The 56913-nt window shown below is 52.9% G+C and carries 51 protein-coding genes; 41 read left to right on the forward strand and 10 right to left on the reverse strand.

Annotation, left to right across the window (positions count from 1 at the left end; genetic code table 11):
* On the forward strand, positions 1-219 hold a 219-nt coding region (locus EZM41_RS13595), incomplete at its 5' end, for a hypothetical protein (RefSeq protein ID WP_232619110.1).
* Between the two features lie 116 nt (positions 220-335).
* Positions 336-1145, forward strand: coding sequence for a transporter substrate-binding domain-containing protein (locus tag EZM41_RS05510; RefSeq protein WP_198470136.1), 810 nt, complete (start codon positions 336-338; stop codon positions 1143-1145).
* A gap of 27 nt (positions 1146-1172) precedes the next feature.
* Here the strand turns inward: EZM41_RS05510 and EZM41_RS05515 are convergent, their stop codons facing one another.
* Genes EZM41_RS05515 through EZM41_RS05530 form a run of 4 tightly spaced genes read right to left on the reverse strand, consistent with a single transcriptional unit; the run spans position 1173 to position 3840 of the window.
* Positions 1173-1448, reverse strand: coding sequence for a hypothetical protein (locus EZM41_RS05515; protein ID WP_198470137.1), 276 nt, complete (start codon positions 1446-1448; stop codon positions 1173-1175).
* A 40-nt stretch (positions 1449-1488) separates the two neighbouring features.
* Positions 1489-1974 carry a 2-amino-4-hydroxy-6-hydroxymethyldihydropteridine diphosphokinase gene (gene folK / locus EZM41_RS05520; RefSeq protein ID WP_198470138.1) on the reverse strand — a complete coding sequence of 162 codons (486 nt, stop codon included), beginning with the start codon at positions 1972-1974 and terminating at the stop codon, positions 1489-1491.
* Complete coding sequence (gene folP / locus EZM41_RS05525; protein WP_198470139.1) at positions 1971-3182, reverse strand: dihydropteroate synthase; 1212 nt, start codon at positions 3180-3182, stop codon at positions 1971-1973. Before folP ends, folK begins: the two co-directional genes overlap by 4 nt.
* 16 nt (positions 3183-3198) lie before the next feature.
* Positions 3199-3840 (reverse strand): histidine phosphatase family protein, encoded by a 642-nt coding sequence (locus tag EZM41_RS05530; protein WP_198470140.1) that lies wholly within the window; start codon positions 3838-3840, stop codon positions 3199-3201.
* A 240-nt stretch (positions 3841-4080) separates the two neighbouring features.
* Here EZM41_RS05530 and hrcA point away from each other — a divergent pair, with 240 nt between their 5' ends.
* From hrcA to EZM41_RS05625, 19 genes are all read left to right on the forward strand, one after another.
* Positions 4081-5094: a heat-inducible transcriptional repressor HrcA gene (hrcA, locus tag EZM41_RS05535; protein ID WP_198470141.1), complete on the forward strand. Its 1014-nt coding sequence runs from the start codon at positions 4081-4083 to the stop codon at positions 5092-5094.
* A 17-nt stretch (positions 5095-5111) separates the two neighbouring features.
* Positions 5112-5729: a nucleotide exchange factor GrpE gene (locus tag EZM41_RS05540; protein ID WP_198470142.1), complete on the forward strand. Its 618-nt coding sequence runs from the start codon at positions 5112-5114 to the stop codon at positions 5727-5729.
* Between the two features lie 13 nt (positions 5730-5742).
* Positions 5743-7581, forward strand: a complete 1839-nt coding sequence (gene dnaK, locus EZM41_RS05545) for a molecular chaperone DnaK (RefSeq protein ID WP_198470143.1) — start codon at positions 5743-5745, stop codon at positions 7579-7581.
* An 18-nt stretch (positions 7582-7599) separates the two neighbouring features.
* On the forward strand, positions 7600-8745 hold the full coding sequence (gene dnaJ, locus EZM41_RS05550) for a molecular chaperone DnaJ (RefSeq protein ID WP_198470144.1): 1146 nt from the start codon (positions 7600-7602) through the stop codon (positions 8743-8745).
* A 40-nt stretch (positions 8746-8785) separates the two neighbouring features.
* Positions 8786-9655: a 50S ribosomal protein L11 methyltransferase gene (locus EZM41_RS05555; protein WP_198470145.1), complete on the forward strand. Its 870-nt coding sequence runs from the start codon at positions 8786-8788 to the stop codon at positions 9653-9655.
* Positions 9630-10361, forward strand: coding sequence for an RsmE family RNA methyltransferase (locus EZM41_RS05560; RefSeq protein WP_198470146.1), 732 nt, complete (start codon positions 9630-9632; stop codon positions 10359-10361). Before EZM41_RS05555 ends, EZM41_RS05560 begins: the two co-directional genes overlap by 26 nt.
* Positions 10348-11721, forward strand: a complete 1374-nt coding sequence (gene mtaB / locus EZM41_RS05565) for a tRNA (N(6)-L-threonylcarbamoyladenosine(37)-C(2))-methylthiotransferase MtaB (protein ID WP_198470147.1) — start codon at positions 10348-10350, stop codon at positions 11719-11721. Before EZM41_RS05560 ends, mtaB begins: the two co-directional genes overlap by 14 nt.
* Positions 11684-12736: a bis-aminopropyl spermidine synthase family protein gene (locus EZM41_RS05570; protein ID WP_198470148.1), complete on the forward strand. Its 1053-nt coding sequence runs from the start codon at positions 11684-11686 to the stop codon at positions 12734-12736. The genes mtaB and EZM41_RS05570 overlap by 38 nt, the downstream gene beginning before the upstream one ends.
* A gap of 3 nt (positions 12737-12739) precedes the next feature.
* The gene (locus EZM41_RS05575) at positions 12740-14320 is read left to right on the forward strand and encodes an Hsp70 family protein (protein ID WP_198470149.1); all 1581 of its coding nucleotides are present in this window, start codon (positions 12740-12742) and stop codon (positions 14318-14320) included.
* Positions 14292-14714 carry a J domain-containing protein gene (locus EZM41_RS05580; RefSeq protein ID WP_232619111.1) on the forward strand — a complete coding sequence of 141 codons (423 nt, stop codon included), beginning with the start codon at positions 14292-14294 and terminating at the stop codon, positions 14712-14714. The genes EZM41_RS05575 and EZM41_RS05580 overlap by 29 nt, the downstream gene beginning before the upstream one ends.
* A gap of 537 nt (positions 14715-15251) precedes the next feature.
* Positions 15252-15374 (forward strand): transposase, encoded by a 123-nt coding sequence (locus EZM41_RS14630; RefSeq protein WP_198470150.1) that lies wholly within the window; start codon positions 15252-15254, stop codon positions 15372-15374.
* Positions 15375-15495: 121 nt separating this feature from the next.
* Entirely contained in the window at positions 15496-15834 is a 339-nt protein-coding gene (locus EZM41_RS05590) for an HIT domain-containing protein (RefSeq protein WP_198470151.1), read from the forward strand.
* Between the two features lie 26 nt (positions 15835-15860).
* Entirely contained in the window at positions 15861-16037 is a 177-nt protein-coding gene (gene rpsU, locus EZM41_RS05595; protein WP_198470152.1) for a 30S ribosomal protein S21, read from the forward strand.
* Between the two features lie 280 nt (positions 16038-16317).
* The gene (gene nrdR, locus EZM41_RS05600) at positions 16318-16788 is read left to right on the forward strand and encodes a transcriptional regulator NrdR (RefSeq protein WP_198470153.1); all 471 of its coding nucleotides are present in this window, start codon (positions 16318-16320) and stop codon (positions 16786-16788) included.
* The gene (gene nrdD / locus EZM41_RS05605) at positions 16788-18905 is read left to right on the forward strand and encodes an anaerobic ribonucleoside-triphosphate reductase (RefSeq protein ID WP_198470154.1); all 2118 of its coding nucleotides are present in this window, start codon (positions 16788-16790) and stop codon (positions 18903-18905) included. The genes nrdR and nrdD overlap by 1 nt, the downstream gene beginning before the upstream one ends.
* Positions 18902-19573: an anaerobic ribonucleoside-triphosphate reductase activating protein gene (locus EZM41_RS05610; RefSeq protein WP_198470155.1), complete on the forward strand. Its 672-nt coding sequence runs from the start codon at positions 18902-18904 to the stop codon at positions 19571-19573. The genes nrdD and EZM41_RS05610 overlap by 4 nt, the downstream gene beginning before the upstream one ends.
* Positions 19574-19702: 129 nt before the next feature.
* Positions 19703-20266 carry a CDP-diacylglycerol--glycerol-3-phosphate 3-phosphatidyltransferase gene (gene pgsA / locus EZM41_RS05615; protein ID WP_198470156.1) on the forward strand — a complete coding sequence of 188 codons (564 nt, stop codon included), beginning with the start codon at positions 19703-19705 and terminating at the stop codon, positions 20264-20266.
* A 36-nt stretch (positions 20267-20302) separates the two neighbouring features.
* On the forward strand, positions 20303-21517 hold the full coding sequence (locus tag EZM41_RS05620) for a M20 family metallo-hydrolase (protein WP_198470157.1): 1215 nt from the start codon (positions 20303-20305) through the stop codon (positions 21515-21517).
* Between the two features lie 70 nt (positions 21518-21587).
* Positions 21588-22340 carry a fumarylacetoacetate hydrolase family protein gene (locus EZM41_RS05625; RefSeq protein ID WP_198470158.1) on the forward strand — a complete coding sequence of 251 codons (753 nt, stop codon included), beginning with the start codon at positions 21588-21590 and terminating at the stop codon, positions 22338-22340.
* On the opposite strand, the gene EZM41_RS05630 is transcribed toward EZM41_RS05625, so the two are convergent.
* Positions 22337-25618 carry a UvrD-helicase domain-containing protein gene (locus EZM41_RS05630; RefSeq protein WP_198470159.1) on the reverse strand — a complete coding sequence of 1094 codons (3282 nt, stop codon included), beginning with the start codon at positions 25616-25618 and terminating at the stop codon, positions 22337-22339. The genes EZM41_RS05625 and EZM41_RS05630 overlap by 4 nt on opposite strands.
* Positions 25611-28352 carry a PD-(D/E)XK nuclease family protein gene (locus EZM41_RS14330; protein WP_198470160.1) on the reverse strand — a complete coding sequence of 914 codons (2742 nt, stop codon included), beginning with the start codon at positions 28350-28352 and terminating at the stop codon, positions 25611-25613. Before EZM41_RS14330 ends, EZM41_RS05630 begins: the two co-directional genes overlap by 8 nt.
* 285 nt (positions 28353-28637) lie before the next feature.
* On the opposite strand from EZM41_RS14330, the gene EZM41_RS05640 reads away from it, so the two are divergent.
* The 9 genes from EZM41_RS05640 (at position 28638) to iolB (ending at position 41949) form a co-directional block, all read left to right on the forward strand.
* Positions 28638-33089, forward strand: a complete 4452-nt coding sequence (locus tag EZM41_RS05640; RefSeq protein ID WP_198470161.1) for a BadF/BadG/BcrA/BcrD ATPase family protein — start codon at positions 28638-28640, stop codon at positions 33087-33089.
* Between the two features lie 106 nt (positions 33090-33195).
* Positions 33196-34626 (forward strand): sodium:solute symporter family protein, encoded by a 1431-nt coding sequence (locus EZM41_RS05645; RefSeq protein ID WP_232619112.1) that lies wholly within the window; start codon positions 33196-33198, stop codon positions 34624-34626.
* A gap of 44 nt (positions 34627-34670) precedes the next feature.
* Complete coding sequence (locus EZM41_RS05650; RefSeq protein ID WP_198470162.1) at positions 34671-35744, forward strand: Ldh family oxidoreductase; 1074 nt, start codon at positions 34671-34673, stop codon at positions 35742-35744.
* Positions 35745-35790: 46 nt separating this feature from the next.
* A complete protein-coding gene (arsB, locus tag EZM41_RS05655; RefSeq protein WP_198470163.1) occupies positions 35791-37053 on the forward strand; it encodes an ACR3 family arsenite efflux transporter in 1263 nt (420 codons plus the stop codon).
* Positions 37054-37123: 70 nt separating this feature from the next.
* Positions 37124-38026: an NAD(P)-dependent oxidoreductase gene (locus tag EZM41_RS14335; protein ID WP_342449248.1), complete on the forward strand. Its 903-nt coding sequence runs from the start codon at positions 37124-37126 to the stop codon at positions 38024-38026.
* A gap of 73 nt (positions 38027-38099) precedes the next feature.
* Positions 38100-39164 carry a TRAP transporter substrate-binding protein DctP gene (dctP, locus tag EZM41_RS05665; protein WP_198470165.1) on the forward strand — a complete coding sequence of 355 codons (1065 nt, stop codon included), beginning with the start codon at positions 38100-38102 and terminating at the stop codon, positions 39162-39164.
* 108 nt (positions 39165-39272) lie between these two features.
* Entirely contained in the window at positions 39273-39770 is a 498-nt protein-coding gene (locus EZM41_RS05670) for a TRAP transporter small permease subunit (protein WP_198470166.1), read from the forward strand.
* Between the two features lie 5 nt (positions 39771-39775).
* The gene (locus tag EZM41_RS05675) at positions 39776-41068 is read left to right on the forward strand and encodes a TRAP transporter large permease (protein ID WP_198470167.1); all 1293 of its coding nucleotides are present in this window, start codon (positions 39776-39778) and stop codon (positions 41066-41068) included.
* A gap of 74 nt (positions 41069-41142) precedes the next feature.
* A complete protein-coding gene (gene iolB / locus EZM41_RS05680; RefSeq protein WP_198470168.1) occupies positions 41143-41949 on the forward strand; it encodes a 5-deoxy-glucuronate isomerase in 807 nt (268 codons plus the stop codon).
* Between the two features lie 66 nt (positions 41950-42015).
* Here iolB and EZM41_RS05685 read toward each other — a convergent pair whose 3' ends face one another.
* Positions 42016-42834, reverse strand: a complete 819-nt coding sequence (locus EZM41_RS05685) for a dienelactone hydrolase family protein (protein WP_232619113.1) — start codon at positions 42832-42834, stop codon at positions 42016-42018.
* A gap of 206 nt (positions 42835-43040) precedes the next feature.
* Between EZM41_RS05685 and EZM41_RS05690 the strand changes: the two genes are divergently transcribed.
* Positions 43041-43274: a hypothetical protein gene (locus EZM41_RS05690; RefSeq protein WP_198470169.1), complete on the forward strand. Its 234-nt coding sequence runs from the start codon at positions 43041-43043 to the stop codon at positions 43272-43274.
* 210 nt (positions 43275-43484) lie between these two features.
* Here the strand turns inward: EZM41_RS05690 and EZM41_RS05695 are convergent, their stop codons facing one another.
* Complete coding sequence (locus tag EZM41_RS05695; protein ID WP_198470170.1) at positions 43485-44156, reverse strand: response regulator; 672 nt, start codon at positions 44154-44156, stop codon at positions 43485-43487.
* A 359-nt stretch (positions 44157-44515) separates the two neighbouring features.
* On the reverse strand, positions 44516-46171 hold the full coding sequence (locus tag EZM41_RS05700) for a sensor histidine kinase (RefSeq protein WP_198470171.1): 1656 nt from the start codon (positions 46169-46171) through the stop codon (positions 44516-44518).
* Between the two features lie 261 nt (positions 46172-46432).
* Between EZM41_RS05700 and EZM41_RS05705 the strand changes: the two genes are divergently transcribed.
* From EZM41_RS05705 to EZM41_RS05735, 7 genes are all read left to right on the forward strand, one after another.
* Positions 46433-47593: a thiolase domain-containing protein gene (locus EZM41_RS05705; protein WP_198470172.1), complete on the forward strand. Its 1161-nt coding sequence runs from the start codon at positions 46433-46435 to the stop codon at positions 47591-47593.
* Between the two features lie 15 nt (positions 47594-47608).
* Positions 47609-47923: a Zn-ribbon domain-containing OB-fold protein gene (locus EZM41_RS05710; RefSeq protein ID WP_198470173.1), complete on the forward strand. Its 315-nt coding sequence runs from the start codon at positions 47609-47611 to the stop codon at positions 47921-47923.
* A 24-nt stretch (positions 47924-47947) separates the two neighbouring features.
* A complete protein-coding gene (locus EZM41_RS05715) occupies positions 47948-48361 on the forward strand; it encodes a VOC family protein (RefSeq protein WP_198470174.1) in 414 nt (137 codons plus the stop codon).
* Positions 48358-49272, forward strand: a complete 915-nt coding sequence (locus EZM41_RS05720) for a CoA transferase subunit A (RefSeq protein ID WP_198470175.1) — start codon at positions 48358-48360, stop codon at positions 49270-49272. The genes EZM41_RS05715 and EZM41_RS05720 overlap by 4 nt, the downstream gene beginning before the upstream one ends.
* A 26-nt stretch (positions 49273-49298) precedes the next feature.
* Complete coding sequence (locus EZM41_RS05725; RefSeq protein WP_198470176.1) at positions 49299-50102, forward strand: CoA-transferase subunit beta; 804 nt, start codon at positions 49299-49301, stop codon at positions 50100-50102.
* Between the two features lie 175 nt (positions 50103-50277).
* A complete protein-coding gene (locus tag EZM41_RS05730; protein ID WP_198470177.1) occupies positions 50278-51756 on the forward strand; it encodes a sodium:solute symporter family protein in 1479 nt (492 codons plus the stop codon).
* Positions 51757-51805: 49 nt separating this feature from the next.
* A complete protein-coding gene (locus tag EZM41_RS05735; RefSeq protein ID WP_198470178.1) occupies positions 51806-52699 on the forward strand; it encodes a nitrilase-related carbon-nitrogen hydrolase in 894 nt (297 codons plus the stop codon).
* Between the two features lie 294 nt (positions 52700-52993).
* Here EZM41_RS05735 and EZM41_RS05740 read toward each other — a convergent pair whose 3' ends face one another.
* On the reverse strand, positions 52994-53665 hold the full coding sequence (locus EZM41_RS05740) for an NAD(P)H-dependent oxidoreductase (RefSeq protein ID WP_198470179.1): 672 nt from the start codon (positions 53663-53665) through the stop codon (positions 52994-52996).
* A gap of 115 nt (positions 53666-53780) precedes the next feature.
* Between EZM41_RS05740 and EZM41_RS05745 the strand changes: the two genes are divergently transcribed.
* The 3 genes from EZM41_RS05745 to EZM41_RS05755 are packed head-to-tail and all read left to right on the forward strand — an operon-like array spanning position 53781 to position 56530.
* Positions 53781-54866: a M42 family metallopeptidase gene (locus EZM41_RS05745; protein ID WP_198470180.1), complete on the forward strand. Its 1086-nt coding sequence runs from the start codon at positions 53781-53783 to the stop codon at positions 54864-54866.
* Positions 54863-55072, forward strand: a complete 210-nt coding sequence (locus EZM41_RS05750) for a hypothetical protein (RefSeq protein WP_198470181.1) — start codon at positions 54863-54865, stop codon at positions 55070-55072. Before EZM41_RS05745 ends, EZM41_RS05750 begins: the two co-directional genes overlap by 4 nt.
* Positions 55073-55075: 3 nt before the next feature.
* Positions 55076-56530 (forward strand): sodium:solute symporter family protein, encoded by a 1455-nt coding sequence (locus tag EZM41_RS05755; protein WP_198470182.1) that lies wholly within the window; start codon positions 55076-55078, stop codon positions 56528-56530.
* The last annotated feature ends 383 nt before the right edge of the window (positions 56531-56913 follow it).

A 56913-nucleotide genomic window follows, 5' to 3' on the forward strand; every position in this document is an offset into this window, starting at 1 on the left:
CCTGAAAGTCAGTTTATGCCCGGGGTTGTATATACTTGCCTTAGATGTGTGCTTACCTTACCAGATATATCCTACATTGCCTTAAAAACATATACAAGGGCATATGCCGCAAAGCTTTTAGAGCTTCCTTTGGAGCTTAAAGTAAATGTCGGACAAGGGCCATCTTTAGAGGCTCTATTTCAAAAGATTGCCAAAGTGGCGCAAGAGGTGGATAATTAAAAAACCGACCGGGTTCGTGAACGCCTAAAGGGCGGAAACCCGGTAGGCATGTTTAGATTTTAGGTGTTTCTTGTATTTTTTTGCGTTTTAATCATGGGAAGGAGAGTGAGAGGTTCATGAAGTTGAGCAAAGGGGTTTTAAAAAGGCGTTTTTTGCTTGTAGCCGCTGTGGTGGCCATTTTGTCGCTGGCCATTGGAAACCTTGCGGTAGCAGCTGGGCCATCGAGGCTTGACGAAATTCTGGAACGAGGCGTGGTCAAGGTTGGGACGACCGGAGACTACAAGCCTTTCACTTATCTTAACAAAGAGACCAAAGAGTATGAAGGAATCGACATCGATATGGCCAGGTCGCTGGCAAAGGCCCTCGGCGTAAAGCTGGAATTCGTCCCCACAACCTGGAAAAACATAGTGACGGATCTCGTGGAGGATAAATACGATGTGGCAGTTGGTGGTATCTCTAAAAAGCTCGACCGCCAGATGAAAGTCTTTTTCACCATACCTTATATGGAGACAGGGAAGGCCCCTATCACTCGCAAGGAAAACGTGAATAAATTTCAGACCCTGGAGCAGATCGACCAGGAGAATGTAACGGTCATCGTCAATCCTGGTGGGACGAACGAGCAATTTGTCCGTGAGAACCTTAAGAAGGCAAAGATCCTTGTTTATGATGACAATGTAACCATCTTCGACCAAATCGTTGCGGGCAAGGCGGACCTTATGATTACCGATGCCGTGGAGACGTTAGTGCAGGAGCGGATACATCCTGAGCTCGCCGCCGTCAACCCCGACAAACCTTTCACCTTTACGGAATTCGGTTACATGCTCCCCCGAGGAGACATAATCTTCAAGGAGTGGGTAGATCTGTGGCTCCATACCGCTCTTAAAACAGGGCAATTCAAAGAGATCTTTGATAGCCACATTAAATGAACTTTTAAAGGGTTTTTTGGACTTGGCTCACGCGCCGAACTGAAAGGCGTTTCTTATGCGGTGGGATTCGAGGTAAAGGAAGAGGGACTCTCCGTCGGATGAGAAAGCGAAGGGTCCCTCTTTTAAGATTTCGATGAGCCTTACATCTTCTTCGGAAAGCAGCGGGTTATAAAAGCGCTGAGTTTTAAGTCCTACAGCTTCGATCCTCATTTGGTTTCTGCCTATAGATGTGGCTGAAATTACCCTTACCCTTTCGGGCCAAAAGGGCCCTTTAAGGATATTGCTGGGCTGAACCTGTGCCATCTTGTCACCTCCAGCGTTTTCGGGCTAACTTTGAGACGAGCTAAAGAGTTGTTATGTATATTATGCCGCTTAATGAGACCTCCGTTAATAACTCTTCGACGGTTTTGCCCAAGATCGGATGCCTCCAATTGGGGGCAATTTGGGATAGCGGCAAGAGTACAAATGCCCTCTCGTGCATCCTCGGGTGCGGTATTTCCAATTCTCCATCGCGTATCGCAAGATCGTCGATGTAGAGTATGTCGAGGTCGATCTCCCGCGGCCCCCAAGGCCCTCTATCCTGTCGCCCTATGGCCACTTCCATCTCCTTCAGTTGCGCCAACAAGAGCTGTGGGTCCATGGATGTCTTGACCAATACGCAGGCGTTTAGAAATCTCGGTTGTTCGGTCAGGCCGACAGGGGGGGTCTCGAAGACGTCGCTTTTTCTGAGGATCTCCACGCCCTTTCTCTTCAGGAGGGACAAGGCGCGTCTGAGCGCGCCGAGCCTGTCTCCCACGTTGCTTCCGAGTCCTATGGCTGCAACCCTCATAACGGCGCCCCCTTTATCGCTTCTATTACTTTTAGGATTTCCGCGTTTGCTTTCACGTCGTGGACCCTCAAGATATCTACGCCCTTCCAGGCGCACAAGCTGCTTACAGCGATCGTGCCAAATAAGCGTTCCTCGGGGTCCGGCCGGTTCAGGATTTGGCCTATGAAGCTCTTCCTCGAATGTCCAATAAGTATGGGCAATCCGAAGGTGCGGAAGGCCTCTATATGCTTCAGTATAACTTCGTTGTCGACGAGGCGCTTGCCGAAACCTATCCCTGGGTCCAAGATGATTTGTGACCTCTTTATCCCACAACGCTCGGCCAGTGCGAGTCGCTCTTCGAAGTAGGCGGCGACTTCGGTCGTTACGTTTTCATAATAGGGATCTCGCTGCATGTCCTGTGGCGTTCCCTTTATGTGCATGAGTATGAGTGGAACGCCCAGTTTCGCTATAGTCGATGGCATATCGGGATCGAAACCCAGCCCCGATATGTCGTTTATCATATCTGCGCCGGCTTCTACGGCGGCTTCGGCCACTTGCGCTTTGTACGTGTCTGCAGATATCACCACGTCGGGCAGGGCATCCCTGATTGCCCTTATGGCTGGGATGAGCCGCCCCATTTCTTCGTCTAAAGACAGAAAGGAAGAGCCTGGGCGCGTCGATTCTGCCCCCACGTCTACGATCGCCGCTCCTTCTTCTACCATGGCGACGGCTCTATTCGCGCACTTGCTTAAATCGATGCGGCTTGCGGCGTAGAAGGAGTCGCTGGTGACATTTATGATGCCCATTATGAGCGTCCTGTTTCCGAGCTCGAGTCTTCTGCCCCTCGGAAGCTCGAGCTCCCATCTTTTGCGTGAAAGCCCCTCTATAGCTGCGGATAGCCCTTTGCGCACCTCTTCGAGCCCCCAATACGGCATGGCGGAAAGCTTCTGCACGAGGCCTTTTAGCTGTTTGGGCGTGCCGAGGAGGATCACGTCCGAAGCCTCCACCTTGCATTCGATGCAGCGCTTATGCACCGCGGCGTCTCCTCCCAGCGACAGCATTTCCTGCTTCAAGGCGTTCGCGGCTCTGGACTCGACAGCCGGCAAAAATAGCGCCAACGTCTTTCCCTTATTCGCGAAAAAAGGGAAAGACCGTGGGTCTGCACCGAGCTTTTCGACGGCCCTGGCCAGTTCTTCGGAGTCTGTAAAGTCGAAATAGCAGATGGCCATAGTTTCGGCGCCCCCGTTAAACCCACTCCTGGATGAAGCTTTCCAGGTGATTGGTCTCGTTGAGCTGAGTGAGGCAGTAGCCGCGCGCTTCTTCGTATACGAGCGTACTGTAGGAGGCCGTATCCACGTGGACTCTCCAGAAATAGGGCGGCGATATCTTCAGGCATGCCGCGATCATCGGCTTTATGACCGCTCTATGGCTCACGACGACGAAGGACTCTCCCCTATGTCTTCGGATCAGCGCCTCGAGCCCTTCGAAAGCCCTCCTTTGCACGTCGCCGAGGCTCTCGGCCCCGGGGAGGCGGAGGTCTTCGGGGCTCAAGAGCCACGTCTGCCACTCCTTTGGAAATTCCTTTTCCACCTCGACTTTCGGGCGCCCCTCCCAGGGGCCCAGGTTTATGTTGTTGAAGCTTTCGTCGGGATAAAAAGGGGCGTTGCAGCGTTCGGCGACGATGCGGGCCGTCTCCGTGGCTCTGCTCAAGGGGCCGGAGTATACGGTGGAGATGCCCCAGCGCTTCGATATCGCCGTAGCGAGCGCCTGTGCCTGCTTTACGCCGTTTTCGTTCAGCGGAAAATCCTTTCTGCCGCGAAAGAGCCCCTCCCTATTGCCCGGACACTCGCCGTGCCGCACGATTATGGCCGTAGTCATAGCCTCCATTTGCTCCGTTTCTCCTTTCGAGGATGTGTCTGTGGTGTCTTTTCTTATACCATTCCTTTATATCATTTTACCGCGGAAGGGATAAACGGGAAGCCGTGCCGCACTTTTCGGGCCCGAGAGTGCCAGAGAAATTTGACCAGTCTTGACAATCGGCATCTATATTGGTAACCTATTTTTGGCTTAAGGGTGTCTTAGCACTTCTCTTATGAGAGTGCTAATAGAGCCTTTGGAGGTGCGGATATGGTCACCGAGAGGCAACTTGAGATCATCCTTGCGGTTGTTTACGAATACATAACGACGGGCGAACCGGTCGGCTCGAGGGCGATTTCTAAGCGTTACCTTACGGGCGAGAGCCCGGCCACCATACGCAACGAGATGGCCGACTTGGAGGAGATGGGGTATTTATGGCAGCCTCATACCTCTGCCGGTCGCGTTCCGACATCCAAGGCCTATCGGCTTTACGTGGATGCCATACTGCAGAGAAAACCTGCGCCGCCGCAGGGTTTGGAACGATGGCTAAGAGAGATCAAGAAGCGCCGCAGGAATACGGAGGAGCTCCTCTCTTATGTCTCGACGCTGATGAGCAGGACAACGCGGTGCTTCTCGGTAGCGGCCATCGGCGCCTCGGGGAACATGCAGCCGAGGCGGGTGGATTTCGTCCGACTCGACAGCGGACACGTGATGGTTTTGGTCGTCCTCGAGGGCGGCTTGGTGCACCATCGCGTCATTGCCGTGCCTGGCGATATTTCGCAGGATAAGCTCGACGCCGCCGCGAGGAAGGTCAACGAGTTGATAGCAACTCGGCCGTGGAGCGAGGTGCGCGCCGCTTTGTATCGACAGATCAGGGGAGAATTAGAGGACTATCTCAACGCCTGCCTCGCCGCCATCGACGAGCTGGACGCCATGGCTCTGCGCCAAAACTATCACTTCTTTGCGCGCGGGGCGAGCGAGATACTGAAACTCCCCGATTTCCAGGATGTGAGCCGCATCAGCGCCATCCTCGCCCTTTTAGAGGAGGAGGAGTCATTGCTGCGCCTTTTGGAGAGCTACTCCTTGAAGGAAGGGCTCCACGTCATCATAGGAGAGGAAAATGCCATCGAGGAAATGCGCGATTACTCTTTACTCTTCAATGTGGTGGACGCTGCGGGATGCAGGATGATTTTGGGCCTCATAGGGCCGCTGAGGATGGACTATGAAGGCTCCATCGCTACGTTGGAGGCGATATCCAAGGATCTCAGGGAGGATCACATGTAAATGCGGAGGGGATAGACGTGTTGGAGGATAGAGTCGATAAACCCTTGGAAGAGCAGACTCAGCCTTCTTCGGCACCGGAAGGGTCATCCAGGCCGAAGAAGGGCAGGGCGCCTACCAAGGAGGAGTTAAAGAAAGAACTCGAAGAGACTATGCAGGAGCGAGACAAGTTGAAAGAAGAAGTTGAAGAGGCGCGTTCATCTTATGCGGCTTTGCTCGACGAAGCGAGTCGCATAAAGGCGGATTTCTACAACTACCGCCAGCGAGCCGAAAGGGAGATCAAGAGGGAGCGCCAGCGAGGCGCTGAGGATATACTGATACAATTGTTGCCGGTTCTCGATAACCTGGAGCGCGCCCTGATGCACCTGGGCGAATTGGATGACTCGCCCATGGCAAAGGGTATCTCCATGATCTATAAACAACTCCTCCAGAGCTTAAACGAAGCGGGCCTGCAGCCGATACCGACGGTCGGGCAGCGTTTTGATCCAGCCCTCCATGAAGCTGTAGGCGTCGTCGTGACCGATGATGCAGAGCGCGACGGCGAGATCCTGGAGGAGATAGAAAGAGGTTTTACCTTTGGCGGCAAAGTCTTGAGGACCGCTAAGGTCAAGGTAGCGAGATATTTCGCCAAACCGTAGGAGGGTGATCTATATGAGCAAGATAATAGGCATAGACTTGGGAACTACAAACAGCGTCGTAGCTGTTAAAGAAGGAGACAACATCACTGTCATACCGAACGCCGAGGGCAGCCGTCTCACCCCTTCTGTCGTGGCCTTTACGAAGGAGGGGGAAAGGCTGGTCGGACAGCTCGCCAAGCGCCAGGCCATCATCAACCCTGAGCGAACGATTATGTCCATCAAGCGCAAGATGGGCAGCGACTATAAAGTGGTGATAGATGGCAAGGCTTATACTCCTCAGGAGATCTCGGCTATGATACTCCAGAAATTGAAGCACGATGCCGAGGAATACCTGGGCGAACCCGTGACGAAGGCGGTAATCACCACGCCTGCCTATTTCACCGACGCTCAGCGCCAGGCCACGAAGGACGCGGGTGAGATAGCTGGGTTAGAGGTGGTGCGCATCATCAACGAGCCGACGGCGGCGTGTTTGGCCTATGGCGTCAACAAGGAAGGAGAGCACAAGATCCTCGTCTTCGACCTCGGCGGAGGCACCTTCGACGTTTCTATCCTGGACGTGGGCGAAGGGGTCTTCGAGGTCCTGGCGACCTCCGGAGATAACCATTTAGGAGGCGACGACTGGGATCAGCGCATTGTAGATTGGATGATAGCCGAGTTCAAAAAGCGCGAGGGCGTGGACCTGAGCCAGGACAGAATGGCACTCCAGCGCCTGCGCGAGGCTGCAGAGAAGGCTAAGATTGAACTTTCGTCCATGCCTGAGACCACGATATCGCTGCCCTTCATCACGGCTACCAACACAGGGCCTAAGCACCTCGAATTGACCTTGACACGGGCGAAGTTCGAGGAAATGACGGCCGATTTGCTCGAGCGAGTAGTGGGGCCGGTGCAGAGGGCTTTATCCGACGCAGGCCTTACGCCTAACGAGGTAGATAAAATCCTCTTGGTTGGCGGAGCTACGCGCATGCCGATGGTCCAGCGCAAGATCAGAGAGCTCTTAGGCAAAGAGCCGACGAAGGGCGTCAACCCGGATGAGTGCGTAGCCGTCGGCGCAGCCATACAGGCGGCCATCCTGGCCGGCGAACATAAGGACATCGTGCTCGTCGACGTGACACCGCTTTCACTCGGCGTCGAAACCTTGGGCGGCGTGTTCACCAAGATCATAGAGCGTAACACGGCTATCCCTGTCTCTAAGTCGCAAGTATTTACCACTGCAGCCGACAACCAGACGCAGGTCGAAATTCACGTCCTTCAGGGAGAGCGTCCTATGGCCGCAGATAACGTTACGCTCGGGCGCTTTGTTTTAGACGGCATACCGCCCGCACCGAGGGGAGTGCCTCAGATCGAAGTCACCTTCAATATCGACGTGAACGGCATATTGAACGTGACGGCCAAGGACAAGGCCACGGGCAGGAGCCAGCACGTGACGATTCATTCGTCCCGCCTATCCGAGGCCGAAATAGAGCGGATGCGGAAAGAGGCAGAAGCTAACGAAGAGGCCGACAGGCGCAGGAAGGAGCTGGCCGATGCGCGCAACGAGGCCGACTCGTTGATATATAATACCGAAAAGCTCCTTAAAGATCTCGGCGACAAAGTCACGGCGAGCGAAAAGGTTCAGGTGGAGCAAGAGATCGAATCGCTTCGCAATGTCGCCAAGGGAGAGGATGTCCAGGCTATAAAGTCCTCCTGCGAGAAGCTCACGTCCAGATTGCATGAGCTCTCGTCAAGGCTGTACGCGCAGGCTCAGGCGCAGCAGGCAGGAGGTGGCGCTGCCGACTCGGCCCAGGCGCCGGGAGGCGCTCCTAACGAGGGCCCGACGGTGGACGCCGAGTTCAGGGATCAAGGCAAAGTTTAGAAGTTGAGGTGATCTTCCGTGCCCGGACCTGGAGCGAAGGATTATTACGAAATATTGGGCGTGCCTAAGAATGCCTCTCAGGACGAGATAAAGAGGGCTTACAGGAAGCTGGTGCGCAAATATCATCCCGACGCCAACCCAGGGAACCGGGAGGCGGAGGAACGTTTCAAGCTCATAAACGAAGCCTATGAAGTCTTGAGCGACCCGCAGAAGCGTGCCCAGTATGACCAGTTCGGCACGGTGGGCGAGACGCCTCCTCAGTGGGGCGGCGGGCCTTACGCCGACTTCGGCGGTTTCGACTTCGGTGACATCTTCGGGGATTTCTTCGATAGTTTTTTTGGCGATTCCCGGAGGTCGACGAGGAGGGGGCGTCCGGTCCCGCAGCGCGGAGACGACATCGAGATGCCGATGTCCGTTACGCTTGAGGAGGCGGCCCGCGGAGCGGTAAAAGAGGTTTATATACCGAGGTGGGAGACGTGCAAGCGCTGCGGCGGCACCGGCGCGGAACCTGGTTCGGAGCCCAGGGTTTGCCCCACGTGCAAGGGTCATGGCCAGGTGGAAAGCCACAGGCGAACCGCCTTCGGCGATTTCGTCTCCGTCACGACCTGTCCCACGTGCAGGGGGCGCGGCCAGGCTATATCTCATCCGTGCAAGTCCTGCGGGGGGCAGGGGCGCTCTCGAGCACGTCATCGCGTGGAGGTGAAAATCCCGCCAGGCGTTAACACGGGCACGAGGTTGCGCATCCAGGGCGAGGGCGAAGCCGGAACGAACGGCGGGCCGCCCGGTGACCTTTACCTCGTCATCCACGTCTTGGAGCACCCTCGCCTGGTGAGGAAAGGAGACGACCTCTATACGGACATCTACGTCCCGTTTCCCATAGCAGCCCTGGGCGGCAGCGTCGAGGTCTCGACCCTCGACGGCGAGGAGACGCTCGAGATAGCGCCTGGGACCCAATCGGGCACTTCAATACGCCTAAAGGGCAAGGGAATGCCTCGCCTTGGTAGCCTCGGGCGTGGAGACCTTATAGTCCGCGTCATGGTCGATGTCCCACGGGATCTCTCCGAGCGGCAGAGGGCGCTTATAGAGGCCCTAGCCCAAGAGATGCACGTTCCGGTCAAGGCGACGGGCCTTTTGGATAAATTGAAAGGTTGGTTCGCTTCGTGAGGGGGCTTTGCCCCCTTTCCTTTTATGGAGGGGTGGAAGCATGGACAGCGGAGAGGCTTTTTGGTGGTACATCACAATAAAGGCCCCCGAATCGCAGGAAGATCTCTTATACTCGATAGCCGACGCCACCGGGAGCATAGGCGCCGAACTCCGCGAACTGCCCGAAGGCCTGATCTTGAAGGCCTATTACAGGGCGAGCAAAGATTTGGAAAGCTGGGTTTCCCGCGTCAATGAAGCCATATCGAAAGAGCCGAGTATGGCCATAGTCGATATGGGAAAGGTGGAAAACCGCCAGTGGCATGTGGCGTGGCGCGATGCCTTTCCTCCCCTTCTCGTGGGAGAGCGCTTTGTGGTTATGGCTCCATGGCATAAGGGAAACGAGCCGGCGGGCCACATTCCTATATATATCTACCCTGGCAGCGCCTTCGGCACTGGTTATCACGAGAGCACCCAGATAGCCCTCTCCCTGTTGAGTCGCCATTGCCGCCCCGGTATGACAGCGATAGATGTGGGCAGCGGCTCCGGGATACTCTCTATAGCGTGCTGGCGCTTGGGAGCGCGCAAGGTCTATGCGAGGGACGTAGATCCTGCCACGCTGGAGGAAGCGCGAAGGAATTTTGAACTGAACGGCGTGGAGGAAGGGGCAATCGAGTTATCCTCAGGCGACGGATTGATAGGCTTGCCTGTTGCCGCGGATTTGATAGTCGCTAATATATTGTTGGAAGAGCTTTTAAGGCTCATCCCCGATATCAGAGCGCACCTTAAAGATGGAGGGGTGGCCATATTCTCAGGCCTTATACTTAAAGAGAAAGAAAGCTTTCTCGATGCGCTGCAGAGAGCTGGCTTTTGCTCTTTAGACGAGTTGGAGAAGGAGGAGTGGTGGGGTGTCGCGGCCGCGCGTTCGGCTTGAGCGCTGTGAAAAGGTCTCCGAAAGGGTATGGCGCCTCGGCGAGGAAGAGTCCAAGCATATCGATGTGCGCCGCTGTCGCGACGGAGAGCTCGTCGATGGGTTGTTGCCAGGGCGATGCCTGGTGATGAGGCTCATACGCAACGGCAGGGAGCTTTTCCTGGAGGAGCTGTACGCCCTTTCCAGCGCCCCGCCGGCTGGGAAGGTAGTCCTACTTTTGGGGATGCTGAAAAGCGAGGCCCTCGAAAGCGCCATTCGCCAGGTCACGGAGATAGGCGTTACTGAAATAATCCTCGTAAATTGTCGCCGCAGCGTCATCGCGCTTAACGGGTTGAGGCTCGAACAAAAGCTCGCGAGATGGCGCCGCATAGCCGATGAGGCCACGAAGCAGTGCGGAGCCCCTGACCCTCCTGTTATTCATCCTCCCATAGCCGTCGAGGAGCTGTCTTCGATTGCGCTACCCCAGTGGCGTTTTGTGGCAGCGCTTTCCGGCGCCAAGCCGCTCGGTTCCGTAGAGTTTGGCGGCGAAGCGGCGCTCGCAATCGGACCGGAGGGGGATTGGACACCGGAGGAGCTAAAGTTTATGTTCAATTTGGGTTTCGAGCCGGTATCCTTGGGGCCGCGCATACTCCGCGCCCCCACAGCGGCAGCCGTGGGGTGCGGTTATCTGCTGCTTTCCATGGAGAACAAGGTCAATGCGTCCTCTTGAAGGCAAGCGCGTCTTCGTCCATGCCCTCGGCTGCAGGACCAACATCTATGAGGCTTCGGCGCTCTCTTCCATGCTGAGCGAGGAGGGCGCCCAGATCGTGGATCGCTTGCCCTTCGACATAGCCGTAGTGCTGACCTGCACCGTTACGTCCACGGCGGACAAGAAATGCCGTCAGCTCATCCGACGGCTCAGGCACGAATCGCCGAATGCCGCGATCGTGGCCTGCGGCTGTTTCGTGCAACGGACCTCTCGGGAGGATCTGTCTGACCTCGGCGTCGACCTCGCCGTAGGCAGCCGCCTCAAAGGCAAATTGCCCGAACTGTTGTCGGCTTTGCTCGATGGGAAGGCAGAGCGGGGGGAGATCTTGACTGCAGACCTCTGGTCCGAGAACAGATGGGACGATCTGCGCCTGAGCTGCACGGGGTCGCGCGCTCGGGCCTTCTTGAAGGTTCAGGACGGCTGCGATCGCTTCTGCGCCTATTGCGTAATACCCTTCGTGAGGGGCAGGCCTATCAGCCGAAGTCTCAAAGACGTGGAAAAAGAGGCAAAGCAACTCGTCGAAAACGGCTGCCGAGAGATAATCCTCACTGGGGTAAACTTGGGGTTATACGGGGGCGATATATCCTCTTCTTTAGGTGAGTTGGTGAAGCGCTTGGGCCGCATCGAGGGTTTAAGCCGGCTGCGTTTCGGTTCGATCGAGTCTTTCGCCGTGGACGAGGAATTGCTCAGGGCGTTGGCCGAAACGCCGAAGTTTTGCCCCCATCTCCACATACCCCTCCAAAGCGGCGACGACGGCGTGTTGGCCAAGATGGAGCGCGGGTATACGAGCGCCGATTTCGCTAAGATGACAGAGCGGGTTCGCGCAATTTTGGGAGAAGACGTGCACCTTAGCACGGACCTGCTCGTCGGCTTTCCGGGTGAGGACGAAGCCGCTTTCGACAGGAGCTTAAAGTTTATATCCTCTATCGGCTTTGGGAGGCTTCACGTGTTCCCTTATTCCCCCAGGCCAGGGACTAAGGCCTTTAGTATCGCGGGAAGGGTCGGGCGGAAGGTCGCACACGAGCGCGTCAGGGAGGCGATCGCGCTCGGTAAAACACTACTCGATCGTTACGCCAGTCGCTGGCTGGGCAGGGAGGTGGAGGTGCTCGTGGAAGGGCACACCGGGGAGGTCTCTTTCGGTTATACGCGCCATTACCTGCGCGCCGAGGCAAGAGGGGGCAGCGCGATCCATCCGGAGTTCCGCGTAAAAGTGTTGAAGGTGCAAGATGGAGGGTTGAGTGGTATCGTTGTGGGCGATTTCGCCGACGAGGAGGAGCACTCATATGGATCTGCAGCAACTTGCCAGGCTGGTCAGCGATAAAACCGGAATACCTTGGGGTCCTCGCAACGTAGAGAGGGCGCTTGCCGCCGTTTTCGTGAGCGATAACCTCTGGGAGATCGTCCATAAAAGCGATGAGCCGCTACCCGCGGTGTCGGCTCTCGTCGGGCTTTTGCTGGAAGAGGGGATGCTTCGTGCCTCCTCTGGGGGCATTTCTCTGACGGAAAAGGGAAAGGCTTTCTGCGAAGGCTTGGGGGTTTTCCCTTTTGAGGATCATACCTGCCCAAGCTGCAGGGGGAGAGGCCTGGGCCTGGATAAATTCAAAAGAGCCTTGGAATGCTTTTATGAGATCCAGCGCGATAGGCCGGAGGCGGCTATCCGATATGACCAGGGGTATGTGACGCCAGAGACGACGTTTGCCAGGATCGCCCTGGCGGACGAGAGGGGCGATCTGCGCGACAAAATCGTGATCGTCTTCGGCGATGACGATTTGGTGGCACTGGCACTGGCAATGACGGGACTCCCGAGGCGAGTGGTCGTTATAGAGATAGATGAGCGCATAGTCGAATTTGAGAGAAAGGCAGCCGAAAAGCTCGGGTTGAATTTTGAGGTGATCATGCGCGACGCGAGGCTTCCCCTGCCGCAGGAGCTCTTGAAGCGCTTCGACACGTTTTTCACCGATCCCCCGGAGACCGTGGAGGCGATGCGCGTCTTCGTGGGGCGCGGCATATCTGCCCTGAAAGGCGTGGGCGGAGCCGGCTATTTCGGCCTCACGAGAGTGGAGAGTTCGTTAGTCAAGTGGCGGTCGGTAGAGCGTCTGCTCTTGGATATGGGGGTTACGATCACCGATATAATTCATCATTTTAATGAATATGTCAACTGGGGCTATCTTGAACAGATGAAGGCGTGGGAATTGGCGCCTGTGAAGCAATTTCCGTCGAAGAATTGGTATTATTCTTCTATGTTCAGGATAGAAGTGGTGGAATCCGTCGAGGTTCCCAATGCCGACGTGACCGGCAGGGATATATATACAGACAGCGAAAGCTCCACTGTATGAGCGATGGAAGCGGCGAAGTCTCCTCCGGCAGGAATTGACCTCGGCGCCCGTTACGCCAAAATCGCAGTGAACGGCGAATCTTCCGTCCGCGTGGCAAGAAACAGATGGGGAGGCCGCTTCACGCCTGCCGTCGTCGCCAGGGCGGGCAAAGGGTGGCTTGTGGGCGCAGAGGCGGAGCAGATGTTCGTTCGCTTTCCCGAGAGCGCGTGGTGGGGCATGATGCGCCGCGGTGGCGCCTCGGGGGACATCTTCATAGGTGGACGAAGATGGAAAGCCGAAGAAGCCCTCGCGCCGCTCTTTCTGTCGCTCAGGGAGGACGCGGAGGTCGAGCTCGGTAAGATCGTCTCGTCTTGTGCTATCGCTCTGCCCGTCGGATTCCCTACGCAAAGGCGGGATGTCGTAGATAGGGCAGCCAAGGTTGCCGGCTTTGACGAAGTGACGTTCGTCGATAAGCCTGTTGCAGTTGCGCTTTCATCCGGCGTCGACGGAAAGTTTTTCGTCCTTCACGTCGGTGCTATTTCGACCGGCGCCTCGGTCGTCGTTGTCGAAAAGGGTAGGGGCCATCTCCTCGAAAGCAGGTCTATCGGTATAGGAGGTGCCGATTTCGACAGGTCCTTGGCGCACCATCTGCAGGAAAAAGTTTGCGACCTCCGCTTGGACGAGAGAGACCCTCGATGGAAGGCCCTCCTCTTTCATGCCGAAGAGCTCAAAGAGGCCCTTTCGTTCGTGGAGAGGGCTTCGTGGTTTCCCGTTGCAGCGGGATTTACGAATGCGCGTGAACATGTCGTAAGCCGCGGCGAAATTGCCTCCCTTTATTTTCCTTTAGTAGATTCCATATTGAACTTGTGCGAGCCGCTCTGGCGGCATTGTGGCAGGCCGAGGGTTATACTTGCAGGTGGCGGCAGCAGACTCCCGTTGCTCAAGGCGCAGATAGCCGCGCGCCTGTCTAAACCCGTTCCGCTTCGCTTTCCGCCTGAGGAGGCGGAGGCCGTGGGCGCGCTCCTGTCGGCGCAAGACAATCCCGTACCTTGCCTCCTCGCTTCTGATTTGGGAATAGTCACGGCCGGCGGCGACGCGGCGCTCATATTAAAGGGCGGAACGAAGCTCCCGGCCAAGTCTACCAGGCGTTTCGCAGTCATAGGCGGTGGTAGGATGAACGTGCGCGTAGTCAAAGGAGGAGCTGACTTGGCGCGGGGAGATATCGTAGGCGATTTGGCGATCGAGGCAGCTGACGGCGAAGAGGTCACAGTGACCATTTCTGCTGATGTCGGAGGCACTTTGAACGCAAGCATATCCAGCACGAGAGGGCTTCTTGCGCACGAGGTGTTTCACCTCGGGCCTCAGGCCTCGGACTTTTACGGCCGCCGTGAGAAGACAAAAGTTATCAGGGCGCGAATGGCTCGCCTCGCTGCCCGCCTCAGCCAGTATCAAAAGCGCCGCCTGGAAAAGCTTTTGGATCACCTGAAGGATTTGGAAGACAGCGACGATAGGCTTTGGGAGAGAGGGGTGTCGCTTTTGGAAAGTTTAGCCTCTCGCCTCGAAAGGGAGAAAGCCGATGGCAGCCCAGAGAGAGATGTGGTATAGCGCCCTTGAACTTCCCTACGACGCCTCCTGGGACGAGGTGAGATCGGCCTTCAGGAGGCTCGCCAGGCGTTATCATCCAGACGTGGCTGGGTCGGAGTGGGCTTCTCATTTTCAGACCATAACCGACGCCTATGCGTCCTTGAGGGCGGAACTTTTCGGCTCACCGTCCGCGAAAGCCGAGAGGAGCGCCTCTGCGGCGAGGGAGAGCCGAATTGACGAAATTCTCGCCGGCGCAGAGCGAGAGATGGAAGACATCATGCGCGAAGCCGATAGAATTAGGCGCGAGAAAGAAAAATCGCTCCTCTTGCGCCTGCACAGCCGCCGCCTTGACGTCCGCCTGCTCGCTATGGACGCGCTCTTTCGCCTCCGCTCAACCGCTTACGCGAAGCGGTAGCTCATACTTCCCTTTAGCGATTTGCTTTCTTGGTTTAATGCCTCAAGTAAAAATGTAGTAAGAGTGGATGCAAGCCTTGTATATGGTTCTAAGGGCTCGTAGACTATTATAAGAAAGATTAAGTGATCTTAAGGGAAGAGATAGCGGTATAGAACCTGGATATCCATAGTGCCAAGAAGTTTGTGTATAGCTCATCGCGCGCAACTCTTGAGAGGTGGCCTCGGCTTGGTCATATTTGCCCCTCCTGATATGTAGCAGCGCTTCCTTAACCAAAGAAAACCCTGGGATCACCATCCTGCTATATTGTGGTATATGGCTTCAGAGTCTGCTGCAAAATCCATCTTCCCTTACTTTATGGTATTATAATACTCAAGAAGTTAACAGCTGCACAGGAGGTCATGCCCTTGTTAGGACGTAGATCGAATCAAGCGACATTCTTCAGTGAGGCCGTAAAGGAACGGCTCCCCAAAAATCACTTTTTAAAAGTTAACGACCTCATAGATTGGTCTCCTATAGAAAAGAGATTAGAACGTCTATATGACCCTTCAAACGGACGTCTTAGGCTATCCACCTCTTGTTATGTTTAAAGCCCTCCTCTTGCAGCAGTGGTTTAACCTCTCCGACAGAGGCTTAGCAGAGGCCATAGCAGACAGGCTCTAAGGTGGTTTCATATCTGGTCGTGGGTCTTTTTTTAAGTGGTTTACCATATCTTTTTTGCTTGTTGTAAACATGGCGTTGTATGCTGTAAAATGCTTATAGAGCAAGAGATTGGGGAGGATCAATGGTGCAGCCGGAGTGCCCTTTTTGTAGCATAGCAAGAGGTGAACAGAAAGCCGACGTCGTCCTTGAGACGGAGGATGTCGTGGTGATCCGCGATATCGCCCCTCAGGCTCCGGTTCACCTGCTGGCTATCCCAAAGGTCCACATACCCTCCGCTGCTTTCGCGAAAGACGGCAGTTTGTGGGCTTCCCTCATGACCACGGCCGTGGAGGTCGCTGCCGCTCAGGGGCTTTCTTCCTACAGGCTGGTCGTGAACTGCGGCGAGCAGGCGGGCATGAGCATCCCCCATCTCCACGTGCACATCCTCGGAGGTCGCCGTTTCCGTTGGCCTCCAGGGTGAGACGCGAGCGAGAAGGGGGTGATAGCATGACCACCATACATCGCCGGGAAGACGAATCCATAGATGATGCGCTCAGGCGGTTTAAACGCGAGCTCAAAAAACAGGGCACGTTGAGAGAGGCGCGCCGTCACGAACATTATGAGAAGCCGAGCGAAGCCAAGAAGCGCAAGAGGATGGCATCCAAGCGACGCAAGAAAAGCTGACGCTTTTACCGCAGAGGAAGTCGCCTCGCGGCGATTGAGGCGTCATCCAGAAATATGAGCGCTCCCCGCTTAGGGGTGCATAACATCAGGGACAGATAAGGCGTATGGGCCTTGTCTGTCCCTGAACTTTAGGGATTGGACGCTTTAGTTTTACGCGACGGAGCGCCCCGCCGCTCACGTCTCCCAGGTTATGTATACAAGAAAATAGTCCTTTAGGCCCTATTAAACACCAGATATGGTAGTATAATTCCAGTTAGACCCTATATATAGAGGTGATCGCGTGCGCTGCCCTTATTGTAGCGCCATGGATACCAAGGTAATAGAGACGCGCACCGCAGAGGAAGGGCGCGCTATCCGCAGACGGAGGGAGTGCCCCGATTGCGGACAACGTTTCACCACCTATGAACGGCTCGAGGAGAGCAAACTGCTTTTGGTGATCAAGAAGGGCGGCCACAGAGAGGCCTTCGACAGGGAAAAGCTCTTGCGGGGATTGGTGAAGGCCTGCGAGAAGCTCCCTGTGCCGCTTGAGCGGCTCGAAGACGCGGCATCGCAGATAGAGAAGAGATTGCGCGACATGGGCCAGGGCGAGGTCTCCAGCTCCCTCATAGGGGAGTTGGCGATGGAGGCCCTCAAGGAGATTCATCAGGTGGCCTATGTGCGCTTTGCCTCGGTATATCGCGAGTTCTGCGACATCGACCAATTTTATCAAGAAATCCATCGTCTCGTCGAAGAGAGGGGGAAGGCAGAATAATGAACGATTTGGAATTTCTCGTGAAGGAGATTGGAAGACAGAAGCACATCATCGAGACGGGCGTCGAATCTACAGATTTGGCCTTGATGGTAGATGCCCCGTCGCGGGAGGAGTCTCATCCTTGGGATATGACGCGCATAGTCAGCGCCCTCGTAACGGAGGCCGGCGTTGACCCCAATACAGCCATGAGCATCGCGGCGGAAGTGGAAGAAGAGATACTGCGCCCCTGGCGGACGCGCGTTACCACTTCCCTCATCAGGGAAATGGTCAACGTGAAGCTCTTTCAGAGGGGGCTCGACGCTCGGATAGCCGATCACTCCCGTATAGGGATCCCTTTGTATGACCTCGAGCTCGTCATGCGCGCTCCCAATAAGGAAAACAGCAATACGTCGCACAATCCGGAGTCGATAAATCTCACCATAGCCGAGACCGTGCTGAAGGAATACGCCCTCACCAAGGTGTTCTCGCCCGATGTGGCGAGGGCTCACTTGAACGGCGACTTTCACCTTCACGACCTCGGCATGATAAATAGGCCTTATTGCTCAGGGCAGAGCCCGGCCTACGTAGCCAAGTTCGGCCTTTCGCTCCCTTCCATAACGAGCGTCTCTTCGCCCGCCAAACACGCCGATGTCTTGTTGGCGCATCTTCTAAAGATGACATCTGTCCTACAGAACAACTTCGCCGGCGCCATAGGTTGGGATGCTGTAAACCTTTTCTTCGCTCCATATTTGACGGGCTTGAGCGACAAAGAGATCCATCAGCTCGCCCAGATGCTCATATTCGAGTTCAACCAGCTTGCAGGTGGGCGCGGCGGTCAAGTGGCCTTCACGGACATAAACCTCTATTACGAAGTCCCCAAGCACTTCCGCGACGTACCGGCTATAGGTCCAGGCGGGAAGTTCACAGGCCGCACCTACGGGGAGTATGCCGAGGAATCGAAGCGTTTCTTGCGCGCCCTCTTCGAAGTCTACTTGGAGGGAGATAGCCGAGGGCAGCCCTTTTTCTTCCCCAAGCCCCTGCTCCACATAACGGACGCCTTCTTCGAGGAGCCCGGTTGGGAAGACATGCTCGCCCTCGCTTCTCTTGTCGCCGCGGAGAAGGGCAACACCTATTTCGTCTTCGACCGGGGCGGCGTGGCCAAACTGTCGGAGTGCTGCAGGCTTTCTTTTGAGTTGACGCCGGAAGACCTCCTCGAGGCCAAAACCCCATGGAAGATGCGATATTCTGCGCTGCAGAACGTCACGATAAACCTGCCGAGGCTCGCCTACCGCAGCTTCAAAAACTTGGACGTCTTTTTCGATGGCTTGGATGGCCTGCTCGAACTTGCCGCGAAGGCCCACGTCCAAAAGCGGGACTTCTTAATAGAACTCCTCTCTGCCGGCAAAAACGGGCCGCTTGCGGTGCTGGCGATGGATACGGATGGCTCGCCGTATCTGCGCATGGAGAAGGCCAGCCACCTAATGGGCATTTTGGGTCTGAACGAAGCGGTGCAGGCGCTCACCGGAAAACAGCTGCACGAGGACGAGAAGGCAAGGGAGCTCGCGCGCTCGATAGTGAAGTTCATGGACCTCAAATGCCAAGAGCTTTCGGAAAGGTGCGGCTTTAAGGTTGTATTGGAGCAGACGCCAGCTGAGAGCACGTCCTACAGGTTCGCCAAGCTCGACCTCAAAAGCTTCCCCGAGGCTGCTTCCATCGTGAGGGGCAATCGTTCTACGGGTGAGGTTTACTACACCAACAGCACGCACATCCCTTACGATGTGCCGATGGACCCCATAGACAAGGTGATAGAGGAAGGGTGCTTCCACCCGATGATCAAGGCCGGCGCTATCACCCATATTTGGATGGGGGAACATCGCCCCGACGAGCGGGCCTTGGCCTCATTCGTCAAGAAGGTCTTTTCGCATTCGGATAACGCCCAGGTTGCGTTCAGTCCGGAGTTCACAATCTGCAACGCCTGTGGACGAGTGACGCGTGGACTGCTCAAGGCCTGCAATTCCTGCGGCTCTTTCGACGTAGACGGCATAACCAGGATCACCGGTTATTATACGCGCATATCCTCATGGAATGCCGGCAAGCGCGGCGAGCTCAAAGATAGATTCAGGGTGGCTGTCCATTGAAATTGCCACCCATCGGCAGCTACGTCTCCACGTCGTTCATAGATTGGCCCGGGCACGTCGTGGCGGTGATATTTACCAAGGGGTGCAACTGGCGTTGTCCTTTCTGCCATAACGGACCCCTGGCCTTGGGTATCGCAGAGGAACTCGACGGCGAGGCAGTCTTGGATGATGTAGCGAGGCGCGCTTCCTTTCTGGACGGTGTGGCGGTGAGCGGAGGCGAGCCTACGATTCACGACTCCCTCCCCTCCCTCCTTCGCTGCATCAAGAGAGCTGGCTTGGCCGTGAAGCTCGACACGAACGGCAGCGACCCGTCGGCGATCGGGGAATTGCTGGACGAGGGATTGATAGACGCCGTGGCTATGGATATCAAGGGCCCTTGGGACAAATACGAGCGCTTTACCGGCGTAACGGTAGATCTGAAGCTCGTGAAGCGCTCCGTGGAGCTATTGAAGAGCTCTTCTATCGATGTGGAGTTTCGCACCACTTATGTGCCTCACCTCATGGATGAAGAAGACCTCCGCACGGTGCGTCGCCAGGTTGAGCCTGGTCGTTGGGTCATCCAGCTCGCCGACATGCGCCTCGCCTTGGATCCCGCGCTCGCCGGCACCGCTTCGCCGGAGAGGGAACGCGTAGCAAAAGCCTTTCCCGATGTTCCGATAAGGGGTTAACTTCGACCGAGGTCTGCAAAAGATATTTAAGACGTTAAATATAGTATAATCTCTTTGTCTTAGCTCGCGTGCCTTCATTGAGGCAGGTTGTGACTACGGGAAGTTTGTCGTTTGATGGAGGTGCCCCTGTTGGCCAGTCTGAATCTCCCAAATATGCTGAGCTTGTCGCGCATTTTCCTTGCGCCGTTGATCATGGTCATCCTCACGCTCAGGATAAATTCCCCCGTGCGCGGGCTTGCGCCGTTGGGCTTAGACGTAGGGTATGGCGATCTGGTGGCAGGGCTCGTCTTCATAGGCGCCGCCCTTACCGATACGGCCGATGGGTATATAGCGCGCAAGCACGGCCTGGTCACCAACATGGGCAAGTTCATCGATCCCCTGGCTGACAAAATACTCGTGACGGCGGCGCTGATCTCGCTCGTCGAGCTCCAACGCCTTCCGGCTTGGATCGTGGCGGTCATAGTGTCGCGGGAGTTCATGGTGACAGGCTTGCGCATGGTGGCCGCAGCCGAGGGTGTGGTAATAGCTGCCTCCTGGGGGGGCAAGGCCAAGACCATAAGCCAGATTATAGCCATAAGCCTTGTGATACTGAACCTTCCAGGGGGAGTGCCCGCCATGTGGATCGCCATGGTTTTAACTGTATGGTCGGGCGTCGATTATATCTATAAGGGCAGGGATTTTCTCTTCAGCTAAATAGGTGTGCTTTTGTGATTCGGGGAGGAATCGACTTTGGAGGAGCTATATCGTCAAATCGATGCTATGAAAGGAGAGATGGCAGAGGCGCTCTGCAGGTTGGTCGAAATACCCGCCGTTTCTCCTGCAAGCGGGGGAGAGGGAGAGCGCGCAAAGGCTCAGGTGATAGCCGAAATCGTCAGCGATATGGGCCTGCCTTCTCCGGAGCGATACGATGCGCCTTCGCCTGAGGGGGTTCGTCCGAATTTGGTCGTCGCGCTCGAAGGAGCGAAGCGCGAGAGGCTTTGGATCGTGACGCACATGGATGTTGTGCCGGAGGGCGATCGCTCCCTATGGGACACGGATCCGTTCAAGGGCCTGATCAAAGACGGAAAGGTCTTCGGCAGGGGGGCCAATGACAACGGGCAGGAGCTCGTGGCGAGCCTTTATGCGCTTTATGTCCTAAAGCGGTCCGGCGTGACGCCGGCCAGGGATATATGCTTGGCCTTCGTTGCGGACGAGGAGATGGGTAGCGCATACGGCATTCAGCATCTGATTTCCCTTGGGCTTTTTAAGCCGGACGATCTCGTGGTCGTGCCCGACGTGGGGAACGAAAGAGGGGACTTCATCGAAGTCGCAGAGAAAGCGATATTGTGGCTCGAATTCTGCGTCTTGGGGAAACAGGCCCACGCCAGCCGCCCGGAGGACGGGTTAAACGCCTGCCGCGTGGCAAACCAGCTCTCTGTCGCGCTCGACGAGGCGTATCACCGCGCCTTTCCGGAGGAGGATCGACTGTTTTCGTCCCCCGTCTCCACCTTCGAGCCCACGAGGAGGAGGGCCAACGTGTCGAACGTAAACACCATCCCCGGGAAGGAGGTCTTTGCTTTCGACTGCAGGATACTGCCCAGCGCAGGGAATGAAGCGGCCTTGAAGGTCGTCGATCAGGTGTGCCGGGATATCTCGGATCGTAGCGGAGCGAAAATATCGTATGAAGTCCTCCAGCGCACCGACGCGGCCCCTGTGACCCCTGTGGATGCGCCGGTGGTGAGGCTGCTCGAGGCTGCCGTAGAGGACGTCTTGCATATAAAGCCGGTCATAGGCGGTGTGGGAGGTGGGACGTGCGCGGCGTTCTTCCGCCGTGTGGGAATTCCAGCCGCCGTGTGGGCTCAAGAGGCGAACGTGGCCCACGAACCCAACGAGTACGCCGTCATAGAACATATGGTCAACGAAGCTAAAGTCTTTGCCCGCATGATGGCATCGTCTCTCCCTTGATACGATAATATAAATGAGGCGCGTTGTATCTGCCCTCGATTCATAACGCTAAAAACGGAGGTGAATTCAGGTGAAGCTGGTGCGCTTTGTGGTCTCCGGAGAGGAAAACCCCCTGTGGGGTGTCCTTGAGGGGGACTCGATTCGCGTTACGGATGGTTTGGGCGGGGATTTTACGGGCGACCGGTTCCCCCTGGCGAAGGTCTCGCTCAAAGCTCCCGCGGAAACCCCTAAGATCGTGTGCGTGGGCAAAAACTACGTAGATCCCACCAAACCTACGCCCGCTGACGAATTGCCCAAGGAGCCGGGCCTCTTTTTGAAGGCGGCCAATGCCCTTGCCGATCCGGAGCAACCCCTGCCGTATCCGCCGTTCACGAAGGAGCTAGCCTTCGAGGGGGAGCTTGCGGTCATCGTAGGGCGGACAATGAAGAAAGTTCGCGAAAGTGACGCCTTGGATTACGTCCTCGGATACAGCTGCGCGATCGACATAACGGCCAAGGACTGCCAGAAGTCGGACCTCCAATGGGTGAGGGCCAAGTCGGCCGATCGCTTTTGTCCCCTTGGGCCGTGGATCGAGACCGATCTATCCCCTCAAAATGTGATGCTCAGTACGCGCATAAACGGGGAGGTGCGCCAGGAGTCCTCGACCGCACACATGATTTTCCCCGTGGCGTTTATCCTGAGCTACATATCGTCCTTTATGACGCTCCTGCGTGGTGATGTGGTGTTAACGGGCACGCCTAAAGGGGCGGGCCCGCTGCAGCGCGGCGACGTGATCGAGGTTTCTATAGAAGGTATAGGGACGCTGAAGACGCCGGTGGTTTAGGCTCGCCTTCCGGCCGCGGCGAGCTCTTTAAAGCAGAAGTTTCGCCAAGGACAGCTGCCACAACGAGTATGTGCGGGGGGGAAGGGGCCGTTCGCCCCCGCACATACGGATTCCCGCACCGCTTCCTCTATCTCTTCGAAGTCTACGCCTTCTAAGAGCTCCGTCTTGCCCTCCCTCAAGAAGCAAAGCCCTAATTTCACGGCTCTGTTAGGGTGTAGCAGGTGCCAGGCCAGGCCGTAGAAGCGCATCTGCTCGGCATACAGCTCCATAGGGGCGTTCTCCAGGGACGTTATCTTGTAGTCCCAGATGTGGATATGATCTTCCTCTTCCCAGAGGACGTCAACAATGCCCACGAGTGCCGTTTCGCCCACGCGCGTCCGAAATGGCACTTCCCGACGCAGGAGGCCCATGCCGAGCTTTTGGCGCAAAAGCTGCCCCAATTCTCCTTCCGCGAGTCCCGAGAGCCACTCCCTCAGTTGGCGCCGCGACGCTTCTTCGCTAAAGGGGGCTTTTAAGGCTGGCGGCAGGCTCTCGACGTGCTCGCCTTTTTCTGAAAGGAGGCGATCGAGCGATTCAGGCGCAAAATCCCACCGGGCTAAGATCCAGTGGGCCAAGCTCCCGAGCTCGGGCCCGCCCGAGGCGCCTTCCTCCGACGGCAGTTCCCAGGTGAGGGGCAGCCCTTGTTTGTATTTTAGCCTGAAGGCCTTGGGGCAATACCTGAGCGTCGAAAAAGCCGTAGCGCTCAAGACTTCAAGCGCGCCGCCTCTTTGCCTCGGCAACGCCAGAGCCGCGGATCGCTCGGGCGACGGCGCCTTTTTTTCTGCCCTCTCTGTGCGGGTGCCCTCATCATCGGAGGAGTCTAAGGAGGCATAGTCCTCGAGCTTTTCCCCTTTGGAGTCGAGCCAATTGAAGACGTGGTGGAGCCATGTGCCCTCCTTTGGGCCTCCTCCCTTTTTTGGCCAGATGCCGCAGAGGAGTAGAGCGTCTTGGGCCCTGGTGCAGGCAACGTAAAAGAGACGCTTCCACTCCTCCGATCCCTCTCTCTCTTCGATGAAGCGGTGCGCCTTTTTGGAGACGGGGTCGTTCTTTTGTCCCCAGCGGTCCGGGAAGCGGCTTCCGGATGCCAACAAGGGGATCGACGGGAAGAGGCTCTCCCCCCGGCGGGCGGCGAAGTGCCTTTCGAGGCCAAAGACCGCTACCACGGGAAACTCTAACCCTTTCGCGGCGTGAACCGTCAACACTTTGATCGCGTCCTCCGCCTCGAGGTCGACGTTCACCTCCTCCGCCTTCAACCCCTCCCGCGTAGCCTCGTGCAGATATGCGGCGCATCCCTCCAAGCTCGGTCCCAACGCCGCTTCGTATTCGCGGGCGATGTCCACAGCTCTTTGCAGGGCGAGCATGGCGCCGATGCGCAGATGAACGGGGAGCGCGTAGAAAGCTCTCGCCTCATCGATGAGCGCTGCCAAGGCCCTCGAGGGGCCTTCAAGCGCTGCCAACCTTTTTAGCGAAATGAGGCGAGAGGCGACCTCCGGTTCCCTGCGCTCGAGCAGCTTCCACAGCCCCCATTTTTCGTCGTTATCAGCCCCTTCGCTTATGAGTTCTGTGGCTCTGTGGGGCGGCAACTTAGAGAAGGGGGACAGGAGGTACCCCGCCAAAGCCAAGTCGTCGGATGGGTCGGCGAGGGCCTTCAGGAGCGAAGAGGCGTCTTGCGCTTCGAAGCGGGAGAAGTATCTCATGCCGCTGAAGAACGCCACGGGCAGCCTCATCTCATCCCTCAGGACGCGCTCGAGGGCGGCAAAGGATGTCCGCGCGGGCACGAGTACGGCCATGTCCTTCCACTCGCACGGCCGCGCTTCTCTCTTTTCCTTGTCCCATATGTCTTTGCCCCTCAGAGAAGATAGCGCAGCGCCTAACTTGCGCACCGCCGCTTCCCTCTCTTCCTCCGCCTTTGTTTCCTCGCTGCCCCTTTCGATGAGGATCGCAAAGGGCTTTACGCCCGCGGCGCTGCACCTTTCGCTCCACCAGGGCGCCTCCTTTGCTCCATCGATCGGTTCGTAGGGGATAGAGGAGCGCCCCTCTACGCCATCGCGCCAGATGAACCCGAAGAGGTCGTTTATCACCTCCAGCAGCGCGTCGCGAGTGCGAAAGGATTCGTTCATTGCAACGTAAAGGCCGTTTTCGTCGTCGCGCGCCGCTGCGATTTGGCGGGCGAATATCGATGGGTCGGCGTGGCGAAAGCGGTATATGGATTGCTTTATGTCGCCCACCAGAAATAGGCTCGCGCCGCTCAATTTCTTCAATGACTCGAGGAACGCGCCTTGGACGCCGTTTATGTCCTGAAACTCGTCCACCAACACGGCCTTGAAACGCCTTACGAGGGATGGGTCCTCTTCGATGATGTCCTTGGCGTAGCGGATCATGTCGTCGAAGGAGAGCCACAGCTCGTTTTCCTTTTGGGTTTCCCAAACGGCCCAGAGCAGCGCCGCCGCCTTGGCGAGTGCCAGGCGAAGCCTCCTGTCGAGTTCGCAATCGCCTTCGTCGAACAGCGCTGCTATGTCGTCCGCCGTCGCACCGCAGGATACCAAGGCCCCGTCCCTTAGGGCGAGCGCAGCCTCGTCGAGCCAGAGGTCGTCGGGACAGCTGCCATGGCTTGAGAATAATCCGATCGCTCCCCTTGCGAAGGCGATCATCGAGGCGGTGCCGAATTCCTCGAGCACGTCGAGGAAATCCGGCTCCCTCAATAAGCTCGCCCATTTTCTTTTTTCGCCACTGAGCCTAGCGGCGAACCACTCCGAATCCACTGCGTCGAGCGCTTCCTCGACGGAGCGCCAAAACTCCTCTTCTTCGGGCATAGATGGGACTCTGTGCGATTCCGTCCCGCGGGTGGGACCGGCGGAGCGAATCAGGTCCATGGAGAAGGAGTGAACCGTCGATATGGTGGCCTCCTCGATCCTGCGCTCGGCATCCTCGAGCCTCAGCGCCAAAAGGTTGTCGCCTTTTTCCCCTGTCGCTTTTAAGGTTTCCTTCCACGAGCGGAGGGTGGCCCTTATGCGCGAGGCCATTTCGAGAGCCGCCTTTTCCGTGTAGGTCACGGTGAGTATCTGGTCGCACTTGGCCTCACCCGTGGCCACGAGCCATGCGAACCGCCACGCCAACGTGCTGGTCTTTCCTGTGCCAGCACCTGCGCTCACCGCTATGAAGTGCTTGTTTGAAGTGATCGCCTCGCGCTGGGAGGGCGTGGCGGTTCGCAAGAGGGCGAGGAGCCCGCCGTCACTCATTGTTGTCGCCTCCACGCACGATCTCCTCTCTTCTGCACAGGGCTTTGTAGCCGCAATCCCGGCAGCTTTTTGACGAATAGTCCGGCGAGAATAGCCCCGAAGTCATTCTATTGGCCATGCTTTCTAATGTGCTTCTCGCCTCGTCGATTTTATCCTTCAGCGAAGTTTTCTTCCTTCCCTGCTCGAAGATTTTTGCAAGCTTCAAGTCGGCGAAGTGACCGTAGATCGATCCGTCTTTGTGGCAGAGATAGGCATAGCCGGCCACGCTCGTGCCCGCTTCTTCGAGCGCTACGGCGTAGGCTGCAAGCTGAACCGAATCCCTGTAGTAGTCGCTCCCTCCCGACTTGTAGTCAAGGACCACCGCGCTCCCGTCGGTCAATAGCTCGATCCTGTCGGCCCTTCCCTTAAAAAGGACGCCGTTTATCTTTAATTCGGGCAGCGGATATTCCCGCATCTGGTCTCGGCGCAGCGGCGCCAAGCGGCTTTCGAGCGAGTCCTGCAGGCGCGCCAAGCGCTGGACTTGGTATAAAAGGCGACGTCCGTAAAGGCTGTATCGCGACAGGACCTCTTCGTAGAACGAGCGCGCCACCTCTTCCCACAGCGCCTCCACGAGGTCCGACAGCGCTTTGCCGCTTCGGAAGCGTTCCTCCCACAGGCGCTTCCAAAGCTCGTGGAGCAGGTTTCCTCCTAACTTTGGATCGAATCCGGAAGGGGCCTCCTCTTCTATGTTCCAGAGGCGCCTTGCGGCGTAGCGGAAAGGGCAACCCTTCCATTCGTTCACATCGCCCAAATAGGCCTCTTTCGTGCGCGCGGGAGGAAAGGCCTGTGGGAGCGCTCGCCCCCTGCTCGGCACGTCAGCGGCCGCCTCTACGCCAGAAAAGCGCATCTCTCGCGCCGAAAGCAGCGCGCGGCTTGAGGGGCGCTCTACGGAGCATGCAAGGGAAACCCAGGGCGTTTCTCCGCCTGTGGCCTCCTCGAAAAAGGGCGATGGCGGAATCGGGCGACCCTCCGTATCTGCGAGCGGGCGCACCGCGAAGACGACCCCGTCTCCCGCCGCTAAAAGCCTCCTAAAGAGCGCGCGCCGCTGTTCCCTCCTCTCGTTTAGGAGGGGAAGATGTGTGGGGGAAAGCCCGAGGTTGCGGTCGTGAAAGATTTGCCTCTGCTCGTCAGGCAGTATCGGCGACTCGCGGAGCTTGCCGGGCCAACGATCGCTGCCGACCCCAACCAATACCCAGGCCGGGTGGTGGGCGAGGACAGGCGGAGAATCCACGTATACGTTGAGGACTCCTTTTCGTTGGAGCGGTGGCAGGAGGATCGCCTCCTCCGACCATGTCCTCAAAAATTCGATCGCATGGTCACCAGCGAGCGCGCGATTTGCCGTATCCGTAGCTTCACTGCTCGCACTGTGCTCAAGCGCCCACTTTTCCGCATCGGCACAGGAGGACGCGAGCATGCGCACGCTCTCGTCCAATGCGATGTCTTCTCCGGCCAGGTCGCTCGCCTTGTGCAAAACCTCCAAGCGCTCGCCTATGAATTTCGCAAGGGCCTCCAAGAGCTCTTCCGGCAGGCCGCCTTCGCTTATGTTCTTCCAGAATGAGGCGAGGGCGTCGAAAACCTCCACCCCTTTAGGTACATCTTTCAAGAATGCCTTCCATCCCCCTTCCCCCGACGGAGCCTTGCGAGTTGCCTCGCTCAAAGGTAAGCCTTCGCCCAAGAGGAGGCGGTCCGCCAGTAGGAAAGATGTCTTTCGGGTGGGCCAGTTGTCCTTAGCGGCGGCGAAGATCCGGCTTACGAGCGACCAGAATTGCGTCTGTGCGACCGGCAGGCCGCTTTTAAGCTGATACGGTATTTGAAAGCGGACCAAGGCCTCTTTTGCCGTCGGGAGGTCGTCTTGAGGGAGCAACATCCCGACATTTTCCCATCCCGGAAACGGCTCATCCCCCCATGTGACCTTACCGAGGGACCAGAGCAGCAGCTCTTTCAACGCCGTCTCTATGGCGAGGCGATCGGTGGCACCGGATATCTCTATGCACTTCGGCGGAAAGGCGAAGTTAGCCTCTTTCTTCGTGATGCCTTCGAGCTGGTCGGCCGCGCTGTAGGCCCCAGTGCCGCTCTCCGGCATGAAAACGCGAAGGTGCGCATCGAACTTCGTTAAGCCCCTCACCAGCTCAAGTTGGCCGTGAGTGAAGCTCATGAAGCCGACGAAGGCCCAGGTGTATCTTCTTACAATGTGTGCGAGGCTCCGCGAATTTGCGAGGAGGAGCTCTCTCGTCAGCGTGGCGACCTGGGCGCTGTCGGCCAAGCCTCTATCCTGCAGATATCGTTCGTATTCTCTGAGTAGCCAACACAGCCACGCCCCGACCTCGTCGAATTTTGCACAGGGGCCGCCTTCGCACGGCTCTTTGCAGCCCGTGGCGTTTTTGTATGTTTCCCACGAGATCTCCTCTCGGAGCAGTTCCCTGAGGGACGAGGCGAATTCTTTGACCATTGCTGGCCTGCGCGCCGTCGGCGGGAGGGCCTCGCTGCAGGATGGTCCAGCCCATAGAGACTGAATGATGAGCCACCTCTCGGCGGGATCGACCTGTCTGCGCCACCTAATGCCTTTATCTTTAAGCGCTTCACAGGTTTTTTTGTATATGTCGGTCCATTGCCATATGCGAACCCTTTCGCGATATGGACTTTCGGCCTCCAATATCGCCGATAGGATACCGCCATCGTGGTCCGTTGGAACCACGAATACGGCGGGTCTCTTCGCGATGGCGCGCAACTCTTCTTCGATTTGCCTTACGCTGCGGTAGGCCGTGATCGAACTTTCCGTATCCTTACACCTTCTCGTATTGTGAGCTCACTATTGGTCCTTGTGCGTTTTAATTCGTTCCAAGCCGAGATGAAGCGCGAGTATACCTCGAAGGCCGAAGACAAATGCTCAATCGTAGGCTAACATCATTATAATATATCGTATCCGCCCATCCCGTTCACGATGGGCATCATGGGCATTGACGAAAAGAAGGGAAGGGAAATGGGCAAGTTCTATGCGGGCTTCGATATAGGTTCTTTTGCAGTGCACGGCGCCGTTGTGGACGAAGGGGGCCGTGTCGTATATGTGCCGAGGAGCCTTCCTCACTTCGGCGATCCGTTGGGCTGTCTTTTTACCTTATGGCAAGATATTGCGAAAGCAGCGGGCAAAGACGGCATAGCCTCTACGGCCTTTACCGGCATAGGGGCGGCTTCCTTCCCCAAGGTCTTCGATGGCCTGTTGTTCGATTACGACAGCGTCACCATACCGAAGGGCGTGGCCAAGATGGCGCCCGACGTCACATATGTCTTCCACGTCGGCGCCAAGGATTCATATTTTTTCAGGATCGAGCATATCGAGGGTCAGCCGGCGATGCTCGAGTGGTCAGCCAACAGCAAGTGCGGCGGCGGCTCCGGCACCCTGCTTGAGAAGCAGGTCCGTCGCCTTTACGGCGGCAACTCCGACTCTTCTGCGGACGAGGCTGAACTTCTGGAGCATCTCTTCCGGGAGGCCGAGAGCGAGGCCGCCCTGTACGAGGATCTCGCCGGTTATAACGCTCGCTGTGGGGTGGTGGTCCAGTCCGACCTCATTCACGAGCAGAACGAAGGGGCGAAGAGGCCCTATCTCCTGGCTCGTCTTTATGCTACCGTGGCGCGCAACTATAAAAACGACGTAATAGGCCCCAGGGAGCTTAAAAAGGAGGCCGTAGCCGTCGCCACGGGTGGCGTCTTCGGGAGCGACTTTATACTGCACCGCGTCCAGGAGTTGACCGGCGTCGAATTGAGGCGCCTGGAGGCCTTCAGGAGCGTCGGAGCCATAGGAGTAGCTTTGCTGGCTCTGGAGAAAAGAAACGATTTCATCATGGACTTCTCTCGCATCGGGGAGGTAGCTTCTTATGCGAGAGAGCACCGCCTATACGCCGAGCCGCTTAAGGGTTATCTCGACAAGGTGCACGTATTTCCCGATACGCCTGTGGAGCTGCCCTCGAAAGGGACTATCGATGTAACTATAGGTGTGGATGGAGGTTCGACCACCACAAAGGCGGCCGTCATAGACATGGAAAGCGGTGCACTTCTCGATAAGATTTACATTAGCACGCACGGCGACCCGGAGGGGGCGCTTCGCAAGGTCTTCCGGCATCTCGCGCAGAAGAAAGATCGCTACAACGTGAGGGGTATCTGCACGACCGGTTCCGCCCGCAAACTCTACGAGCGCATCTTGGTGAGCAAGTCCAAGGCCAAAGCCTTGGAGGAAGAGGGTTACGCCGTGCCCGATGGCGCCGTGGATGAGATCACCTGTCATGCCTACGGGATTAAATTCCACGACCCCGACATAGATACGGTATTCGAAGTGGGCGGCCAAGACATGAAATTCACCACTTTCAAACGCAGGGACGGCAAGGCCACCGATGAGGTGGCCGAAGCGAGGATGAACTATTCCTGCCAGGCCGGAGCGGGGCAGACGCTCGAAAACATGGCGCTCCTCTTGGGATTGGACGTCAAGGACTCCCTCCAGGAGTACGCTCTCAAGGCGGATCGCGTCCCCTTGATCGACGCCACGTGCGGCGTCTTTATGGAGATGGAAGAAAACCGCCTCATCGCCGAGGGCTTCTCCAAGGAGGAGATCGCTGCCGCCATAGTGCGAGCCACGACGGCCAGCTATTACCACAAATTCGTAGGCGGCCCGCAGTATGTCCAGGAGAAACCTTCGTGCCAGGGCGGACCGGCGCTCGGTCTGGCTTTTTTGGCCGCCATGGCTCAGGTGACGGGAAAGGACATCTACGCCTACCCGCACAGGGAGCTCTTCGGAGCCTGGGGAGCGGCGCTCGTCTCCAGAGAGCGCGTGAAGGAGCTCGAGCTGCAAGGTAAAGCTGTGCGCTCGGCATATCGCGGTTGGGATTGGCTTGAGGAATCCTTCGCCCGACGAGAGGTCTTTTGTCTCGACCACTTCGGCCCGCTATCGTGCGGCGTGCGCAATTGCAAGCTCAAGATATTCACTATAGGACAAGACGAGGTGATCACCGGCGGCTTTTGCCCCAGGGGGAACAGCGAGGGGAGTGGCAATGCCAAGAGGGATTACGTGGAACTCTACCACAGGCTATTAGAGAAACACTTCGACGGCGTGCTTTATCAAAAGCTCGAAGAGGCGAAGTTGGATGGGTCCCCAACGATCGGCATCCGCCGGAGCGGAGTGACGCTCGGCGAGTTCGGCGTATGGGCAGGTGCGCTTTTTAAGGCCCTCGGCTTTCTGCCGGTGCTGACGCCCGTTTCGGACGAGCGCATCGCACAGCTCGGCATCAACTTGGCCCATACGGAGTTTTGCATAGCCATGAAGTTGGTCGTCGGACATGGGGCGCTCTTGAACAGCGATGAGCGGATACACTACATCTTCAATCCCTCCTTCATCGAAGAGGTGCGCACCTCAAAGCCGAATAGGAAGTTCTGCATCTATACGGAGGCCGAGGGCTACATGCTCCAGGACATATTGGGGATCGATCGGAGCAGGGAGGTCATACCGGTTTGGCACTTAGGCGATGAGAGCCAGATGGTAGAGTCATTGAAGGGGGAGCTCGAGCGGTTGGGGCTTCCGGTCTCGATCGAGCGCATAAAAGAGGCCTTTCGCTACGCCGACTCTAAGAAGGAGGCCTTTTTGAAGGAAGTGAGTGAGTGGGGCGATCGCTTCTTCGAAGAGCTCGAGGAGTCGGGCGAAGTGGGTTATGTAGGGCTCGGCAGGGAATACGTCGTCTTGGACCCTGAAGCATCATCCCGCTCTGGGCAGATGTTTTCCAGGGAACGGGGGATGCGCTATATTCCTCAGGCCTTTTTGCACCACCTCTACAAGGATATACCCATAGATGACCTGGTCTTCAACGAGTATTGGTATCAAAACGCCGCCATACTTCAGGCCGCGGTCTTCGTGGCTCGTCACCCCAAGCTGTTTCCGATCAGGCAGATGAATTTTGCCTGCGGCCCAGACTCAATGAAGTTCTATCATGAAAAATTGATATTCGACAAGGCAGAAAAACCGTTCCTGCACCTGGTCACGGATGCCCAAACCAACAACGCCCCCTTCGTCACCAGGGCTGAGGCCCATGAGCGCGTGGTTTCGCGCGCCCGCCCTCGCAGGGATTTGGATATCTATGATTTCGCCCTTTTCAAGGAGAAATCGAGCGGGAGTTTGAACTTAGGGAAGAGGCGCTGGTTGATACCCTATATGGGCGAGGCCAGCCGCTTCGGTGCGGCCGCCGTGCGCCACTTCGGCCTTTCGGCCTCGATCATACCCACTAACACGGTCGAATCGCGCGAGTATGCGAACAAGTTTATAGCAACGGAGACGTGTTTCCCCTTGAGGGGCGTAGTGGGAGACGTGTTGGCCCATCTGGAGGAGCTTGCGCGAGAAAGGGGTAAGGACTGGGTTAAGGAGAATTACCTCGTCTTTTTGCCCACCACGAGCGGGCCGTGCCGCTTCGGCAAATACGGCGAAGTCTTGAAGATATTTTTGGCGCAGTTGGGTTATGAGGGTCTGCCGGTGCTCGGCCCTTCGTCCGATAGCGGTTATCTGGACTTCGAAGTGCCGGCACCGCTTAAGGGATTTTTCAAGCAATCGCGGGCCCTCATTCAGATATTCAACGCCATAAAGATGAGCGACATGCTCGATGACCTGGTGCGGCGCTTCCGCCCCTATTGCCGGGACAAGACCGCCTTCGATAGGCTTTACGAGAAGGAGATCGTGGAGCTGGAACTCTTGATCGAAGAAAAAGGGGCCTCCGTGGGCACGCTAAAGGAATGGAGCAGAAAGGCTAGCCGAAGGTTCGCCGCCCTCACCACCGACGCACATGACCGCTTTCCTCTCGTCCTTTATGTGGGCGAGATTTATACCAGGCAGCACGACCTCTACGCCAATAATGTCATTAGACACCTCGAGGAAGGGGGACTTGAGGTCATCCGTGGCTCGATTTCCGAATGGATCGAGTACGTGAACTACACCACATACCGAGAGAACCCTCATTGGATCCACAAAGTAGCCGACCTCTATCTGTCCTTTGCCGATTGGCGGTTTCACAGGCTCTTCGGCGGGACGAACGGGGAGAGGAAGGTGCTTCCCAAGCCGGAGCAGATAATAGAGGGGGTTGAGGCTGCAGGCATCTATCACGGCGACATCACTGGCGAATCGCCGCTTGTTATAGGGATCTTCCGCGAACTTATGGAAGGTCGCCTCCCCTCTAAGAACGGAGCCAAGGTGTGCGGCATTTTCCACGTGGGCCCCTTCACGTGCATGCAGGAAGGGGTGGCGATGGCCAAGATGGACGCCATGCTCAAGGAGGCTCAAAAGAAGAACCCGAACGTGATAGTGCCCGTCATTCACGCCTTTTTTGGCGATTCGGCCAACCCCAACTTGGAGGCCGAGATAGCGGCCTTCCGCGAGCAATGTTATCTCAAGGCGAGGCTCGCGTGAGTATTGTTTGGTTGACGCGTCGGGGGGTTCTCATTAATATGGTTTAAGCGTGAAGTTGAGGCAGCATCCGATATTTTCGTCACAATTTTTGGAGGTGAGCTTTTAGATGAGCGTTCAGTTGGCGATATTGGTAGGATACATCGTTCTGCTCTACGCGGTTTCGTGGTATGCTACGCAGCTTGTGAAGCGCGGCGGAGGAGGGGCCTTGAACTATCTGCTGGCCGGAAGGCATTTCCCGACCGTGGTCGTGGCCACTATGATCACCGGGCTCGCCGTGGGTGGCGCCTCGACCGTCGGCGTGGCTGAGGGAGCCTACACCCAGGGGCTGTCGGCCGGCTGGTACAATGCCGCCTGGGGGGCCGGCGGCATCATAGCGGGCCTCTTGGTCGCCGAGGCTTTTAGGCGCATGGAAGTGCGCACCATCCCCGAGATGATGGAGCGGATGTACGGACCTTCGGCCAGGTTGGTGAGCATAGTTGCACAGCTTCTGATAATGATGGTGATCACTTCGCTCCAGTACGTGGCGGGCGGGGCGATCCTCACGGCTTTGCTCCCCTCTATTTTCACGTTTCAGCAAGGCGTGCTCTTGACGGCCTTGGTCTTCGTGGGCATCACGCTGATAGGGGGTTATTGGGCGGCCGGGCTCGCAAACGTGATCAACGTCATCTTGATCTACGTCGGTGTGGTGGTGGCCCTCTTTTTCTCCTTCTCCAATTTTGGGGGTTTCGACGCCATAGCCTCGCGTCTCCCTGCGGGGGGATCCTGGTTTCACCCGATAAGGGGTGTCGGGCTTTCTGTCGTGGTCGCCTGGATGGTCGTCATGATCACCCAGACATTTTCGGTTCAAGCCATCTCGCAGATAGCTTTCGCCGCTAAGGATGGCCCTGCGGCCCGCCGTGGCTTCATTATAGGTGGCATCATAACGCTGCCAGCCGGGTTTTTGTGCGCCTTTTTCGGCATCATCGCGGCAGCTCAATTTCCTGGACTGAAAAACGCTGCCATGGCTCTTCCTACCTTGGTGACCCAGATCACGCCCTTGGTCGGCGGATTGCTGCTGGCTGCCCTTTGGGCCGCCGACATCTCTACGGCTGTGGGATTGCTTTTGGGGTGCTCGACCCTCGTCACGGAAGATTTCCTGAAGCGGCTCGTGCCGGGGATGGTATCACCAAAGAGAGAAGTCCTCATATCTCGCCTTGCGGTTTTGCTGGTGAGCGCGGCTACGCTGTGGTTGGCCCTCACATCCGTCGGGATTTTAAAGACCGTCACTACGGCCCTCGCCATGACTTCGTCCTTCACGCTACTTATTCTGGCCAACATCTACGTTCCGAGCCTGTGCAGGAAAGCGACGGGCTTTTGGACGATCCTCGCTTCTGTGCTCGTATGGTTGGCCTGGACGTGGCTGCCAGCCGTGCGCATCGTTCCGCACGTAATATACCTCGAGTGGCCCGTTTGCCTTGTGGTGTTTGCCCTTTGCGCCGTCTTGAGCAGGGAGCCGGCGGAACGGCTGATAAAAGCGACAGCTGAATTGGGCAGCTGAAGCGCCGTCTTTGACCATAAATCATTCCATAGGAGGCCTTTGCAATGTATAAGGTATCGTATGATAGATTGATCGAAATAACATCACAAATACTCGAAGGTTTTGGTTACCCTCCCGACAAGGCTGCGATAACGGCGGAAACGCTCGTTGAAGCCGATGCTCGGGGCGTGCCTTCTCACGGGGTGGCGCGCCTTGAGTTCTACAAAAGCAACATCGATTTGGGCTTTGCGGTGCCGGCTGCGGAGCCCGAGGTGGTTGCGGAAACGCCCTTGAGTCTGACCGTAGATGGCCACAAGGGCGTAGGACCTTATGTGTCGCTTTTTTCCGTGAATCGGTGCCTTGAGAAGGCAAAGCAATCCGGCGCGGCCTTTGCTGCCGTCCGCAAGTCCAATCACTTCGGCATGGCTGGCCTATGGGCCGAAAGGTTTGCCAAGGAAGGCTTTATAGGCATAGCCCTCACGAACACGATCCGCGCGGGCATCCCCACTTTCGGCAGGGAGCGCATGTTGGGGACGAATCCCATATGCGTGGCCATTCCAGGTCATGGCGACGATATGTTCATGGTCGACATTGCCACATCCACCGTCTCCAGGGGAAAGGTCGAAGTCTATGACCGCCGCGGCAAGAAAATGCCCGAAGGATGGGGCGTCGGGAGCGATGGGCACGTCACCACGGATCCCGGGGAGATAGTCAAGCTCATGCGGCCCGGCAATCCCTTCGGTGGGCTCCTCTATCTCGGAGGAGAGGGAGAGCTCTTGGGAGGGCACAAGGGATATGGCCTCGCCCTTTTGGTGGAACTCTTGTGCGTCGGGCTTTCTTTAGGTGACTTAAGCCGCGATGCTCTGACCGTAAAAGATGCCACGGTCTGCCACTTTTTTGGCGCCGTAAACCTCGCGCTCTTCGGTGACGCTGTGGCCATAAGGCACAAGGTGAGCGAAATTCTCGATGCCATGAGGAAAAGCGCTAAGGCGGAGGGGCAGGAGCGCATATACATTCCGGGCGAGAAGGAGACGGAGAACAGAGCGAAGTCCTTGCGCGAGGGCATTCAGCTCGATGACGCCACTTTGAATTTATTGAATAAGTATGCAGCTGAGCTAAGTATAGAGCCGCTCGCATAACTGACGTGGCAAAACCTGATCGGTTAATCGGCAAGGAGCGGGTGCGATGAGGGCAAAGACGGGTTTAAGATCGGCGGGCGAGCGGAGGTTGGAGAGCCCCTTTGAGCGATACCTCACGCTGTGGGTGGCTTTGTGCATCGCCGGCGGTATCGTCTTAGGCAGGGTTGCCCCCGGTCTTGCCCGCAGGCTCGACGGGTTCGCCATCTATGTGGGCGAAGCGCCGGTCATATCGATCCCCATCGCGATATGCCTCTTCTTCATGATGTATCCGATAATGGTAAAGATAGACTTCGGTGAGGCCATAAAGGCGGGCAAGAGCGGTAAGCCTGTGGCCTTGACGCTCTTTTTGAACTGGGCCATAAAGCCATTCACTATGTATGCCATCGCTCTCTTCTTTTTGGGCACGGTCTTCAGGGGGTTTATCGGAGCGGAGGCGGTGGACTTGGTCAAAATGCCCTTTGGCCTGGATCTCCCTGTGGGCGCCCTTCACGGATCTGGGAGGGTGGTTCTCCACGAAGGTATGAAGATGCTCGAGGTTCCGCTCTGGCGGAGCTATCTCGCAGGTTGCATACTGCTCGGCATAGCTCCGTGCACGGCCATGGTTTTGGTGTGGGGGTATCTCGCCAGGGGCAACGATGGCCTCACGCTCATTATGGTGGCCATCAACTCCCTCACGATGCTCCTCCTTTATGGCCCTTTAGGAGGATTCCTATTGGGCGTGGGGCGTCTTCCCGTTCCGTGGCAGGCGCTCGTCCTTTCCATATCGATCTACGTGGCACTTCCCCTCGTAGCAGGTTATTTCACGAGGAAATGGGTCATCAAAGCCAAGGGAGAGGTTTGGTTTAGGGAGAAATTCCTCCATGCGCTTACGCCGATCACCATAATTGCGCTCCTTACGACGCTCGTTCTGCTCTTCAGCTTTAAAGGCGACGTCATCGTCGCAAATCCCTTGACGATATTGTGGATAGCCATACCGCTCTTCATCCAGACGAACCTCATTTTCTGGCTCGGCTATGGCCTTGCCAGGGTCCTTAAACTGTCTTACGAGGATGCGGCGCCGGCTGCCATGATCGGCGCCTCTAACCACTTCGAGGTCGCTATCGCCACGTCCACGATGCTCTTCGGCCTCTCTTCGGGCGCTGCCCTGGCGACGGTGGTGGGCGTGCTGATCGAGGTGCCGGTAATGCTTGCGCTCGTAAAGATATGCCTCGCCACTTGTCATTGGTTCGCAGAGTGCCACCTCGACCTCCCCCACTGCAAGGCAAAGCTGAATCATCCTACGCATTCCTCGGGTTGTGTTAGCAGATAAATACGTTTGGCTTTTCGCCTCTTTAAGCTATATTAAATACAGAAAGTAACGGTTTGTATAAGACAAATTTATCTATAGTGCGGAGGCCTTAAAAATGAAACTAGGCTTAATTGGATTTGGCCAAGTAGGATCAGCTTTTGCTAAGGGGCTTCGCAAAGAAGGGTTTCCTCACATTGTAGCATACGATAAAATGCAAGACACTCAACAATACGGCGATATGATTAAACGTAGAGCAAAAGAAGCTGATATCGAGCTTTTATCAGATGCGGAGCAGCTTGTAAAGAATTCAGACATTATAATATGTGTCACCTCTGCAAGTGTTGCTGTTGAGTCAGCGCAACAAATTTTGCCGTTTATCGCTCCGAATCACATTTATGCTGACCTCAATTCTACCTCGCCTGAAGTAAAAGAACGGATAGCTAACCTTATCATGGAGACTGAGGCTAAGTTCGTGGATGGCGCTATCATGGGTAGCATCTCGCTTTATGGATATAAATCTCAAATTTTAGTGTGTGGCGACGGTGCTGAAATATTTGCGAAAGCCCTATCAACTTGGGGTATGAATATAAGAAAAATTGGGGATAAACCTGGTCAAGCATCAGCATTAAAGATGGTCCGCAGCGTATGGGCCAAAGGCATAGAGGCACTTTTGATCGAATCTCTTTTGGCTGCTTATGAGTACGAGATCCTTGAGCCGGTTTTCGAATCCGTATGTGAGATGATGCAGGAAGATTTTGCAACCCTTGCAAATATGTTGATCACCACAGATGCCATACACGCTCAAAGACGAGCTCACGAGATGGATGAAGTGATACGAACTTTACAACATGTAGGAGCCGATTTCACCATGTCCCAAGCGACGAGAAATAAACTTCAATGGAGTGCCAATCTTGGCCTTAAAGAAGACTACAAAGGGGAAATTCCTAACGATTTTCGCGAAGTTTTGGCTAAATTAGCACAAAAATCACATTAAATTCAGGTTTAATTAACCATGTTGTGTAAAATTGTAACAGTACACATAAACATCAAAAAGGGGGAGTGGGGAAATGAAAAGGGGTAAAAGGTTTAGTGTTGTTATTTTGACTTTCGTGCTTGTTATCTTGATGCCCATCGTAGCAGGCGCCGCAGACAAGACTTATACCCTGAAGTATGCCACCACTGGTCCAGCGGATCCTGTCACCTATACGCCCTATAGTGTTGGTTTTGTTTTCAAGACACTGGTAGAGGCTCAGTCTCAAGGAAAAGTCAAGGTCGAACTTTTCCCTGGCGGGCAGTTAGGTAACCAAAGGGAGACAATTGAGGGAGTCATGATGGGGACTGTTGAAATAGCTTCGACTAATATAGCGGCCCTTTCCGGTTTTTTCCCTCCGGCCGATATCTTTTCGATACCCTACCTATTTTCTTCAGATAATGAAGCCATAGCTGTGCTTGACGGTCCGTTTGGAATCAAATTTATCGAAGAGATGGCAAAAAAATTGGAGCTTAGAGTTGTTGGTGGGATAAGTCTCCTTGGTTTTAGGCATTTAACCAACAGCGTTAGACCTATAAAGACTCCAGGTGACGTCAAAGGTTTGAAGTTTAGGACAATGGATACGCCAATTTTCATTGAAATGTTTAAAGCTATGGGTGCACATGCTACACCGATCTCTATAACAGAAGTGTATTTAGCTCTTCAGCTGGGCACGGTAGATGGCCAGGAAAATCCAGCCAGCGTAACAAGGTCTTACAAGTTCCATGAAGTTCAGAAATATATGACCTTAGATGGCCATACTATGGGTATGCAAGTTGCTGTTATGAATGAATCTTATCTCAAATCTCTTCCAGATGAAATTAGGAAGACTATATTGCGCTGTATGAGAGATGCTGTCGTGAATGTGCGAGGGGTCACCAAGCTAAGCGAGCAGATCGATATTGATGCAATGAGGAATGAAGGATTGCAAATCTACGCACCCACGGAAGACGAGCTCGAACAATTTAGAAAAATTACACAGCAACCTTGCATAGAGTTGCTAAAAGCTAACATATCTGAAGACTGGATAAATGGCGTATTGGGTGCGGTAGAGGAGGCCAAGGAAAAGGTGGAAGCTGAATATAAAAAATTTGTTTTTTAGTATGCAAGGACAAAACAAGAGTCCTCGTTTGTAGATAGACAAACGAGGACTCTTCACTCCCAAGATCAACTATATGTGTGTTTGTCGTTTTTGAAAGGAGCGTTGATCGTGCGGAAAGTATACAAGTATGTAACGCTGACTACACAAGGTTTTCTTGTACTGGCGACTGGTGTTATGGTGGTAATAGTAATACTCGAAGTTGTTTTAAGGTACGGCTTTAATACGGGATTCTCATGGAGTGAGGAATTGTCCAGGTTCTTGTTTATCGCTTTGAGTTTTATAGGAGCCAGCGAGGCCTTGCGGAGAGGACAACATGTATCCGTTAGTATATTTATAGATATGTTGCCCAGTGGTGTAAAAAGAAAAGTAAGATTTATAGTGCGTGTTTTTATGGTATTGTTTTTATTATTGTTCGCCTATTCTAGCTTTTTACTGCTTAAGAAATTTCACTTCCAGTTGGCTCCAGCACTGAGAATCTCCATGGCATGGCCACATAGCGCTCTCTTTTTGGGTGCTATCCTTATGCTGTTTCAATTGTTATGGGTAATGCTGAAGGGCTCCAATGGAGAAGAGGATTCGAAATCTCTTCTGAAAGATGAGGTGTGAATATCTTGCCATTGACGGGGCTTGGTATAGCTTTTATAGCATTTTTGATATTTGGAGCACCTATAGCGTTTGTTTTGGGTTTGGCTTCGGCTACCTATCTTGCTATAGCAGGTAAATTCTCATGGGCTGTAATGGCGCAGAGGATGTTTTCCATTGTTGATTCTTTTCCATTGTTGGCGGTGCCGTTTTTTATTCTGGCGGCCAAGCTTATGGAAGAAAGCGGGATTTTAGATTCCCTGCTTGAGCTTGCTGACGCCTTGGTTGGGCATATTAGGGGTGGCCTGGCGCATGTAAACATTGCGGCCAGCATGCTGTTTGCTGGCATAACGGGGTCTCCTACGGCTGATACTGCTGCTATAGGTTCTATTCTAATTCCAGCTATGGAAAAAGACGGCTATGAAACAGACTTTAGCGCTGCAGTAACTGTAGCCTCGTCCACAATAGGACCTATTATTCCGCCTAGTATACCGATGGTCATTTATGCTATGTGCGAAGGTCGAGTTTCCGTGGCGGCTCTCTTTTTGGCAGGGGTAATACCCGGTATTTTGGTAGGTTTGACGCAGATGGTGGTGGCATATTTTATTTCGATTAAGAAGGGTTATTCAGCTACGCGCACAGGATTTGTAAGCCTCAAAGAGTTTGTTGTTATATTTGCCAGATCGTTTCTTGCCTTGCTGATGCCGTTAATAATATTAGGGGGTATATTCAGCGGAATATTTACTCCTACGGAAGCAGCCGCTGCTGCGGTTGGTTATGCTTTGATAATTGGCCTTTTTGTTACTCGCAAATTGAAAGTGCGCTCATTGGTACGTCATCTTTTAGATACGGCAGTTGTTACTTCTGTGGTCATGTTCGTGTTGGCTGGGTCCAGCGTTTTTGGCTGGCTGATAACTGTAGAAATGGTACCCCAACGAATCGCCAATCTGATTTTAGAGTTCTCGCATAATCCTCTTGTATTTCTTCTGTTGGTTAATATTTTCCTCCTGATCGTGGGATGTTTTATGAACACAACTGCTGCTATTGTAATACTCACTCCGATACTTAGCCCAATAGCTACATCTTTGGGGATTGATCCTCTGCACTTCGGATTTGTAGTTATAATGAATCTTATTATAGGACAGATCACACCCCCAGTTGGATCTTGTCTTTTTGTGGTTATGGGGATATGTAATACCACTATGGAACGTGTGACTAAAGCCTTGCTGCCGTTCTTGGCGGTAGAAATAGGGGTGCTTCTTTTAATTACTTATGTGCCTATTATTACCTTATGGCTGCCTACTATGCTGGGCTTTCATTGATGCTATGAATGAAAGTGGCCTGGAATTTCCAGTTGTGACCGATGAGGTTATTTAAAAAAGGAGGGGGGATGGTTATGTCGTTCCTGGTTAAAAGGCCGGAGGGAGAAGGGTTGATTCCGGTTGTGGAAAAGGGAAAGATGGAATATGAAAGCTTCGCCCTTCTGAGGGGCAAGGCGGGAGATGTCTTTTCCCTGCCTGTGGCCGATGAGGAAAAGGTGGCGGTCCTCCTTTCGGGCCAAATTGAGGCTAAGGTGGGCGGCAAAATCTTTTCCACAGGCTATCGGAAGGATGTATTTTCCTCCAACGCCTGGGCTTTCTATGTCCCACCAGGCATTGAGGCATCCGTACGGATGCTTTTGCCATCAGAGCTTGCCATAGCTGCAGCACCTGCGACGATTCAAGGCGAGCCGTTTCTCGTTACCCCTGAGGACGTGCGCGCCAAATCGGCGGGCGTGTGGAACTGGCGCAGAGATGTAAAAGACATAATAGACGGTCGTCACAAGGTAGAAAAATTGATTATAGGCGAAACGATAAATGCTCCTGGGAATTGGTCCGGCTGGCCGCCTCACAAACACGATACCGAAAACTTCCCCGTCGAAGTAGTGATGGAAGAGATCTATCACTTTAGGATTAAGCCTCAAGGGGGTTTCGGGGTGCAGCGCATCTATGACGGAAAGGAATTGGACGAGCTTTACGTCATAAACGACGGCGATACGGTGATGATACCTAAGGGCTACCACCCCGTCGTTGCCGCTCCCGGCTATTCTCTCTATTATCTCTGGATCTTGTCGGGAAAAACGCGATTTATGGCCCCCTATGAGGATCCTCTCCATGTCTGGCAGAGGGGAGCGGAAGCCTTAATACACGAGGTCCTGCGTTAGGCGTGACGAAAGAAGGTGGGGAGAGCGCTTTTGCCGGCTTTCCCCACCATATTTTTGCGATAGCTCTTATCGAGTCTCGAAGAGCTCGGCGAAGAAGACTTTCATCGCCTCCCAAGATCTGCGGTCTGCCCGTTCGTTATACGCTACGCCTTTCGACGGGTCGTTGCCGGAGGCGGGATTGGTGAAGCTGTGGACCGTGCCGCCGTAGAAAACCATCTGCCAGTCGACGCCACCGCTTCGCATCTCCTCCTGAAATGCTGAAATGTGCTCTTGGGGGACGAGGGGGTCGTCCGCCCCGTGGAGAACGAGTACCTTACAGTTTATGTTTTTGGCGTCTTCGGGGTTCGGCGTATCGAGATTTCCGTGGAAACTCACCACGCCTGAGAGTTCTGCGCCGCTCCTGGCGAGCTCTAAGACCGTTCCGCCTCCAAAACAGTAGCCTATGGCTGCTACTTTAGCTGGATCTACGAGCGGATGCTTTTTTAGCGCCTCCAACGCTGCCCTCGCACGGGAGCGCAGGGTGGCGCGATCGGAGCGGAATTTGGTAGCGAGGCTTGAAGCCTCTTCTGGGGTATGCGCCCTCACCCCTTTGCCGTATATGTCAGCTGCCAGGGCCACATATCCCATCTCTGCGATCTCTTTGGCACGCCTTTTCTCATACTCGCCGAGTCCCGTCCACTCGTGCACCACGAGCACCCCTGGGCGCTTTTCCTTTATCGTCTCGTCATAGACGATATACCCTTCGCAGACCACATCTCCGTCGCGGTATTCGAAGGCTTCTGCCCTCATGGCCTTGTCCCTCCCATCGGTTGTAGCATAAGCAGCGCTTGAGGTGATGATATATGCGGCTGATAACGCTGCGGCGATCGCGATCTTTTTCTTCATAAGACTCCTCCTCTCCCTTGATCAAATCGATTTTATTTTAAGGCAAAGGAACCCTCAAATCCACCCCTTCTCTTTCCAGTATGCGTATTCGCCCTTACTGGAAGCGACTGCACCCTTGAAGCGTGACAGAGAAGTGAAGTTGCAAGGAGATCCAGAAGGCGGAATCATGGTAAAATTGTCAGGATTTAGAAAAGAGGTGATGATCCATGTCTTATCTCGGCGTTGCGAAGGGAAAGATCATTGAGCTGAGGGAGAAGCTGCCATTGCCCGAAGGGACGCAGGTTGAGGTGTCGATCAGCCTGCTGCATAGTGCCGAGACAGCTCAGTTAACTCTTCAGTGCGCAGGCATGCTCAGCGACCTGATCGAAGATCAGCGTACTGCCTACGAGGAAGCACTCAACCGGCGGCTCAGGTTTTTGCGAAGGTTACCGGTATTATGAAGAGAAGTTTACTCGACACGTATACACTCGATGATTATTGTACACTGAGGTGCGGCTGTTGGAAGCAGGGCAATTTTGGCGGATGATTGCTAAATATGGAAGTAGTCTGGTAAGATTGGCATAGAGAACTTTAAATAATAAAAGACAGAATATGACCATCATGCTACCTTTGCGTTGTTTGGTAGTCTAAAAAGGCAAATTGACACGTAGCTATGTCTTCTTATCTACATCAACTAACCCACAAGAAATGGCGCGTACGACTGCATCAGTTCTACTTGAAGCACCTAGCTTTTTGATTATGGAAGCCACATGCGCTTTCGCCGTATTAGAACTTATATAAAGGTCCTGGGCAATCTGAGCATTAGTTAATCCTTTTGACATCAAATGCAATACTTCTATTTCTCTTGAAGTTAAACTCTCAATATATGTTTCATTAACATCTTTTAATACACTATTTATTACTATTCTTGCTATATTTGGACTAATAAAAGTTTTTCCAGAGTTAACAATCCTAATAACCTTTATTAGCTCTTGCTTATTAATATCTTTTAAAACAAATCCATTTGCCCCTGCTTTTATTGATTGTTCTACATATTGTTTATCGTCATATGCGGTTAATATCACTATTTTAGTTTGAGGTGATATCTTTTTGATATTACTAATTATATCATATCCCATACAATCAGGCATTTTAATGTCAAGAAGTATTATATCTGGATTGAAGTTTTTGCAGCAACTTATAGCAGAGGTTCCATTGGAGCAATCTGCTACTACTTTTATGCTTTTTTCTGATTTAAGTAAGGCTTTTAGACCTTTGCGAACTATAGGATGATCGTCAACTATGACTACTTTGATAGGATGACTTTCCTTATTCTCTATCATTTTATTGCCTCCAAATATAATATGTAGGAACCTGAGCTTGACCCAGTCAGATCTTGAGCCTAACAAATGTGATGAAAATAAGCTTTGCATTTTTTAGCTGATATGCTTAGATCAGTTCTTTAGATGGCTTAATATTATATGGTAGTAATTATGAACAAAAGATTAATCACATGTTATCGCAATTAAACATGTTATAAAAGATCCACAGATATAACTAACTCAGGCTTCCGATCCGCGACTCTTGCATCGCAAATTTTATCTACTATCCAAACATTGAAGCAAGAAGTAGAATCAGTTGTTATAATTAGATGTTTTTGTTCCGCTTATTTTAATTTATTTTAATTTAGATAGAAATTTTCCTATGTTAACTGTACACTAAACTGTGAGTTTGCTTGTATAACTGGTTCCAATGGAATAATGGCCCATATTGTAGTACCCTTTCCAGGCTTAGACTTGATGCGCATTCTGCCATTTATACTATTAACTCTCTCGCTCATCCCGATAAGGCCATACTTATCTTGCCTTTCCAGATATTGTGGGTCTTTATCCATGGGAAAGCCGACTCCGTTATCCTGGACCACTATCCCCACAAAGGATTTATAGAAGCGAAGAGATATTTTTGCTTCTGAGGCATTAGAATGTCGGTTTATGTTGTTTAGAGCTTCTTGGACAACCCTGTATATGACGAGCTCATAGCGAGAGGGAAGCCTGCGCTGCGATCCGCGCACATGAATATTTATGCGAAGCTTGCTTTCGGAGACAGAACCTTCTGCTAGTTTTCTAATCGCTGCGACTACGCCAAGGTCGTCCAATAAGGGTGGACGTAAATTGTTAACAATACGCCGCATAGCTTTTATAGCTTCTTTGATGCTATCCTTAGTTGCTTTGACATTTTCTATGAGTTCTTGATTATGTGCAGATAATGCTTCTTCACAAGCCTCTAAGAGGTATGAGGTTGCGGAAAGAAGTTGTAGTGGACTATCATGAAGCTCTGCAGCCAATAGCCTTCTTTCCTCTTCACGCGCATTGATAGTTCTTATTGTGAGTTCCTTTGAAAGCTTCTCCTTTTCGGCCATAGTTTTGAATAACCGGACATTTGCGATAGCACTACTTAAAGCATTAGCAAAGCTTCGAAGTAGATTTAATTTGTCAGGTCCTAAGGGCAATCGTGGGCACCTAATGTACAATAATCCAACGTCTTCGTCATAGATGCTTATTTTGATTATAATCCACTTTTCTAAACGCCCTTTCAAAGCCTCTCTCGTTATGACTTTTATGATTTTTGGCGTAGAAGAATCTGCAAGCTGTTGAATTTTACCCTTAACTCTATAGGTCAAAGCACTAAATGCAGTATTGTTACTAATACTATACTCGTACTTTGGATTATATGATACAAAACCGCAGTCGTAAGCTTCAAATATATCTTTAGACCTGTTAGTGACTTCAGATATAACTCTTGATAAATCATTTGATGAAAATGCAGATGTAGATACTTGATAAACAGATTGTAGATATTTTTTCTGAATAAGCACTTTTGCTTCGTACGAATCAATATAACCCATAGCAAGTATAACTCTTGAAGCATCAAGTGCATTCTCTAACTTTTGCAAGATCAGCATAAGGCTCAAAGGAACATAAACCTTGGTTTGATGAGTTAAATATTCAGATTTGCCGTATGCACATATATTTGATAAAATAATATCCCATATAGCTCTTTTTGTTTGAACGGATACGTCTAAAACTCCTGAGAGAGGATATCCTTGTTCTGCGCGAAGTCTTCCTATGGTCTTTTGATCTTCGAAAAACGGCGTCGGGTCCTTTATGGAAGCTATTGATAACCTTACATAGATGGAAACCCGCTTGCGTCCCTCCTTTCCGGCGAGAAAGGCTGCATAATCAGGGGTTGCCGCGGGTGAGTTCTGTAAATATTGGATTACCCATTCTACTATACTATTTTTATGCGAAGATAATAATTTAATTAGCCAATCTTCTGTATACTTTTCGTATTTCCTCATATTTACATATATAACAATCTAATTAGCTTTTGTCAAGCTCTTGTTCCTGACTGCGAAACATCGATTGACCCAATGTTATGAGGTCTCGAATCCATGAGCTTTTGATCCTCTCTATGCTATGTTAATACACATCGCTATTATTTCAGGCCTAATATGTTCTACCCATTTGGGTAATGATTAAATCATGATTTTGGGGAATGGCTAAATTTGAGAACCACTACCAGAATATGAACATCCACGTTTTTAATGGGAGGGATTGAATTGAGACCAGTAAGTATCATAGGTATAGGATCTACCCCCTTCTCTAAACTTGAGGGGAAAGGCCCCGTTGACCTTGCCGTTGAGGCTTCTATTCAAGCATTAGGGGATGCTGAAATCCACCCGAAAAAAATCGAAGCTCTCTATCTTGGTAATTTTACTAGCGGTATTTTAACTGGTCAGGAAATTTTGGGACCACTAGTGGCTAATCGTTTAGGCATGAGGGCAATTCCTTCTATTAAAGCAGAAGGGGCCTGCTCTTCGGCTACCCTCGCCTTCAGGGAGGGCGTGTTAGCTGTAGCTAACGGTGTACACGAATTAGTCCTTACAGTTGGTGTCGAGAAGATGACTTCTGCTAGCACAAGTAAGGTAACAGCTGCGTTGGCTTCTGCCTTAGATCAATCCAAAGAGGGTTCTTGTGGACTTACTTTCCCGGGTGTCTTTGCCATGATGGCGAGACGACACATGCACGAGTTCGGTACTACGAGAGAACAGATCGCAATGGTCTCCATTAAAAATAGGAAAAATGGAGTAAAAAACCCCCTTGCTCAATTTAGGGCAGAGGTAGCTATGGAGAAAATACTGGGAGCTAAACCGGTTACGGAACCGTTCGTTCTGTATGATTGTTGTCCTATAAGTGATGGAGCAGCGGCGGCAATAATATGCCCTACGGAAATGGCAAGAAAGTTATCAACTAAAGCGATTTCCATTTTAAGTTGCGAGGTGTCAATAGGTAACGCATCTATTGATATGATGAGTGACATGGTGAGTTTTCCGGCAACGGTAGAGGCGGCTAAAAAAGCATTTTCGACTGCTGGATTATCTACAAAGGACATCAATTTTGTGGAATTGCATGATTGCTTCACTATTGCGGAGATCATAGACTCAGAAGACTTAGGATTTTTTGAGAAGGGGGAAGGAGGCTTAGCGCTCGAAAAGGGATTGACTCAAATCGATGGCAAGCTACCTATTAACCCGAGCGGTGGCCTTTTGTCCAAGGGTCACCCAGTCGGTGCTACGGGTCTTGGGCAAATATACGAGGTCTGTAAGCAGTTGCGTGGAGAGCATCCAAATCAACTTGATAATCCTAAGATAGGGCTTGCTCATAACTTGGGCGGTACAGGTGCTGTATGTGCCATAACGATTCTTTCGAGGAATTTTTAAGAGAGGTGGGTGATTATGGTGGCGCTGCTAAATGGTTTTAAGTGTGAGGAGTGTAGCTGTTTTACACCTTATAAGACTATCCTTTGCCCCAAATGTAGCTCATCCAATATTGTTCCGATAGAGTCACAGGGAGCTGGCGAGATTTATACCTTTACCACCATTCATGTTCCTCCTGAAGGTTTCGAGGACAAGGTTCCATACACAGTGGTAGTAGTTAAACTTGACGAAGGTACCCTTGTATCAGCCTCATGGAGCGGTGAAACCAAACCACAGATAGGACAAAGGGTAGCCTTCCAAGAAATAGCGGGTAGTAGTTTTGTTTTTAAGTAGCCTTGGCTAAAAGGAGTTTTTGAGATGAAACTATTAGGTATAGATCATATTGGTATATTGGTAAAAAATATTGATAGTGCTATGAAAGTATATTCTGTTATGGGGTTAAAGCCAGCACTGATAGAGGAAAATGAAGCGTATAAGGTAAAAATTGCCTTTTTGCCTGTAAGTGGTGGAGTCTTGGTCGAATTGATAGAGCCTATAGGACCGGGGCGATTAAAAGAGCAGCTTGAAAACTACGGCGAAGGAATCGACCATATTGCTTTTAAAGTAGATGACATTGAAAAAAGCTTGCGTGAATTGAAGGAACAGGGCATCCCGTTACAGGACGAGACCCCGCAATTAGGTGGAGCTGGTGCAAAAGTTGCCTTTTTGAAAAAAGAAGGGGCTAATAATGTCTCGATAGAATTAAAAGAAGGAGGTAGCGAAATAGTATGAATAGTAAAAAGGTTACAGATCTTAAGAGTGCTATCAGTGAAGTGAAGGACGGCATGACGGTCTTTGTTGATGGCTTTGGTTATAACAGGACACCTATGGCGTGTGTGCATGAGATTATAAAACAGCAAGTACAGGGTTTGTGCACCCTGGGAAGCATAGAAATACAAGCAGACATGTTAATAGGGGCTGACTGTGTCTCTATGCTCGATAACGGTTGGACTGGAGCGGAAGGTTGGCCTCATGGGAGTTTTTCGTCCTATCCCATGAGGAGGAAAATCGAGGAAGGGAAACTTAAAGTGGAATATTATTCTAATCTAGCCATTGCATGGCGCCTCATCGGTGCGGCTTATGGATGGAGTTTCGTCCCATTCCCTGGATTTCAGTCATCCGACCATTTTAGGCTTAGGGGGTATCATGGGGAGAATAAAGTCAAGATGATAAAATGCCCCTTCACGGGTGAAGATGTTCCCGTATTACCCACCTTTTCTTTAGATGTTGCCATTATTCACGTACAGAAAGCTGATGTAGATGGGAATGCGATGATTACTGGACCTTTAGGTTATGCTCGCTCCAGTGCGTTTGCAGCTAAAACTACTATTATCACATGTGAAGAAATAGTGCCGGTTGAATATACGAGGCAACACATGCACGAAGTTGTGATACCTGGCGCTTTTGTGAAACATGTAGTAGAAGTACCCTTTGGGGCTTACCCAACTGCTTGTCAAGGATATTACGACTACGATTGGGATTGGATTAAATACTACTTTGAACAATCGAAAGAGGAGACTACATTCAGAGCATATCTTGATGAGTATGTTTTTGGCTGTAATACGTGGGAAGATTTTTTAAATAAGGTATTAACCCAAGATAAAAGGAACGAGATAAAAGCAAGTAGTGTTCTTCTTTACTGATTCTAATTAAGCGAGGAGGAGAAATTATGACGAAATATAGCATGGATTATAGCCTTACAGAAATGATGTGCGTGGCAGCCGCCCGTGAAGTTAAAGACGGAGAACGAGTCTTTGCTGGCGCTGGACTTCCACTTCTAGCTTCGATTGTCGCAAAACGCACTCATGCTCCAAACATTCAAATATGCTTGGAGTCTGGAATAGTTGGTGCTGAGTTTCCCGACGACGAAATAAGAGGGAAATCTCCATTGCCTCGTTTCGTTGCGGATCCTAGGATCTTTCCTGGGGCAGTTTATCAATGTGAGCTTTTAGAGATTAATGGCATATTTTTGACTCAACGCAAGATGGACGTAGGGTTCCTTGGGGGAGCGCAGGTGGATAAGTACGGCAACCTTAATTCTACAATAATAGGAAGTTGGGATAAGCCCAAGGTCTGGCTTCCCGGCTCTGGTGGTGCAGCAGAAATTGCTATGTTTGCGAATAGGGTTCTAATTATAATGGCACCTCATGATAAACGAAGGTTCTGTGAGAAAGTAGATTGCATTACCTCTCCTGGATACCTTGAGGGACCGGGCTCAAGGGAAGCTCATGGACTTAAGTGGGGTGGGCCGGAAGCCGTTGTGTCTACTCTTGGAATATTGAGGTTTGACCCCGATACCAAAGAGATGTATTTAGCTGCAACATATAAAGGCGTAACCGCTGAACAAGTCAAAGAGAATACAAGCTGGGATCTGAAGATCTCTTCAAACCTGCAAGAAGTCGAGCCGCCTTATGAGGAGGAAGTGCGGATCATTAGAGAAATAGATAAGGAGGGGTTATTTACATCAAGATAGCCTTTCGAAGGTGAGAAGTTTTTAGAAAGGAGTGTTGGAGATCATGGGAAAGATGATGATGCTCTTCATAGGATGGTGGATATTCTGGTCTATTGTTCAGACGGTAGTTGTTTATAGGTTTTCAAAGAGTGCCATCTATACAGAGGCTGAATGAGTTAGGGAGGAGGTTGAATAGATGCCAGTAAGGATGTGGTCATGGATATTCATGGTTTTGTACTTAGTCGGAGTAGGCTACTTTACCTGGAGAGCATATCTCAAAACAAAAACATTGGCAGACTTTTCTACTGCGGCTCGAAGCTATGGTTGGTTCATAATCTCTATGGCTACTGTAGCAGCATGGTGTAGCGCAGCTGCGTTTCTTGGACAGCCTGGCATGGGTTATGGCATCGGTTTTCCAGCCTTGTGGTATGTTATGGGATATGCCTTTTCAGGACTCGGATGGGCCATATCTATGTTTGGCATGTGGCGAGTAGGGGCAAGAGTAAATGCCAAAACCCCAAGTGATTTTTTGGGCAAGCGCTTCAATAGTGATCTAGTAAAGACTGTAGCATCTTTAATAGTAATATTGAATATATATTATGTTGCAGGGCAATTCGTTGGCTTGGGATGGCTGTTTGAAACGGCCCTTGGAATACCTTATGTATGGGGGGTCTATATAGCTGCTGGTGTAACGGCTCTATATGTAGTCCTCGGAGGGAGCCATTCTAGTCTATTGAATCAAGCATATCAGGCCACTATAATGGTTGTGGGAGCTATCATCGTTTTGTTTGTGGCCTTCTTCTTCGCTGTGCCAGGGGGCGTACATGGTGTAAACGAAGCTATTGTGGCGCAAAACCCGGCACTAGGGTGGGATAATATTTTTAGCACAATAAGTCCGCTTTTTGCGCCATTTCCTGCTATTTCTATTTGTATAGGGCTTGGACTTGGGGCGATGTCACCACAGATGTGCAAAAACTTCTTTTCTATTAAAGATAAGAATAATCTTCCGAAAGTCGCAATCGCCGGTTTTGTGCTGATGTTTATAATGAGCTTTATGATGCTTGGGGGCATTGGCGCTAGGGCCGCCCTGGGAGATGCATTTATGAAAGCTCCAGATCGTGCACTCCCTGAGCTTCTTGTTCAGCGCCTCCCAGCTCCAGTTGCAGCTTTTATCGTCATAGGAATGCTTGCGGCAATCATGTCTAGTGCAGGAGCGCTTTACCTTGCTATATCAAATGCCGTGATTGTAGACCTATATAGAGATATCATAGCTCCTAAGCTATTTAAGACTGTCGATCCAGCTCGCCTGGACAAACAGGCTCTTTTAATGAGTAGGATATTGATCGTCATCGTAACATTGGCTGGTGTTGCAATTGCCATCCCACCGCCTCCTTACCTTACTGCCTTGATTTGGTCGGGCCTCGGTGGGATAAGCTGTGCTGTAAGTCCTAGCGTGATTTTAGGCGCAGTATGGCGACGTGTTAACGCAAAAGCCTCTGCTATATCAATGATAGCAAGCATTATTGTCTATTTGTATGTCCTTTTTGGCCTCCATCTCCATCCTTATACTGCTCTCGGCATTGGGTGCATAGTATCGTTCCCTCTCATAATTATAATTTCCTTGGTCACTAAGCCACAGCCCAAGGAATATCTGGTTAAACTCTTTGGCTATTGAGAACTAAATGCTTTTTATTTCAATGGAAGGATAGATAGGAGGTGTTTAGGTGAAAGAGTTTGTTGTTGCAGGTATACAAATTGCTCCAGTGCAAAACCAGGTAGACGTAAATATAAATAGAGCACTTGAATGGATACCCAAAGCTATAGAGCTCAATGCAGAGCTGGTTGTTTTCCCAGAGACAGCTACTACTGGATTTGACACAGGTTTGCCTAGGAAAGCGCTATGGGATTTGGTTGACTATATTCCTGGCCGAACAACCGAGGGGATCCAAGCAGCTGCAGCCAAACATAATGTCTATGTGGTATGGCCCACCTATGAACGCGGTGAAGAAGAGGGTGTTATTTATAATAGTGCTGTTTTAATAGACAGAACGGGTGAGATTGTCGGTATATATCGCAAAACCCATCCATTCCCTGGTGAGATGGCTCAGTTCGGCGGGTGGACTACTCCTGGCAGTAGTGTCAATGTCTATGAGACGGACCTGGCTAATATAGGTATAATTATCTGCTACGATGGTGACTTTCCAGATCTTTCTACAACGCTGGCACTTAAGGGAGCTGAAGTGATAGTTCGTCCATCTGCGTTTCTTCGCACTTTCGACCACTGGTGGGCCACCAACTTTGGCAGGGCTTATGATAATCACGCTTATGTGATGGCTGTTAATGCCGTTGGGGCTGATAAGGGAGGCAACTTTTATTTCGGTCATAGCATGATTATATCTCCTAACGGGTGGAAGATAGCACAAGGAAGATGCGCTGAAGAGATCGTATATGGCGTGCTTAAACCAGACGCTCTAAAATATGTTTATGGCGGCATGACAAGCCTTCAGTCCTTTGATCATCTGGAAGATAGAAACCTCGGTGTTTACAATGTGATGCAACCAGGAAAGTCCATGTTTGAGCCAGGCAATCATGTAAGAGCAAGATTTAAGAAAGTATAAAAGGTGTGAAATGTAATAGTTGGAATAACCTCTATTTATTTCAGTTTCTAATAAAAAATGGGTGAGTATCATGTTGTTTTAGCCAAAAATAGGATAATACTACGATGTGTAGTATTATCCTATTTTTGGCTAAGTACCATAGAGAAATTGCGGACTTTAGTAGTTCTCAATCCGGCACTATAAGTTTTTCTTTAAACTTCTTCCAGCGGTTTTCAGTGCAGCGCTAAGTATTTTGGAGTTGCTTTTTTATTTAACGCTTTTAGTATCATATTGCATAGTTTATGATACAATAAACTAAGTTTTAAATCCAGCTATTTTTTTATTATAATATGCATATTCGCCCTTCCATTCGTCTTTCCTGGAAGAGATTACGCTCTTGAAGAACTCCCGCCGCTTTTCCATATAGGATAACTGGTCGGGATATGCTATGTGACTTTTTACTGCTTTGGCGAGATCTGCCCCTAAGATCCTTGCTTCTTCCTTTAATGTATCGAAGCGAGACATCGGGCCGGAGACGCCGCCCACATATTGGACGCCGCAACTTACGAGATATTCCTTCAAGTAGTCCAAGACCATGGCATGAGGGCCGCCTCCAGAAGTGGCAAAAGCGGCTCCGTATTTGCCGGTTAACATTTGGCAGTGGATAAACGGGCTTGAGCGGTCCAAAAGCGCCTTGAGCTGTGCCGTCACATGGTTTATATAGACAGGCGATGCGAGGACGATTGCATCGGCTTCCTGCATAGAGTGTAGCACCGGCGCAACGTCATCTTTTAGCGGACAGAAGAGGAGCTTCCGGTGGCAGGTGCCGCATCCCGTGCAGAATTCCATCCTTAGACTCCCGAGGTGTATGTATTCTACGGAAACGCCTCGTTCGGCGGTGGTGATCCCCGCGACTGCCTCTTTAACGAGTCTAAATGTGTTGCTGTGTTCACCCCTCGGGCTTCCTGAAATGCACAATATCTTCACGTATCTTCATCTCCTCGTTGGTATACTCGACATCTACACGGCAGGGTGTATTCTTATTATAATCTCTCGATTTTGAATCCGACGTTTAGCTCTACGCACAAGGAAGTGAGAAATCATGAAGGCGAAAGCGGTGTCTGTTTTGAAGGATCTCGTTTCTATCGACGGCGTTTCGGGGTTTGAGAAACCGGTGGCAGATTATATAAGCTCCCGCCTTTCGCGGTTATCTGTGGGCGTAAGGAGAGACGTCATGGGAAACGTGCTTGCCAGCCTTCGCTTAGGTAACGGCGAGCCCTCGCTCAAGTTGATGTTTTGTGCCCACATGGACGAGGTGGGTTTGATGGTGAAGGGCGTAGAGCCAGATGGTTTTATCAGGTTCGAGAAGGTGGGGGTTATCCCAGACGCTTTCCTTCCGAGAACGCCCGTCAGGATAAAGGGGATAAACGGCACCATCGGCACGAGGCCCGGTTACCTGATGGAAGGTTCGGATAAGCCTCATAGCGCGAGGGACATGTATGTGGACGTGGGGGTTTGCAGCTCAAAGGAGATATCTGATCTTGGCATAGAGGTTGGAGACCCCATATCCTTCGCGACGGCTTTTTCCCCGACGGGAAACCCCGACAGAGTCATAGCTAAAGCCGTTGACGACAGAGCAGGCTGCGCCGCCCTTTTGCTTTTGGCCGAGCTTCTGTCGTGTCAAGATTTTAGCGGCTACCCCTCGTCGGCCGAAGTCGTTTTAGCCTTCACCGCTCAAGAGGAGGTGGGGTGCAGGGGGGCTGTCGCAGCGGCCGCGGCGGTGCGCCCCGATTGCGCCTTTGTGCTGGATACCGTCCCCTCTGGAGACACGCCCGACGCCAGCATGACCAAGGATATAAACGCCCGTCTCGGGGGTGGGGTGGTGATACCCGTCATGAGCGGCGGGGTGAGCATGGGCGAGATAATGGCTGAACCGATTAAGCGGCTACTGCGGGATGTGGCGGACAAGAAGGGCATACTTTATCAGCTTGCCATACTCCCGGTGGCTGCCACAGACTCGTCTGCCATAAAGACGTCAGGGGAAGGAGTGCCCGTAGGAACTATAGGCATTCCCAGGCGTTATGCCCATTCGCCCGTGGAGTTGGTAGACCTGAACGACATTATATCCGCCACGCAGTTGGCTTTGGGTTTAACCGAGAGATTGCTCGAGGGGGTAAAACTTCGATGAATGCGGGATCAAGATCAAGAGGCGCAAGAAGCAGGGCGTTCTTCATCATGTACGCAGTCCTGGTGCTGTGCGGCCTTTGGCCCGTCATAGCGATCTTCAACAGGCCCGTGTTATTTTTGGGGTTGCCACTGCTTGAGGTCTGGAGCTTCTTCGTGGCTATAGCGACTGCCGTTGTGTTGTTTTTGGCTGACATTAGGGGGGATTAGCGCATGCCGATTCAATTTTGGATCACACTCGGGTATGTGGGCGTGGCTATAGCGATAGGCGTGACCTCCGCCAGAGGGCGCATCATGTCAAAGGTGGAAGAGTGGGGTTTGGCGGGTCATACTATGGGCTTTATGGTTATGTATTTCTTGAACGCCGCCGGGATCATAAGCGCCTTTTCCATGTTGGGGGCTCCGGGTTTCGCCTATGTCCACGGAGTGGCAATATGTTATCTCGTAATCTACGTGGCGTTGCAGGAAATAATAGCTTTTCACGTGGCACCCAAGGTGTGGGAAATGGGATTTCGCATGGGGCATCTCACTCAGGCCCAAGCCGTGGCTGAGCGCTACGAAAGCCCGTTTTTGGGCGCTGCTTTTGCCGTAGTAACGTCCTTTGGTCTCATAGCCTATGCCGTAACTCAGGCCATGGGGTGCGCCTACGTCTTAAACGCCGTTAGCGGCGGGTGTCTCTCCATGGGTTTAGGAACTTCCATAGTGATGGCGAGCATGGCAGCTTATATCTTCATAGGCGGCATGAGGGCCATAGGGTGGACCAACGTCTTTCAGGGAATCCTCATGTTTGTGATGGCTTGGGTCGCTGGCATCTGGGTGGCGAAAGCCGCCTTCGGCTCGTGGTGGTTCGGCGAGATCTTTCGCTCGCTGGCGGAGAGTTCCCCAAAGCATTTGACGCTGCCCGGGCCCATGGGCGCGTGGTCATATCGTTTTTTCAGCAGTTCCGTAATAGTTTCGACCCTGTCCGTATGGCCCACAGGCTGGGTGTGGTGGATGGGGGCAAAGGACTTAAAGATCCTTCGCAGGTCTATAGCACTCATGCCGTTGTTTCTCTTCATCTTAATCCCTACGCTCTCCCTCGGCTTTGCGGCCATAACATTAATCCCAGGGCTCAAGGTGCCCGACCAGGCCGCGCTTGCCGTGGCAAACGCCTACCTTCCTCCGATCCTTGCGGGTCTCCTCGGGGCGGGCGTTTTGGCTGCCGCCATGTCATCGGCGGAGCCGTGCCTCCACGTTACTGCCTTGACCTATGCTGTCGACGTGATATCCCCCGTCGCCAAGCTCTCAAAGGAGCAATGCGCTAAAATTGCGCGGACCCTTACCGTGGTAGTAGCGCTCTGCATCGTTTTGCCTCTGGCACTCTTAAGGCCGGCAAGTCTTGTATACGTCACGCTTATAGGCTACGGATTTTTGGGCCAATCGTTCCCCGCCCTGATGGGCGTGTTGTTCTGGCGCTGGGCCACGCGCGCGGGAGCGCTCTCCGGGCTTTTGACGGGTTTTGCCGTCACTACTGCTTTGTCTGTGGCCAAGTCTCATCCCATGGGGATACACGCTGGCGCTTGGGGGTTGGCCGCAAACTTCGTCGTCTTTTTAATCGTGAGCTATTACACTGGATCGCAGCAGAAGGCGATAGGGCGCTTCTTCCCTCACTTAAAACGCAAACCGTAAACGCGATGGGGAAAGCTTCCCTCTGAAAGGCAATCTGTTTTAAGTTCGCCTTCAGTATATGCTTCATCTGCATGGGGGCGACCAACGCGCCTATAGCAGCCCGCATCCGACACAAGGTTTCAATCCACGCCCCCGCGTGGGGGGCGACAATATACTTGAATTTATAAAGGCCGGGGAATCTGGTTTCAATCCACGCCCCCGCGGGGGGGGCGACCGCGTCAATGTTGTGTATACGCACAAGTTCGCCTGTTTTGATATTAGAAGTGGCTATTCCGATAGGTCTATAGTATTCGATAACATTTTCGCCTGAAGAAATCTCTTTAAGGGCAATCTTATTTCCAATTTGTATTGTATAGAGTACTTATATTAAACCCTCAAACAAA

Source organism: Acetomicrobium sp. S15 = DSM 107314 (genome assembly GCF_016125955.1).
GTDB lineage: Bacteria > Synergistota > Synergistia > Synergistales > Thermosynergistaceae > Thermosynergistes > Thermosynergistes pyruvativorans.

Coding starts and splice junctions, on each gene's coding strand:
- EZM41_RS05745 (WP_198470180.1), top strand. CDS start 53,781: ATGAAGGCGAAAGCGGTGTCTGTTTTGAAGGATCTCGTTTCTATCGAC.
- arsB (WP_198470163.1), top strand. CDS start 35,791: ATGAGGGCAAAGACGGGTTTAAGATCGGCGGGCGAGCGGAGGTTGGAG.
- rpsU (WP_198470152.1), top strand. CDS start 15,861: ATGACCACCATACATCGCCGGGAAGACGAATCCATAGATGATGCGCTC.
- EZM41_RS05730 (WP_198470177.1), top strand. CDS start 50,278: ATGCCAGTAAGGATGTGGTCATGGATATTCATGGTTTTGTACTTAGTC.
- EZM41_RS05720 (WP_198470175.1), top strand. CDS start 48,358: ATGAATAGTAAAAAGGTTACAGATCTTAAGAGTGCTATCAGTGAAGTG.
- EZM41_RS05725 (WP_198470176.1), top strand. CDS start 49,299: ATGACGAAATATAGCATGGATTATAGCCTTACAGAAATGATGTGCGTG.
- nrdD (WP_198470154.1), top strand. CDS start 16,788: ATGAACGATTTGGAATTTCTCGTGAAGGAGATTGGAAGACAGAAGCAC.
- EZM41_RS05515 (WP_198470137.1), bottom strand. CDS start 1,448: ATGGCACAGGTTCAGCCCAGCAATATCCTTAAAGGGCCCTTTTGGCCC.
- EZM41_RS05690 (WP_198470169.1), top strand. CDS start 43,041: ATGTCTTATCTCGGCGTTGCGAAGGGAAAGATCATTGAGCTGAGGGAG.
- EZM41_RS05695 (WP_198470170.1), bottom strand. CDS start 44,156: ATGATAGAGAATAAGGAAAGTCATCCTATCAAAGTAGTCATAGTTGAC.
- iolB (WP_198470168.1), top strand. CDS start 41,143: ATGTCGTTCCTGGTTAAAAGGCCGGAGGGAGAAGGGTTGATTCCGGTT.
- EZM41_RS05650 (WP_198470162.1), top strand. CDS start 34,671: ATGTATAAGGTATCGTATGATAGATTGATCGAAATAACATCACAAATA.
- dctP (WP_198470165.1), top strand. CDS start 38,100: ATGAAAAGGGGTAAAAGGTTTAGTGTTGTTATTTTGACTTTCGTGCTT.
- EZM41_RS05590 (WP_198470151.1), top strand. CDS start 15,496: ATGGTGCAGCCGGAGTGCCCTTTTTGTAGCATAGCAAGAGGTGAACAG.
- EZM41_RS05570 (WP_198470148.1), top strand. CDS start 11,684: ATGGATCTGCAGCAACTTGCCAGGCTGGTCAGCGATAAAACCGGAATA.
- EZM41_RS05755 (WP_198470182.1), top strand. CDS start 55,076: ATGCCGATTCAATTTTGGATCACACTCGGGTATGTGGGCGTGGCTATA.
- mtaB (WP_198470147.1), top strand. CDS start 10,348: ATGCGTCCTCTTGAAGGCAAGCGCGTCTTCGTCCATGCCCTCGGCTGC.
- dnaK (WP_198470143.1), top strand. CDS start 5,743: ATGAGCAAGATAATAGGCATAGACTTGGGAACTACAAACAGCGTCGTA.
- EZM41_RS05555 (WP_198470145.1), top strand. CDS start 8,786: ATGGACAGCGGAGAGGCTTTTTGGTGGTACATCACAATAAAGGCCCCC.
- folP (WP_198470139.1), bottom strand. CDS start 3,182: ATGGCCATCTGCTATTTCGACTTTACAGACTCCGAAGAACTGGCCAGG.
- EZM41_RS05710 (WP_198470173.1), top strand. CDS start 47,609: ATGGTGGCGCTGCTAAATGGTTTTAAGTGTGAGGAGTGTAGCTGTTTT.
- EZM41_RS05715 (WP_198470174.1), top strand. CDS start 47,948: ATGAAACTATTAGGTATAGATCATATTGGTATATTGGTAAAAAATATT.
- EZM41_RS05700 (WP_198470171.1), bottom strand. CDS start 46,171: ATGAGGAAATACGAAAAGTATACAGAAGATTGGCTAATTAAATTATTA.
- hrcA (WP_198470141.1), top strand. CDS start 4,081: ATGGTCACCGAGAGGCAACTTGAGATCATCCTTGCGGTTGTTTACGAA.
- EZM41_RS05530 (WP_198470140.1), bottom strand. CDS start 3,840: ATGGAGGCTATGACTACGGCCATAATCGTGCGGCACGGCGAGTGTCCG.
- EZM41_RS05630 (WP_198470159.1), bottom strand. CDS start 25,618: ATGAGTGACGGCGGGCTCCTCGCCCTCTTGCGAACCGCCACGCCCTCC.
- folK (WP_198470138.1), bottom strand. CDS start 1,974: ATGAGGGTTGCAGCCATAGGACTCGGAAGCAACGTGGGAGACAGGCTC.
- EZM41_RS05640 (WP_198470161.1), top strand. CDS start 28,638: ATGGGCAAGTTCTATGCGGGCTTCGATATAGGTTCTTTTGCAGTGCAC.
- EZM41_RS05645 (WP_232619112.1), top strand. CDS start 33,196: ATGAGCGTTCAGTTGGCGATATTGGTAGGATACATCGTTCTGCTCTAC.
- EZM41_RS14630 (WP_198470150.1), top strand. CDS start 15,252: ATGACCCTTCAAACGGACGTCTTAGGCTATCCACCTCTTGTTATGTTT.
- EZM41_RS05750 (WP_198470181.1), top strand. CDS start 54,863: ATGAATGCGGGATCAAGATCAAGAGGCGCAAGAAGCAGGGCGTTCTTC.
- EZM41_RS05575 (WP_198470149.1), top strand. CDS start 12,740: ATGGAAGCGGCGAAGTCTCCTCCGGCAGGAATTGACCTCGGCGCCCGT.
- EZM41_RS05685 (WP_232619113.1), bottom strand. CDS start 42,834: ATGAAGAAAAAGATCGCGATCGCCGCAGCGTTATCAGCCGCATATATC.
- EZM41_RS05510 (WP_198470136.1), top strand. CDS start 336: ATGAAGTTGAGCAAAGGGGTTTTAAAAAGGCGTTTTTTGCTTGTAGCC.
- EZM41_RS05580 (WP_232619111.1), top strand. CDS start 14,292: ATGGCAGCCCAGAGAGAGATGTGGTATAGCGCCCTTGAACTTCCCTAC.